Genomic DNA, 54,321 nt, shown 5'->3' on the forward strand with positions numbered 1-54,321 from the left:
ACCCCACCGCCTGACCTCGCTGGAGATCGCGGCCATCATTGCGGTGGTCGTGATCTGGGGCGTGAACAACGCCGGGGCCAAGGTGGCGACCGAGGTGATGTCGCCGCTGCTGGTGGCGACGCTGCGGTTCGCCATAGCCGCCGCCTGTCTGGTGTGGTTTGTGCGGCCGCCGTTTCCGAACTGGAGGAGCCTGCTGATCATCGTGCTGGTGGGCGGGCCGCTGCACTATGGCCTGATCTACACGGCCTTCTGGCTGGCGCGGGACGTCAGCCCGGTGTCGGTGGCGTCGCAACTGTGGATCCCCTTCACCACCCTGTTCGCCTTCGTCCTGCTGGGCGAGCGCCTGTCGAAGGCGGCGCTGGCGGGGATGGGGCTGGCCTTCCTGGGCGTGGCCTGGATGGCGTTGGACCCGCATGCACTCGAGGACTGGAAGGGCATCCTGCTGGGCGCCTGCGCAGGGGCGGCGTGGGCGCTGGTGACGGTCATCGCGCGGCGCACGACCTCGATTCCGCCACTGAAGATGCAGGGCCTGCTGGCGCTGACGGCCTTGCCGACGCTGGCGGCGGCCTCGGTCCTGTTCGAGGACGGGCAGGCGGCGCAGATGACGGCGGCGACGCCGCTGGTGTGGTCGACCGTGGTGTGGGCGGGGCTGGTGTCGTCGGTGTTGGCGACCAGCCTGGTGTTCTGGCTGGTGCAGCGGCGCGAGGCGGGGCGGGTGACGCCCTATCTGCTGGCCGCGCCCGTGGTGTCCATGGCCATCGGCTGGGGCTTCATGGGCGATGTGCTGACGCCGCAGATCCTGTTCGGCGCGGCCATGACCATGGCCGGCGTGGCGGCGGTGGCCCTGGCCGAGCGTGGCCTGAGGGCAGGGGCGGCCAAGGGTTGAAACGCAAACGGCCCGAACGCGAGGTCCGGGCCGTTCCGACATAGGGTGAAGAAGTGGCCTAGAGGCCCGGCAGCTTGAAGCGGCTCTCGCGACGCGGGGTCACGGTGATCTGACCGTTGCCGGTCAGGGCGCGCAGGCGCTCCTGTTCCGAGGCGGCGTCGATGGTCAGGGCGCCCTCGGCGGTCTGGCTGGTGGTGGCGGTCTGGGTCGAGGGATCGTCCTTGCGCCAGAACATCAGACGCTGGGCGAAGCCTTCTTCTTTATGGGCCAGGTCGCCGAACTCGTCATCGACGACATAGCGGGCCAGCGGGTCGGCGCGCTCGGCGCCGGCGATGGCGACCAGGGCCTGTTCACCATCGGTGCGGGTCACAGCCTGGCGTTGGCCCAGCAGGATCTGGCGAGCGGCGCTTTCAGGGGCAAGCTCCTGCGGACGCGGGGCGCCGGGCGACGGCGGGCGCAGGCCGTATTCCGGCGGGACGGTCAGCGGGGCGGTTGAGACGGTCAGGAATTCGTCAGGCGTGACCTTGGTCAGGCCGATGGCCTGGCGCTGGCTGGTGCTGCACGCGGCGGCCGAAAGGGCCGAGGCGACGACGAGGGTCAGGACGGCGGCACGACGAATTCGCATGGTGTTCAGTTCGACTCCGGGGGCGCGCCACGGCGCACTCTGGATAGAGGTTTGACTGTCTGATTACGACTTTTCGGGGGCCGCGCCAACCGCCTCACGGCGTTCTGACAGGAAGCTGTCCAGTATCAACAGAACCACACCGATCGAGATGGCGGCGTCGGCGATGTTGAACACCCAGGGGAAAATCCCGGTGCCCGAGAAATCCAGGAAATCGACCACATAGCCGAAGCGGATCCGGTCGATAACATTGCCCAAGGCGCCGCCCATGACGAAGCCGATGGCGGTGATCAGCAGCCGGCGGTCCGCCTTCAGCGCCCACCAGCCCAGCACGCACGAGATGATCAGCGAAAAGACCGTCAGTCCCCAGCGCGCCGAACCGCCGCCGAACAGGCCGAAGCTGACGCCGTCGTTGCGCACGAAGCTGATGCGGAAGATCGGCTCGATCACCGTGTGGATCAGATAGCCGGACGGAATCTGGTCCATGTGCGCCACGTCGATGGCGCTGAGCAGCCAGGCCTTGGTCAACTGGTCCAGAACGATGACGACCAGGGCGAAACCGAAGGCGGCGATGGCGAGGCGGAAAATCTTCATGTCAGACGCCGGTTAGCAGGAAGCGGGGCGAGAGGGAAAGGGGCGGGGCGGTTTCTGGCTGTCGCCGCGTGGAAAGCAGACAGGCGCGGGTGAAAAAACTGGGTCTGAATAGTCTGATTAGTCTGAAATCGGGTCGTGACCGCCCGAGATCCACAGGATCGCACAGCCATGGAGAGCGGCAGGCCGATCGTTGCGAGAAAGGCAACGCCTGTTGAAACCGTGAGAGTTTCTGGCGGCGGATGCGTGGGCCGGTTCACCCCGTCGCCGAAGGCCGCTAAGACCGCAGCATGAGCCTTTCCTCCCAGACACCCAAAGCCCTGCCGCATCTGTCCGCCGTCGCAGGCGATTATGACGTTCTGCTCTGCGACGTATGGGGGGTGATCCATAACGGCCGCGAAAGCTGGCCGACGGCCTGTGAGGCGCTGACCCGCTTCAATCAGCAGGGCGGTCATGTGGTGCTGATCTCCAACTCGCCGCGCCCGTCGTCGGATGTGGTGGCGCAACTGGACGGCCTGGGTGTGCCGCGCGAAAGCTGGAAGGCCTTCGTCACGTCGGGCGATGCGACGCGGGCCGAGCTGGCCCGGCGCGCCCCCGGTCCGGTCTGGATCATCGGCCCCGACCGCGACTGGCCGCTGTATGACGGCCTGGGCCTGACCACGGCCGACGGCGCCGCCGGGGCCGCCTTCATCTCGGTCACCGGGCCGCGCGACGACAATGTCGAGACGCCCGAAGACTATCGCGATGTGCTGGCCGCCGGGGCGGAACGCGATCTGGAGCTGATCTGCGCCAACCCCGACCGGGTGGTCCAGCGCGGGGACAAGCTGATCTATTGCGGCGGGTCGTTGGCCGATCTCTACGAATCGCTGGGGGGCCGCGTGGTCATGGCGGGTAAGCCGTTCGGCCCGATCTACGATCTGGCGATCAGGGAGGCGGAGGGTCTGCTGGGCCGCGCGGTGGATCGTTCGCGCGTGCTGTGCATCGGTGACGGCGTGGTGACCGATGTGCTGGGCGCCAACCAGCAGGCGTTGGACTGCCTTTTCATCGCCCAGGGCATCCATGGCGACAAGGCCAAGGGGGTGGACGGCGCGCTGGATCCCGCCCGCGCCGCCGACCTGCTGCACGCCGAAACGACCTATGCCCGCTACGCCGCGCTGGATCTGGTGTGGTGAGGCTCGCCAATTCAGCACACGGCGTCTAAAGCCCCTGCATGACTCAGATCGTCCAGAAGCACCCCTCCGGCGGCTATATCCTTGAAGAGCTGTTCGTCGGCATGACCGCCGAGAAGGCCGTTCATGTCACCGAAGAGCGCATCCGCCTGTTCGCCGAGGCGTCGGACGACTTCAACCCGGTGCATCTGGACGAGGCGTTCGCCGCCAAGACCGCCTATCGCGGGCGCATCGCCCACGGCCTGTTGTCGGCGTCGTTCGGCTCGGCGGTGGTGGGCACCATCCTGCCGGGCGCGGGCGCGATCTATATCTCCCAGACCCTGGCCTTCCACCTGCCGGTGCGGATTGGCGACACGGTCGATATCCGCATCAGCGTCACCGAGGTCGATCAGGAAAGCGCGCGCGTCACCCTGGCCTGCGAGGGCTTTGTCGAGGGCAAGCTGATCATGGACGGCGTGGCCGTCGTCCGCGTCCCGCGCCGCCGCAAGAAGGCCTGACGCCGCCGTGGAGGTGATCCACGACTGGCGGGCCTTGAGCCCGGCGCAAAAGGGCGCCGCCGTCGCGGTTGGCGCCTTTGACGGGGTCCACCGAGGCCATCAGGCCGTCATCGCCGAGGCCAGGGCCGCCGCCGAGCGGCTGGGTGCGCCGCCAGGAGCGCCCGTGGGCGTTGTCACCTTTGACCCGCATCCCCGCCGCCTGTTCCAGCCGGAGGCGGCGCCGTTCCGCCTGATGACGCCGGACCAGATGGCCCGCGCCCTGGCCCCGCTGGGCGTGGATCGCCTGTATCTGATCCCGTTCGACGCCGAGATGGCGGCCATGGGCGATGAAGAGTTCGCCCGCCGCGTGCTGGCCGAAGGGCTGGGCATCGTTCACGCGGCCGTCGGATTCGACTTCACCTTCGGCAAGGGTCGCTCAGGCTCGCCCGAGGCGCTGCGCCGCTATGGCGAGGGGCTGGGCTTTACGGTGTCGGTAACCGAGCGACTGGACGATGCGTCCGGCCTGAAACTGTCGTCCAGCGCGGTGCGAGAGGCGCTGGCCGCCGGCGACATGGACCGCGCCCGCGCCATCCTGGGCCGCCCCTTCGCTATCCAGGGCACGGTGATCCACGGCGACAAGCGCGGCCGCACCATCGGCGTGCCGACGGCCAACATCGCCCTGGGCGACTATATGCGCCCGGCTTACGGCGTTTACGGCACGCGGACACGTCTGCCGGACGGGCGAGTCATCGACGGCGTCGCCAACCTGGGCGTCCGGCCGATGTTCCAGATCGAGCAGCCGCTGCTGGAAGTCTGGCTCTTCGACTTCGACGAAAGCCTGTATGGGCAGGTCGTCGAGACCGAACTGGTCGCCTTCCTGCGGGGAGAGATGGCGTTCGACGGGCTGGAGGCGCTGAAGGTGCAGATCGACACGGATGCAAAGGCGGCGCGGGCGGCGTTGAGTAAGACGTCCGCCGACCCTCTCCCATAGGGAGAGGGAGAACGCGCACGACGGCGCAGCCGTCGTCCTGGCGCGGTCGGGTGAGGGGTTGGAACCTCACCGATTTTGGCGCTGTAACCCCTCACCCTTTCGGCTTGGCGCATCGCTGCGCTCTGCGAGCCTCAAGCCCTCTCCCGCCGGGAGAGGGTCAGAAAGGGCTAAGTCGCCCGCTCCTCCAACGCCCTGATCCGGCGATCCATGTCGGCGACGATGGCTTCCAGACGGGCCTTCTCGGACGCCATGTCGATGGGCGTGCCGTCTTCGTAGGTCAGCTGGGCGCCGCGGGCGATCATGTCCAGGCGGAACAGGGCGGTGGTGCGCGCGTCGCGATAGCGGGCCAGGTGTCTGTCGTCGTCCGTGGTCATGGCGATTCCTTTTAGAGGCGGCCACCTCTCCTCCTTTCGTCATTCTCCGGCAAGCCGCGCAGCGGCGCAGACCGGGTTCTCCGATTAAGTCGGAGAATGACGAAAGAGGTGTGGGCCTTCCGTCCGCCCCTGCGCCCTGCTATCCGGTGCGGTCATGACCGTTCGCGTGATCCGTCCGATTTCGATTAGCCGCCCGGCGTAGCGCCGCAGGGCTGTTTGCCCCGCGCACGTCGGGATGATTTCGGACCGCTTCGCCGAGACGACGGCCCCGCCGATTGACGGGCATGGGCCGCGCGGCGCCTTCACGCTAGACTGACGCTCGACACGCCGCCGCGAACGCGGCGCGCGACAAGACGAAAAGACATTTCATGGCCGACGCCACCGACACCCCCGACGCTGCAACCGGCCGCGACTATCGCGATACGGTCTTCCTGCCCGACACGCCGTTCCCGATGCGGGGGGGGCTGCCGAAGAAGGAGCCGGAGATCCTGGAGCAGTGGGGCGACCTGTATGGAACCTTGCGCAAACTGCGTCAGTCGCAGAAGGCGCCGCTGTATGTCCTGCACGACGGCCCGCCCTATGCAAACGGCGACATCCACATTGGCCATGCGCTGAACAAGACGCTTAAGGACTTCGTCGTCCGGTCGCGTTTCCTGCTGGGCTATGACGTCGACTACGTCCCCGGCTGGGACTGCCACGGCCTGCCGATCGAATGGAAGATCGAGGAGCAGTATCGCGCCAAGGGCCGCCGCAAGGACGAGGTGTCGAAGGAGGAATTCCGCACCGCCTGCCGCGAATATGCGGGCAAGTTCATCGATCTGCAGCGGGACCAGTTCCTGCGCCTGGGCATCACGGGCGACTTCGCCAACCGGTACGCCACCATGGACTTCGCGTCAGAGGCGGCGATCGTGGCCGAGTTCCATCGCTTCAAGAACTCGGGCCAGCTGTATCGCGGGTCAAAGCCCGTCATGTGGTCGCCGGTCGAGCGCACGGCGCTGGCCGACGCCGAGGTCGAGTATCATGACCATGTGTCGCCCACGATCTGGGTGAAATTCCCGGTCGTCGGCGCGACCGACAGCCATCCGGACGACCTGCTGACCTTCCGCGCGGCGACGCCGTCGGTGGTGATCTGGACCACCACGCCGTGGACCATCCCGGCCAACCGCGCCATCAGCTATGGCCCCGACATCGCCTATGGCCTGTACGAGGTCACGGCCATGGAGGAGGGGCTGGAGTTCGAGCCGTGGGCCAAGCCGGGCGACCGCTTCATCATCGCCGACAAGCTGGCCGAGGATGTGTTCAAGGCGGCCAAGGTCGCGGCCTTCACCCGCGTCTATGACATCGACCCGTCGGGGCTGGAGTGCGCCCACCCGCTGGCCGCGCTGGACAGCGGTTACGGCTTCTCGGTGCCGCTGCTGGCGGGCGATCACGTCACCGACGACGCGGGCACGGGCTTTGTGCACACCGCGCCCGGTCACGGCGCCGACGACTATGCCGTCTGGCTAGCCCACGGTCATCGCGAGGTGCCGGACACGGTCGATCCGGACGGCGCCTATTACGACCACGTCCCCTTGTTCGCCGGCCTGAAGGTGCTGGAGACCGAGGGCAAGAAGACCGGCAAATTCGGTCCCGCCAACGGCGCGGTGATGGAAAAGCTGATCGAGGCGGGCGCCCTGCTGGCGCGCGGCCGGATGGAGCATTCCTATCCGCACAGCTGGCGTTCCAAGGCGCCGATCATCTTCCGCAACACGCCGCAGTGGTTCATCCGCATGGATGACCCGCTGGACAATGACGGCACGCTGCGCGACCGGGCGTTGAACGCCATCGACGCCACCGCCTTCCACCCGGCGGGCGGCAAGAACCGCATCCGCAGCATGGTCGAGGGACGGCCCGACTGGCTGATCAGCCGTCAGCGGGCCTGGGGCACGCCGCTGGCCATGTTCGTGGACAAGCAGACCGGCCAGCCGCTGCACGACCCCGAGGTCGACGCCCGTATCGTCGCGGCGGTGGCCAAGGGCGGGGCCGACGTGTGGTTCAGCGCGCCGGACGCCGACTTCCTGGGCGCCCACGATCCGGAGCGGTTCGAGAAGGTGACCGACATCCTGGACGTCTGGTTCGACAGCGGCTCGACCCACGCCTTTACGCTGGAGGCGCGCGATCCGGCCAAGGGATACACCGGCGACCGCCCGTCGCACTGGCCGGCGGACCTGTATCTGGAAGGGTCGGACCAGCATCGCGGCTGGTTCCAGTCGTCGCTGCTGGAAGGTTGCGGCACGCGCGGTCGGGCGCCCTACGACGCCGTCCTGACCCACGGCTTCACGCTGGACGAGAACGGCGAGAAGATGTCCAAGTCCAAGGGTAACACCGTGGACCCGGCGACGGTCATCAAGGAGTCGGGCGCCGATATCCTGCGCCTGTGGGTCGCCCTGGTCGATTATTCGGACGACCAGCGCATCGGCAAGCAGATCCTGCAGACCACGGTCGACGCCTATCGCAAGCTGAGGAACACGGTCCGCTATCTGCTGGGCGCGCTGAACGGCTTCGACGAGGCCGAGCGCCTGACCGACTATGCGCAGTTCCCGCCGCTGGAAAAATTCATCCTGCACCGCCTGTGGGAACTGGATGCACAGGTGCGTCAGGCCTACGCCGAATACCGCTTCCAGGACGTGGTGCGGCCGGTGCTGGAGTTCTGCTCCGGCGACCTGTCGGCGCTGTATTTCGACATCCGCAAGGACAGCCTGTACTGCGACCGCGCCGACAGCGTGAAGCGCCGCGCCGTCCGCACCGTCATGGACGAAGTGTTCATGCGCCTGACCGCCTGGCTGGCGCCGCTGACCCCGTTCACCATGGACGAGGCGTGGACGACGCGCTTCCCCGACGCGGGCACCAACTGTGCCCGGGTGATCCCGGAGACGCCCGGTGAATGGGAAAGCGATACGGCTGCCTTCTCTTGGCGCCGACATTCCGAAGTGCGATCTGCAATCATGGGCGCATTGGAAAAAGCCCGCACTGAAAAGCTAATCGGATCGAGCCTTGAGGCTTGGCCTGTAGTTTATCTAGATCGCTCTGCCGCAGGGTTCAGTGAAGCTGCGGACCCCCGTACGTGGTTTGCAGACGAGCAAGATGCCGCCGATTTCTTTATCGTAAGCGGGATTGAATTCAGAGATGGCGAAGGTCCGTTCGAAGCCTTCCGTCATCCGGATGCCCCGTTTGTGGCTGTCGCATTTGCTAAATCTTCGCACCCCAAATGCGCCCGCTCGTGGCGGCGGGTGCCGGACGTCGGTTCGGATCCGGACTATCCGGAGCTGTCGGCGCGTGACGCCGACGCGGTGCGGTGGATGGAGTCGCACCGCTGAATCCTTCTCCCCTTGGGGGAGAAGGTGGGCGCCGGAGGCGCTCGGATGAGGGGTCTCTGTCGCCGTGCGGGACGTTTGATGATGAGTGTGAGGCCGACGGCCCCCTCATCCGTCTTGCTCCGCAAGCCACCTTCTCCCCCGAGGGGAGAAGGACTCTTAGTGCCTGCGACGCTTCTCTGCCGACTTCAGCGTGGTGCGCAGGAATTCGGCGGGGGGGTCGGTTTCGGCCAGGACCTGTTCCTTGATGGCGCGGGGCTCGCCGAAGAGGTGGCCCTGGCCCATGGCGACGTCCAGTTCGAGGATGTCGACGATCTGGCGTTCGGTCTCGACCTTTTCGGCGATGACCTCGACCCCATAGCGACGGGTCAGGCCGGCGAAGTCGGCGGCGCGGATGTCGGGCAGGCTGGTCAGCGGGGCGCCGCCGTCCAGATCCAGCAACTGTTCGATCAGCAGCTCGGCCGACACCTTGAGGAAACGCACGTCCGAGCGCTGCAGGTCGGCGAAGTCGAGGTCCAGGGTCTGGACCTTGTCGATCGAGAAGCGGAAGCCCAGGTCGGCCAGCTTGGCCATGTTGCGGGCCTCGATCGCGCCGCGCGCGTCGAACGCCGCCTGGCCCAGTTCGAAGATCAGCGCCTGGTTCAGGTCGCGGTTTTCGCTCAGGAAATCGAGGAACTGCGGGAAGAAGGTCTCGTCCGCCAGCGAGGACAGGGAGACGTTGCAGAACACCCCGACCTTGCGATCCTGACGCGCCAGACGGCGCACGATCTGGGCGCAGCGGAAAAGCAGCAGGTTGTCGATGGCGGGCACCAGACCCTCGCCCTCGGCGATGGACAGGTATTCGGCCGGCATCAGCACCCGGTCGCCCGCGTCGCGCAGGCGGGTGAAGCTTTCGTAGAAGATGGTGCGGCGCTGAGGCAGGCTGACGACCGGCTGCAGATACAGGTCGACGCGGTTTTCGCTGAGGGCGTCGTGGACGGTTTGTAGCAAGGCGTTCGACTGATGGATGCGCCGGGCCTCGAAGCTGTTGGCCGGGGGCATGACGGCGGCGGTGGTCAGCCGTTCGTCGATGCTGTCGCTCATCTGCTGGACCAGGGATTCCAGCATCCGCACCTCGCCCGACAGGGCCTCGGTCGTGGACAGGGCGCCGGTCTCGATCGCCTGAGCCAGTTCGGTCAGGGCACCTTGGGTCGATTCCATCGCGTCGGCCAGCAGGCGATGCGCCTCGCGGACCTGATCGATCTCGCGTTTCAGCGCGCGGCGCTCGGACGACCCGGTGACGAAGACGTGCAGGGTCGCCAGCAGGGCGAAGCCGCCCAGGCCCGCCGCCACGCCCGCACCGGCGCCCAGACCCGCGCGCCAGATGAAGGCGCCGACGGTCATCGCCATGAACAGATAGGCGAAGAACAGGAAGCCGGAGGTAATCTTGCGCATCGGTACGGTTCGAGCCGCCTTCCCGGATGGAATCGCCTGAGTATCAGGGTATCAGAGCACAACGGCTAGGGTCCGCGGGAAGAAACGGACCGTAAAGGAGGTTAACGCATGGAATTGTTCGACCTGACCGGCAAGGTCGCTGTGATCACGGGCTCGTCGCGGGGCATTGGCAAGGCCATTGCAGAGCGCCTGGCCGAGCACGGCGCCCGCGTTGTCATCTCCTCGCGCAAGGCCGGACCATGCGAAGAGGTCGCCGCCGAGATCAACGGTAAGTATGGGGCGGATCGCGCCATCGCCGTGACCGCCAACATCGCGTCGAAAGAGGACCTGCAACGGCTGGTCGATGAGACGATGAAGGCCTGGGGCCGGATCGACGTGCTGGTCTGCAACGCCGCGACCAACCCCTATGCCGGGCCGATGGGCGGCATCAACGACGAGCAGTTCGGCAAGATCCTGCAGAACAATGTGGTGTCGAACCACTGGCTGATCCAGATGGTCGCGCCGCAGATGCTGGAGCGGAAAGACGGGTCGATCATCATCGTCTCGTCGATCGGCGGCCTGCGCGGCAACGCCCTGATCGGGGCCTACAATATCTCCAAGGCGGCGGACATGCAGCTGGCGCGCAATCTGGCGGTCGAATGGGGCGCGCAGGGGGTGCGGGTGAACTGCATCGCGCCGGGCCTGGTCCAGACCGACTTCGCCAAATACCTGTGGGAGAACCCCGAACTGCTGAAACAGGTGACCGAGCCGGCGCCGCTGAAGCGGATCGGCCAGCCGGACGAGATGGCCGGGGCGGCCGTCTATCTGGCGTCCAGGGCGTCGTCCTACATGACCGGGCAGACGCTGGTGGTGGACGGCGGGATCACCATTGCCTGGTGACGGCAAAAAGCACGGACTGGGCCAGGACATCGCCTGGCGGTTGGAAGCGGTCGGCTTTTCCGGGCTGATCGCGGTGCTGCGTCTGCTGGGGTTGGACCGGGCGTCGGCGCTGGGCGGCTGGCTGCTGAAGACGCTGGGGCCGCTGACCGGGACGCACAGGACGGTCATGCGCAACCTGCGCATCGCCTTTCCCGACATGGCGGCGGATGAGCGCGAGCGGCTGGCCGTCGATCAATGGGAACAGACGGGCCGCACATTCGCCGAAACGGCGCTGATGGACCGGCTGACGCCGGCGTCGGGCCGGGTCGAGATCGTCGGCGCCGAGCGGTTCGAGGCGATCCGCGCGTCGGGCAAGCCGGTGGTGTTCGTCACGGGCCATATGGCGAATTTCGAGGTCATGGCCTCGGCCATCCTGAGCGCCGGGATCCGGTGCCAGATCACCTATCGCCCCACCAACAACCCCTATGTCGACGCCATCATTCGCCGGAATCGGGCGCGCTATGGGGTCGAGCTGTTCGCCCCCAAGGGCAGCGACGGGGCCAGGGAGCTGCTGGTCGGATTGCAGCGCGGCGAGTCTGCGGCCCTGATGAACGACCAGAAATTCTCGGAAGGACCCGAGGTGATGTTCTTTGGGCAGCCGGTGAACGCCGCGCCGGGGCCGACGCGGCTGGCCATGCGATTTGGAACGGTGTTGCAGCCGCTGTCGGTAGTGCGGCTGGACGGGGCGCGGTTCCGTCTGACGGTGCACGAGCCGATCACCCCGCCCTCGACCGGCCATCGGACGGCCGACATCGCGGCCGGCGTGCAGGCGGTCACCACATTCGTCGAGGAGCGGGTGCGTGAACGGCCGGTGGACTGGTTCTGGGTCCACAAGCGCTGGCCGGACAAGGTTTACCGGGCGCTGGAGTCCGCCGAGACCTGATCGGTGACACGCCGGAACGGCCCGGTATAGCCGACCGAGTCGCGGCGTCGGCGACAGGGGCCGAAATAGCTGTCGGTGCGCACGAAGGGGCGGGGGTGGAAGATCACCGCCTGCATCCGCTGCAGCAGGGCGCGCGGGGTGATCGGCTTGACCATGAATTCGGTGACGCCCGCATCCCGCGCCTCGGTCACGCGGGCGCGTTCGGCGTGGCCGGTCATCATGATGATCGGCAGATAGGGATTGGGACTGTCGCCGGCGGTGCGCACCAGCCGCGTGAACTCGACCCCGTTCAGGGGCGTCATGTTGAAATCGACGATGACCAGGTCGGCCGGCGCCTCGCGCAGGCTCTGCAAGGCTGCGGCGCCGTCCTCGACCTCGCGAATGCCGCGCACGCCTGCGGATTGCAGGATCGCCGCCGTGATCGCCCGCATGTGGGCGTTGTCATCGACGAGCAGGACCTGAAGCGACTGAAGGGCGGACATTGAGGAAACCGGACGGAAAGCTTGCGGCCTTGTAGGGGCCAAAGGGGCGGGGGTCCATCAGCGCGCGAGCCGCGCCAAGAGTTCCGTTGGACCGAGATACGGTTCCTGTAGCTCCACCGACCAGTAGCGCAGGGCGGGCAGGGGGATTTCGACGCCGCTGATTACGCAACGAACGAAGCGTCCGGCCTTCAGCACCGCAAACTCGCCGTCGCCATAATGCAGCACGGCCTCGACAGGGTCGGTCATGGACGTCTCAGAACAGGTCGCCCTGGCCGGGGGCGGTGGGCTTTGGGCGAGATGCAGGGCGCGGAGTGGTTGGGGCGGCGGCCGCAGGGCGCGCGGGGGTCCCGTCGCCGTCGATCATCGCGCCGCGCGCGCCGTCGGGGAAGACGATGCTTACGGCCTGGCCGGGCGACAGGGCGGCGGCCGCCGTGATCCATCCCCCGTCCGCATCCTCGACCCGGGCGAACCCGGGCTTGGGCCGGGCGGGATCCAGACTGGCCAGGGCGCGGGCCAGGGCGGCGAGGCGGTCCCGGTCCTTTTCAAGACGCCGAGGGACGACGGCGTCGAGGCGCGCGGCCAGCCCCTCAAGCCGCGACTGGCGCTGGTCCAGGCGGTGATGCAGGGGCGCTGGCGACAGGCGGCCGGAGACCTGCAGCAGGCGGCGCTCGTGCCGGGCGACGCCGGCCTGAAGTGCGGCGCCCAGCCGGTCGCCGGCGCCGCGTAGCCGGTCCTGGCCCCGTTCCAGCCGCGCGCGCAGCAGGCCGGGCGTCAGCCGGCCGGCGGCGACGGCCAGATGCCGCTCATGCAGGGCGACGTTGCGTTGCAGGCCCGAGCCCAGACGGCTGGCGACGTGGTCCAGCCGTTGCTGCGGCAGGGCCAGCAGATCCTCGGGCCGAGCGGGCAGGCCGCGGGCGGTGGCGCGCAGGCGGGTGCGGCGGTCCTCGATCAAGCGGCCGCCGGCGTGGATTAGCCGCCGATCCAGATCGGACAGGGCGTAGCGCAGGTCGGCCAGCACGGGGGTGGCGATCTCGGCCGCGCCGGTCGGGGTGGGCGCGCGCCGGTCCGAGACGAAGTCGATCAGGGTGGTGTCCGTCTCGTGCCCCACGGCCGAGATGATCGGGATACGGGCTTCGGCCACCACGCGGGCCAGACCCTCGTCGTTGAAACACCACAGGTCCTCGACCGAGCCGCCGCCGCGCGCGACGATCAGCAGGTCGGGGCGCGGGACCGGGCCGCCGGTCGCGGGCAGGGCGTCGAAGCCCCGGATGGCGGTCGAGATCTGGCCGCAGGCGGCGTCGCCTTGCACCACTACGGGCCAGACGATGACATGGCAGGGCCAGCGTTCGGCGATGCGATGCAGGATGTCGCGGATCACCGCGCCGGTCGGGCTGGTGATCACGCCGATCACGGCCGGGAAGGCGGGCAGGGGCTTCTTGCGCGACGGCTCGAACAGGCCCTCGCCGCGCAGCCGCTCCTTGAGCCGCTCCAGCTGGGCCAGCAGGGCGCCGGCGCCGGCGGGCTCCATCGTCTCGATGACGATCTGATAGCTGGAGCGGGCCGGGTAGGAGGTGATCTTGCCGGTGACGATGACCTCAAGTCCCGCCTCGGGCTGGGCGCCCAGGCCGCGGACCTGACCCTTCCAGACCACGCCGTCGATAGCGGCCTTGTCGTCCTTGAGCGTCAGATAGACGTGGCCCGAGGCGTGGCGATTGACCTTGGAAATCTCGCCCCGCAGCCGGACGTGGCCGAACCGGTCCTCGAGCGTGCGTTTCAGCGCGAACGACAGTTCCGAGATCGACAGCGGCGGATTGTTGTCGCGCGCGGCGGCGGGCGCCTCGGCCGGGCCCTCGAACACATAGGAGTCGTCGCTCATGACGTGATCCTAGCGCGGGTTGTCGCAGGCGGGAACGGTGACGAGCCGCGCTCGTTGCCTTTGCATGTCACCCGAGCCGCCGATCATTGATCCTGACGAGCGCAGTCCCGAGGACGAAGCGTTGTCGCGGCGCAGCAACAACCCGACGATCAGCCCCTGGCTGGTGATCGGGGCGCTGATCCTGCTGGGCGTGGTGATCTATGTGGCCTCGGCCGTCCTGACGTGAATCCGTGGAGATTTTGATGAACCGTATCGCCCTTGTCGCCGCCCTGTCGGCCGCCGCCCTGACCGCCGCCGCCTGTTCGGATACGACTGACGATGTGGTGCAGGCGCCGGCCGCAGGCGAGGCCCCGGCCCCGGTCAGCGAGACCCGCGCCGACACCGCCACAACCCGGACCGCCGTCGCCATGGGCATGACACGCCAGCAGTTGGAGGACGCCGATATCCTGTCCTCGACCAACACCAAACTGGGCGAGGTCGACACCCTGGTGCTGGACCCGGCGGGCAAGGCGACGCACATCGTGGTCGAGCTGGAAGGGCCGGGCGATCCCAAGGTCGTCGTGCCGATCGACCAGTTGCGCTCCATCGCCCGGAACAGCGGCGCGGACGTGGACCTGACCACCAATCTGACGGCCGCCCAGTTGCAGGCGTTGCCGGCCTGGACGCCGAACGCAGCGCGCTAACCTTTTCCACGCCTTGACCCCGGGCGTCTGCGCGGTCATTCCGCCCGGATGAACATCCTCCTCGTCGGTTCGGGAGGGCGCGAGCACGCCCTCGCCTGGAAGATCGCCCAGTCACCGCTGGTAAAGCGGCTCGTCATCGCGCCCGGCAACCCCGGCATGGCGCGGCTGGGGGAGTTGCGCACCGATCTGAAGGCGACGGATGCCGAAGGCCTGACGGCGTTGGCGCGGGACATTCGTGCGGACCTGGTCGTGGTCGGCCCCGAAACGGCGCTGGAGCAGGGGCTGGCCGACCGGTTGGCGGCGGCGAACATCCCGTGCTTCGGTCCTACGAAGAAGGCGGCCCAGCTGGAGACCTCCAAGGCCTTCTCCAAGGCTTTTCTGGAGCGGCACGACATTCCGACCGCCGGTTATGGCGTCTATGAGCGGGTCGACGAGGCCAAGGCTGCGCTGGACGTGTTCAAGCCGCCTTATGTGATCAAGGCCGATGGCCTGGCGGCGGGCAAGGGCGTGGCCATCAGCCCCGACCGCGCCGACGCCGAGGCCGAGATCGAGCGGATGCTGGGCGGCCGTTTCGGCTCGGCAGCATCGCGCGTCGTGATCGAGGAGTTCATGGACGGCGAGGAGGGCTCGCTGTTCGCCCTGTGCGACGGGAAACAGGCGCTGCTGTTCGGCGGGGCGCAGGACCACAAGCGCGCCTTCGACGGCGACCTGGGCCCCAATACGGGCGGGATGGGCTCGTACTCGCCTGCGCCGGTGTTCACGCCCGACTTCGTCAAACAAGCCAATGACCGCATCGTCCAGCCGACCATGCGCGGCATGCAGGCCGAGGGCGCGCCCTATCGCGGGGTGCTGTACGTCGGCCTGATGGCGACGAGCGAAGGCCCCAAGGTGGTCGAGTTCAACGCCCGCTTCGGTGACCCGGAATGCCAGGTGCTGATGATGCGCTTCGCCGGGGACATAGTGCCCTATCTGCTGGCCTGCGCGCGCGGGGATGTTTCGCGCTTGCCGCCGCCGGAGTTCAAGCCGGGGACGGTGATCTGCGTGGTCATGGCGGCCAAGGGCTATCCCGACAGTCCGCTGGAAGGCTCGACCATTCGCGGCGCGGAACAGGATTTCGGCCCGCACGTCCAGGTCTTCCACGCCGGGACGAAGCGCCGGGACGACGGCACGCTGATCGCGGCGGGCGGCCGGGTGCTGAACATCTGCGCCGAGGGCGCCGACATCACCGAGGCGCGCGAGCGGGCCTATGCCGCCATCCGCCAGATCGACTGGCCCGGCGGCTTCCACCGCTCCGACATCGGCTGGCGGGCGCTGGAGCCCCGCTAAGGGCGCGTCAGGCCGCGGCGAACAGCAGGCGGCCGTCGCCCATGCGTTCGCGCAGGCCGGGCAGATCGGCGTGGGCGACGGAGAAGCAGCCGTAGCTGCGACCCAGCTTGCCCTCACGGGCCAGGAAGTCCGGGTCGGCGTAGTCCGCGCCGTGGATGATGATGGCGCGATCCCGGGCGCGATCGTTGGAGTATTCCAGACCGTCCAGCAGGACGTTGGGCCCTTGCTGCGAACCCCAGCTGGCCCCGGCGGTGGCGAAGGCGCCGACTGACGACATGTGGGAATCAGGCTGGTTGGAGAAGCTCTGGGCGAAGCCGGAGTGGCGCGGGTCGGAGCCTCGGCCGTGGCAGGTACGGAAGGCCGTGACGTCGCCCCTGATCAGGTCGACCTCGTAGAATCGCTCCTCGCCCGAGAATTTCTGGAAGTCGACCAGGTACATGCGGTCGCGATGGGTGATCTTGGCCTTGTGTGTGTCCAGGGCGGCGCGGGCGCGCTCCATCAGATCCTTGCGCACCTTGCCGGTCGGATCGATGGCGGGCACCGGAATATGCGCCACCGTGACGGGCGGCGCCGAGGGCAGGGGCGGGGGCGGAACGACCAGGGCGGTGGTCACGGGCCGGGCCACCTGCGACGCCGATGCGCAACCGGCGACCAGCGCCGCGCCGCCCAGAATGAACCCCCGTCTCGCCAGTCGCATGCCTACGCCCGTTCTTGTTCACCCGATGTAGCGGTTTGTTTCACACCGGGGCCGCGCGGTTCAACCTGCGCCGTGGCTTCCTGAGCCGAAGCGCGGGAGATTGGCCCGGTGACGCTTGGCCCGATGCCGCCGCCGTGATGGGGGCGAAACGGCCGATTGGTGAAGCCACGCTCTGGTCAGTCGTTGATATTGCTAGTCAAATCGGATGACGGGGTTCGATGAGGTGGGGGGCCGTCGGTTCTCAAGCCGCCCCTGGATCGGGAGGTCACAGTCGCGTTACCGGTGGGAACCTATTTCGTTCGACCAACGACGGTTTGCAGCAGGGCCGCGAAAGCCGCTTCGTCGTCGAAGCGGGCCGTGACCGGCCACGACACGGCGCGGTCGCGCCAGTCGGGCGGCAGACGGACCCAGTCCTTTTCCGTGGTGACCAGACCGGCGTCGAAGACGGCGGCGCGGTCGGCCAGCAGCGCCAGATCGGCGGGGGAATAGGCGGCGTGGTCGGGGAAGGGGACGAAGTCGACCAGGTCGCACCCGGCGGCCTTCAACGCCTGTTCGACCTTCCACGGCTTGGCGATGCCGGCGAAGGCGACCAGCGGGCCGGACGGCGGCGGGCCGTCGGGCAGCAGGCGGGCGATGAAGACGGGCCGGTCGCCGAAGGTCGCGACCAGTTCGGAGTCGGCGTCGGGCAGGTCGGCAGGCAGCAGGATCACCACGGCGTCGGCGCGGGCCAACCCGGCCTTCAACGGCTCGCGCATCGGGCCGGAGGGGAAGACCGAGCCGTCGCCGAAGGGCCATTCGTCGTCGCGCGTCTCGCCGTCCACGATGATCAGGCTGAGCGCCTTCTTCAGCGTCGGGTTTTGATGGGCGTCGTCCAGCACCAGAGCCTGAGCCCCGGCGTCTACGGCGGCGCGGGCGCCGGCCAAGCGGTCGCGGGCGATCCAGGCGGGCGACCCCTTGGCCAGCATCAGCGGTTCGTCGCCCACGGCCTCGGCGTCATGGACAGCCAGGTCGACGCGGACGGGACCTTCCAGCCGCCCGCCGTAGCCGCGCGACAGGGCGTGAGCGTCGATCCCCGCGTCCCGAAGCAGGCGCAGGGTCTCGCGCGCGACCGGCGTCTTGCCCGAGCCGCCGACGGTCAGATTGCCGATGGAGATGACGGGCGCGCCCGGATCGACCGGGGCCGCGCGGGCGATGCGGCGGGCGGTGGCGGCGCTCCAGATCCACGAGACGGGTTTGAGCAGCACCCGCGTCATCGGCGCATGGCGGCGATCGCGGCGATACCACCAGCGGGGGGTGGATAGCTTCATGCGCGCCTCCGTGCGGGCGGGGGCAGCAGCGCCGTCAGGGCCGGGGTCAGGCGATCGAGACCCGAGGCGGCCTCGGCGGCGGCGCGGCGCGCACGCTCGCCCATGTCGCGGGCGGCGGCGGGCGCGGTCAACAAGGCGGCGATCACGGCGGGCAGGTCGGCAGGCGCGGCCACACGCGTCATGCCGCCCGCCTCCTCCAGCAGGGCGGCGACGCCGGCCCAGTTGGTGGCGTCGGGGCCACCGATGACCGGCTTGGACAGGCGGGCGGGCTCCAGCGGATTGTGGCCGCCGACGACGGGCAGGCCCAGGGCCGGGGCGAAGGAGCCGCCCATGACCACCACATCGGCCAGCCGCAGGAACAGGCCCAGTTCGCCCAGGGTGTCGGCCAGATACAGGCGGTCGCGCTCGGTCAGCGGTTCGTTCAGGCTGCGCCGCGCCACGTCGTAGCCCGACTGACGCAAGCGTTCGGCGATCAAGGCGCCGCGTTCCGGGTGGCGTGGGACCAGGATCAGCATGGGCGCGCCGGGCAGGGCAGACAGGGCCGCGGCGATGGCCAGTTCTTCGCCTTCGTGCGTGCTGGCGGCGACGATGACGGGGCGGTCGCCGATGCGCGCCGACAGGGCGGCGAAGACGGCCTTGTCATACGGCAAGGGCTCGCCGGACAGTTTCAGGTTCACATGACCGTCCACGCGGGCGCCCATGGCCGTTAGGCGGTCGGCCGAGACCTGATCCTGCGGATAGACGCGGTCGAAGGCGCCGGTCAGGCGGCGAGCCAGGGCGGGAAAGCGGCGCCAGCCCTCGGCGGTTTTTTCGGTGATGCGGGCGCTGACCAGGGCCAGGGCGACGTCGCGCTTCTTCGCCTCCAGCAGCAGGTTGGGCCACAGCTCGCTCTCGACCAGCACGCCCAGCGTAGGCCGCCAGTGGTCCAGGAAGGCAGCGACGGCGCGGGGGCCGTCCACCGGGGCGAACTGGTGGATGACGCCGGGGGGCAGGCGCTGAGCCAGCACGCGGGCCGAGGTCAGGGTGCCGGTGGTGACCAGCACGCTTACGTCGGGCCGATCGCGGCGCAGGCGCTCGGCCAGCGGCAGGATCGACAGAGCCTCGCCGACGCTGACGCCGTGCAGCCAGATCAACGGGCCGTCGGGGCGTTCGGCGCGGGTCAGGCCCAGACGTTCATCGACGCGCTCGGTGTCTTCCTTGCCCTGACGCGCGCGGGCGTCCAGCAGGCGCGGCGCCAGCGGCTCCAGCAGACGTGTCAGCAGGCGATAGGCGGTCAGGGCAGGGCTGAAACCGGCGACCACGTCAGACACGCTCCAGCCCGGTGATTTCGTCGGCGCGGACCTCGGCGGCGGTCAGGCGGTCGGTCCAGTCGCGCACGACGTCGTCCATTGCGGCGCCCTTGGGAAACCAGGCGGCGTCATAGACGATGGCGCCGCGCCCGAACGGCAGGGGCAGGACGGCGCGGTCCCAGCTGTTCAACCGGATCGCCGGCTTGCACGAGACGCCGATAAGCATGGCCGGCGCACCGGACAGTTTGGCCAGCACGGGCAGGCCCTCGGCCATCTGGCGGGCGGGGCCGCGCGGGCCGTCGGGGGTGATGGCCAGGCCGCCCACCTTGAGCTGGCGCAGACCCTCGCGCAGGGCGTGCGAGCCGCCCTTGGCCCGGTCGGCCTTGTCCTTGTTGGCGGACGAGCCGCGAATGGAAGGGAAACCGCGATGGGCCAGGGCCTTGGCGAAGAATTCTCCGTCGGGGCTCAAGGACACCATGGCCCGCGTCGGCGTGCCGTGGGCGGGCCAGGAGGCGGACCCCAGCGCCACCCGCGAGTGCCAGAAGACCACCAGAACGCCGCCGCCCTGTTTCCAGATCGCCTCGGCCGCGTCGCGTCCTTCGTACGTCCAGCGGATGGTGGCGAAGCAGAACCCCATCCACCAGGCCAACAGCCGGGCCAGGAAGGTCTGAACCACCGGATTGCGCAGGGGCCTCATGCGACGGTCGCTATGGAGGAGGCGTCGCCGTCCAGCGACTGTTGCTTGGCCAGGCGGGCGTAGAGGCCGCCCTTCTTGACCAGGGCGGGGTGGTTGCCCTGTTCGACGACGCGGCCGGCGTCGATGACATAGATGCGGTCGGCGTTCTGGACCGTCGACAGGCGGTGGGCGATCAGCAGGGTGGCGCGGCCGGTCATCAGCCGCTCCAGCGCCGCCTGGACCAGGGCCTCGCTCTCGGTGTCCAGGGCGCTGGTCGCCTCGTCCAGCAGCAGGATGGGCGCGTCCTTCAGGAAGGCGCGGGCGATGGCGATGCGCTGGCGCTGGCCGCCGGACAGGCGCAGGCCCGCCTCGCCGACGCGGGTGGCGTAGCCGTCGGGCAAGACCGCGATGAAGTCGTGGGCGGCGGCGGCGCGGGCGGCTTCGACGATCTGTTCGGCGGTGGCCCCGGCGCGGCCATAGGCGATGTTGGCGGCGATGGTGTCGTCGAACAGGAACGGCTCCTGCGTCACCAGGGCGATGCGGTCGCGCAGGTCGTGCAGGCCCAGCTCGCGGATGTCGCGGCCGTTCACCGTCACGGCCCCCGCCGTCACGTCATAGAAGCGCGGCAGCAGGGACAGGATCGTCGACTTGCCGCCGCCGGACGGGCCGACCAGGGCGACCGTTTCGCCCGGTTTCACCGTGATCGACACATCGGTCAGGGTCGGCGCCTGGGCGTCGGCGGAATAGGCGAAGGAGACGTGGTCCAGGGCGACGGTCAGCGGCCCTTCGGGCAGGGGAGCGGGGGCGGCGACCTCGCGAATCTCGGGCTGGATGTCCAGGGCGCCGAACAGGCGGCGTGCCGCGGTCAGGCCCTCGGCCATGACGTTGGCCAGGTTCGTCACCTGACGCAGCGACTGGCCCGCCGCCAGCAACAGGCCGATGAAGGCGGCGAAACCCCCGACCGTCATCTCGCCCGACTGGGCCCGGAAACCCGCATAGGCCATGACGGCGGCGACCACGCCCATGGCGACCAGATCGCTGGACGGTCCGGCGAAGGCGCGGGCGTCGGCGCCCTTGATGATATGGCGCTGGCGGCGGGAAACGACCTCAGCCACGCGGGCTTCCTCGGCCGCCTCGCGGTTCTCGATCTTGATCAGGCGGACGCCGTCCAGATTCTCCATCAGGGCGGTGGAGAGGTTCTCGGTCTCGTGCATGGCGCCCCGCGCGGCCTTGCGCGTCTTGGCGCCAAAGCGGCGCAGGATCAGGGCCACGGCCGGAATGCCCAGCAGCACCACCAGCGTCAGCCGCCAGTCGATGAAGGCCATCGACACGATGACCGCCAGCAGGGTCAGGGCGTGCTGGGTATAGTTGACCACGCCGGTGGTGAAGGCCTCGCGCACCATGTTGGCGTCGAACAGGACGGACGAGACGAAGGCGCCCGAATGCTGGCTGCGCAGCCGGGCCAGGTCGGCGCGGATCATGCCCGCGAACAGCCGCACCTGAATGTCGCCGACGATGCCGTGCCCCAGCCGGTTGACCAGCGCCGCCTGCCCCAGAGAGGCCAGGGTGCGGAACAGCGCCACCGCCACGATGGCCAGGGGGATGAACAGCAGCGCCTTGCCCGGCGGAATGTCGATGACGCCCCACAGGGTCATCGCCGCGTCCTGCTGGACGAACAGGCCGTTGATCGCCGGTTCCAGCAGCTTCAGCAGCAGGGCCGAAAGCCCGCCCGCCAGACCGGCGCACAGCATGGAGACGAACAGCGCGGTCTTGTGCCGCGAAAGATAGTCGCGCCAGATCCGCGCCAGCAGCGGGCGCAGTCGGTCGTCGGTTCGCGCGGCGGGCGTGGCGTCGGTCATCGGCTCTCGGTCGGACGGTGGAGGCTGCAAGTCAAGCCGGGCGTGGCGCCCGGACGGTGACGGCGGGGGAAATCATCGCTATCTCCCGGTTCATGGCGCGGTTCGATCTGACGACGCCCGGGGGCCGGTTCAAGGCGTACTGGGACTATTTCTGGGGCGATCACGCCTTCCTGCGCACGGCCTTCACCAACGCGCACTGGCTGGGACCGGATCTGGTGCGGACCAACCAGCCGTCGCCGCGGCAACTGGCGTGGTGGAAAAGGCGTGGAATCCGGACGGTGATCAACCTGCGCGGCGCGCGGGACGAGAGCTATTATGCGCTGGAGGCCGACGCCTGCGCGCGATTGGGTTTGACGCTGATCGATGCGCCGCTGGATTCGCGCGATCCTCCTGAGCCTGCAAGGGTGCGGCGGGCGCGCGACCTGTTCCGCACGGTCCAGTATCCGGCGCTGATCCACTGCAAGTCGGGCGCGGACCGGGCGGGGATGATGGCCGTCTTCTATCGCCATTTTCATCTGGGCGAGCCGATCTCGGTCGCGATGGCAGAACTGGGCAAGCGGACGCTGCACAGCCGCGAAGGCCTGACCGGGGTGCTGGACTATACGCTGGAGAAATACGTCGCCGAGGTCGAACCGACCGGCGTCGGCTTCCTGGAGTGGGTCGAGAGCGACGCCTATGACCCCAAGGCCATCAAGGCCGAATTCAAGGCGTCGTGGTGGGGTAGCCTGCTGACGGACCGGCTGCTGAAGCGCGAATAGCGACTCAGCCCCAGGGACCCTTCCCGGGGCGGGTTGCATCGTCGGCTGCGATCTCGGCGTCGCGCCGGGCCTTACGGTCCGCCTCCCACCGGCGGAACCAGCGAATGTGCGCCCGCTCGTTGCGCAGTGCGCCCAGCCACAGCACCAGCGTCGCCAGCAAGCCTGCCAGAGCCGCGATCTGGACGCCGTCGAAAGTCTGGCCGAAAAGGATCATCGTGGTGGACGTTTCTCGTGCGGCGGGGCGGGATGGACAGGGTCGTTCCAGGCCGTGTCCTGATCGCTGTCTATACGCGTGGCGTCGCCGCGTGTCTTGCGGTGGGTCACCCAGGCGATCACGGCGACAGCCACCACCACCAGGGCCAGGGCGATCAGAGTCGGGGTCATCGCGTCTCTCTCCTGCATCAAACGGTACAGAAGAAAGCGTGCGAGCGGCCCCGCTGTTCCTGAACGCCCGGCGGAAGCGGCGATCAGGCGTCCTGGCGCGGGTCGATCAGCTTGTGCGCGTGCAGGATGAAATAGCGCATGTGAGCGTTGTCGACAGTGGCCTGGGCGCGGGATTTCCACGCGGCCTTGGCCTCTTCGTAGCTGCCGTAGGCGCCGACGAATTCGATCTTGGACAGGTCGCGGAAGTCGCTGGTGGTCAGGTGACGCAGCTCGCCGCCGATGACGAGGTGAAGCAGTTGCTTGGGATGGACGTCGTTTTGCGCGGTCATGTCGGGTCCGTAAGGCGGTTTGGGGAGGCCCCCTCCCTTATGAGGCCAGCGGGATAGGCGCACAGCGCCGGACAATCAACGGGTGAAGCCCCGGCGCGGCGCAGATCAGGCTGCTTTGTCGCGGATCGGCCTTGTTGAACCGCCAGGCGCCGCCCTGGTGGTCGGTGACGATCGCTCCGGCCTCGGCCGCGATCAGGGCGCCGGCCGCCACGTCCCAGTCCCAGCGCGGCGTCAGGGCGATGGCTGCGTCAAAGGCGCCGGCCGCCACCAGCGCCATGCGATAGGCGATGGCGTTGCGTTTCTCGAATCGCATGGGGGGCCAGGGCTCAGCCCATTCACGCGCCTCCATCAGTCGCACGTCGGCCAGAACAGCGGCGTCGTCCAGTGTTTCTGCATCCGAGGCGGTGATGACCGCGCCGTTCAGGAAGGCGCCCCCACCCAGCTTCGCCTCATAGGTCTCGTTCAGCATGGGCGCGTGGATGACGGCGGCGACGGGCCGGCCATCCTCGATCACGGCGATTGGCACGCACCACCACGGCTTGCGCTTCATATAGGCGACGGTGCCGTCGATCGGATCGACCACGAAGATGCGCCGTCTGGTCAGACGGTCGGGCGTGTCGACGTCCTCTTCCGACAGCCAGCCATAGTCGGGCCGCGCCTCCAGCAGCATCGCCTTCAACAGGTCATTGACCGCATAGTCGGCGCTGGTCACCGGCGAACCGCCGGGCTTGGCCTGAATGTTCAGGCCTGCCTCGCGCTCGGACAGGGCCAGGTCACCCGCCGCCGATGCCGCGCGTCGGAGCAGGTCCAGATCGTCTGAAAGGTCGGTCATTTCCCGGCGATGGCCACGGCGTCGAACATCAGCGAGGGCACGTTGAAGGCGCCCCGGAACTCCAGGTCCGAACCGCGCTGCAGCCGGGCGTAGAGATCGATCAGCTTGCCCGCGACCGTCACTTCGCTGACCGGATAGGCGATCTGGCCGTTCTCGAACCAGAAACCTGAGACACCCGCCGACCAGTCGCCGGTGTTGGGGTTCAACGACGGGCCGAACATCGAGGTGACCAGCAGGCCCGCGCCCGCATCAGCCATCAGGCCGTTCAGATCGCGCTCGCCGGGCTCCAGATACAGATTGTGGCTGGACACGCCGGGCGGTCCGGCCAGCCCGCGTGAGGCGTGGCCGGTAGTCTGCATCCCCAGCTGGGCGGCGGCGGCGCTGTTCAGCAGCCAGGTCTGGAGCACGCCGTCGGAAACGATCTCGCGCCGTTCGACCGCCACACCCTCGTCATCAAAGGGGGTCGAGCCTAGGCCGCGCAGCCGGAACGGGTCGTCGACCAGGGTCGCGCCGGGCGCCAGCACCGCCTGGCCCAGCCGGTCCTTCAGGAAGGAGACGCCGCGCGCCACGGCGGGGCCGGCGATGGCGCCGATCAGGGGCGACAGCACCTGGGTCGCCAGACGGTTCTCGAAGATGACGGGGGCGGTGGTCGAGGCGATCTTGCGCGGGCCCAGCCGGGCGACGGCGCGGCGACCGGCCAGTTCGCCGATGCCGGGCGCGCCCGGCAGGTCGGACAGGTGGCGGGTGGCGCGGCTTTCGCTGCCGCGTTCCATGGCGCCGTCCTTTTCGGCGATGACGCCGACGCCCAGCGAGAAGACGCTGCCGCGATAGTCACCGTCGAATCCGTGTGAGGTCACCAGCCGCCAGTCGCTGGTGGAAAAGCCCGCATGGCCCCCTTCGGATCGGACGACGCCGGGGGTGGCCAGGGCGACGGCCTCGGCCTCGGCGGCGGCGGCTTCAAGCTCGGCGGCGTTACGCTCGGCCGGATCGAACAGGTCCAGGTCGCGCAGGGCGCCGCGCGCCAGCCGGTCCTGCGGCGCCAGACCGGCATAGGGGTCTTCCGGGGCCAGTTTCGCCATGGCCACGACCCGCTCGACCAGGCGGGCGCGGGTGGCGTCGGACAGGTCGGAGGCCGAGACGCTGGCCTGACGCCGCCCGATGAAGACGCGCAGGCCCAGGTCGCGCGATTCCTCGCTCTCGACATCCTCCAGCTCGCCGTTGCGGACCCCGACCGACAGGGAGCGGCGGCGGGCGACCACGGCCTCGGCGGCGTCGGCGCCGGCCTTTAGCGCGGCAGCGACCAGATCATGAAGCATGGGGGAGGAGGAGGGCGTCGGATCGGACATGCCCCGATATGGCCGACCCCCCGCCCGGCCGCAACCGAAGACGGCCTCAGATCACTGCATAGGCGATCAGGGCGACGCCGCAGACCAACAGCACGATCCAGGTCAGCATCATGCCCAGTACGCGGCCCAGCGACGGCCCTTTCTGGAACAGAAGGCCCAGGGCGTGGATGATACGCCCGGCCAGCATGGCGGCGCCCAGGCCGTGGATCAGGGTCGGCGGTGCGCCGACGGCGGCCAGCAACACCAGGGCGACCAGGGCCGCAGGGATATATTCGCTGGCGTTGCCGAAGGCACGGGTGGCGGTGGTCATCTCGGCATGGCCGCCATCGCCGAAGGCCACCAGATGCTTGCGCCGTCGCCGGACCACCAGACCCGACAGGATCAGCAGCCACAGGATCAGAAGGCCGGCCCACAGGGCGGCGGCATGAAGAGCGACGGCCATGGATTACTTCTCCCGTGCGACCGGATACAGGCGATAGCGCTGATCGTAAAAGGGCGTGCGCTCATAGAACCAGGCCAGACGGGCGTCGCCGTCGGCGGCGAAGGCCGGATCGGCCGCCAGTTTCGCCTCGAACTCGGCCTTCAGCGCCGGATCGGCGGCCAGCATCTGTTCGGCCAGCGGGGCGATGGCGTAGGCCTCGATATATTCGACGCGGTTCAGCACCTCGGGGAACATGCCCCAGGCGAAGAAGCTTTCCGACGACTGCGGCTCCAGCAGCAGGATCGCCACATCGCCCATCGGCTGATCGGTCGGCACGCGGACCGAACCGGTCGGGAAGGTCCAGTCGCGGGTCTCGGTTCGCACCTCGGTCACGCTGATCGGCACATGGCCCTCGTTGGTGCGACCGGACACCTTGGGATCGACCAGGCGCAGCATTTCGACATTGACGGTGCGCGGGGCCTCGACTGTTTCCATCTGGACGCCATGCAGGCGCAGCCGTTCGATCAGATCGGCGCGGTACGACGGCACCCAATAGGCAGCCGGGCGCGTCAGCGTCAGGGTCGGCTTGGAACCATAGAAGGGCACCTGCCACAGCTCGGGATCGGGGCGGCCCAGCCAGCGCAGTTCGGACCGGCCCGAGGCGGCGCTGTCATAGGTTTCGAACAGGATGCCCTTGAAGGCGCGGGTGCGGACCGGGGTCTCGTCGGCAACGAAATTGGCCGGCAGTTCCGCCGGACGCAGCGCGCGGTCCGTGGCGATGGCGGCACGCAGATCGGCCGACTTCTCGCCCAGCAGCTTCAGCGCCGATTCCAGAAAGACATAAGTGCCCAGAACGCGTTGCTCGTGGGGCTTGAGACTATGGTTCTCGATCAGGATGGTCGGCACGTGGGCCGCCGAGCCCCACCCGTTGGAGAACCGCTCGCCCAGGCCGCCGTCGCTCATCCCCTTTTTCGGGTCACGATCGTCGATGGCGAAGACCAGTTCGCCGGGGATGTGTCCCTGACCCTCCAGCGCCGCATAGACGGCTGGCTTGAAGGCGTCGTCCAGCCAGCGGGCGATGGCCGGAGACCGGCTCCAGACGCCGTCCTCGCCGTTGTAGCCGAAGGTGACGTCGTATTGATAATCGATGCCGTCGGTGACGTGGATATCGACGTAGAGGTCGGGCTGGTATTTGTGGATCAGGCCCCTGACCGCCTGCATCTCGGCCTGATCCAGCTTCATGAAGTCGCGGTTCAGGTTCTGGTTCGTCGCCGTATGGCGCCAGCCCTGGATGCGCGGCCCGCGCTGGTTGGGCCGGGAATAGGCGCCCGACCGTTCGTGTCCGTCGACGCTCAGGATCGGGATCAGGATCAGGTTGGCGCGGTCCAGCAGGTCCGACTTTCCATACAGGGCGATGTCGCGCAGCAGCATCATGCCCGCGTCCTTGCCGTCGATCTCGCCCGGGTGGATACCGGCCTGAGCCAGCAACACGGGCTTTTTCGGATCGAAGGTCGCGCCGTCTTTCGAGGCGATGACGGCGTAGATCGGGCGGCCTTCGGGCGAGGTTCCGAACTGCTCGATGCGGATCAGGTCCGAGGCCTGATCCAGTCGGTCGAACCAAGCGCGGGTGTCGGCGTAATTCGGGCTGAAGTCATGCGCCGGATCCCGCTCGAAATCCGTCGCCCAACGGTCGCCGGCGTCGCGCAGCAGGGCGCGGCTAGCCCCGTTCCATTCCGGCGCGGGCGGCAGGAAAGGCTGATCCCACGGGGCGACGTTGGCCAGGGACGGGGGCTGAGTCTGGGACATGGCGGGACTCGCAAGCACGACGGACAGGACGACCGGCAAAAGAAGGCGGCGCATTCGGGCGCTCCGGTGAACAGAACCCCGACCTTAGCCGCATTCGGGCGAGGCGCCAGCCGCGATCAGGCTCGGCTGAAGTCCATGATCCAGTTGATCTCCCAAGTCGCGCCGCCGTCGTAGGAGAAGGACTGGGTCCAGCGCGGGTGGGCGGTGCGGCAGCGGCTCCATTCATAGCGGGCGACGATGGGGCGGCCGGCGTCCACGTCGGGCCCCTCGAACCGGCCGACGCCGTCATGGAAACGTCCACTCACAGGCGGTTGCAGGCGGCCGTCGGCGTCGTTGATCCAGTAGATCGACCATTCGCCGCTCGCCAGATCCAGGGTGCGCAGGGCCATGCCCATCCAGCCGCGCGCGACGCAGACCTGTTCCTCGACATTGGCGACGCCGCCCAGCTGGGGCCGGCAATGGGAGGTGCTGTCGAAGGCGTCCCAGTCGTCGCAGCCGACGCCGCGCGCCTTGAGCCGGCGGTGTGCCACCGTCCAACGGCCGAATTGGAAGTCGAAATCGGCGATCTGGGCCGGGTCGTCCGCGGCGATCAGGGGCTGGGCGGTCATGCGGTCCTCCTCCTCGGAATGTCGATGAGGAGGTTAGGTCGCATAAGATGACATCGGATGTCAGGATTTATCGGCTAAGGTCGAAAAATGCGCGCCAGTCGATTGCTTTCCATCCTGCTGATGCTCCAGACCCGGGGGCGGTTGACGGCCGAGACGCTGGCGGCCGAGTTCGAGGTGTCGGTGCGCACCATCTATCGCGACATCGACCAGCTGTCGGCGGCCGGGGCGCCGGTCTATGCCGACCGGGGACGCAGCGGCGGGTTCCAGCTGCTGGACGGCTATCGCACCCGGCTGACGGGCCTGACCGACGCGGAGGCCGAGACGCTGTTCCTGGGCGGGCTGGCCGGACCGGCGGCTCAGATGGGCTTTTCCGAAGCGGTCGGGGCGATGCAGCTGAAGCTGCTGGCCGCCCTGCCGCCCGAACGGCAGGCGGCGGCCGAGCGGATCGCAGGGCGGTTCCATCTGGATCCCATCGGCTGGTTCCAGACGGCGGAGGAGGCGCACCGTCTGCCCGCCATCGCCCAGGCGGTCTGGACCTGTCGCCGTATCAAGGTGCTCTATGAAAGCTGGAACGGACGACGCGAGCGGATGCTGGAGCCGCTGGGCCTGATCCTGAAGGCCGGGCGCTGGTATCTGGCGGCGATGACGGCAGGCGGTGAGGTAGGCGTTGCGCCGCGCACCTATCGTATCTCGAATGCGCTCGAACTGACGGTTTCAGAAGAGGTTTTTGAGAGGCCGGACAGCTTCGATCTGCCAGCCTGGTGGGCTGAGACGTCGCAGCGGTTTGAGCGCGAGCGGTTCACCCAGCATGCGCGATTGCGACTGAACGCGCGCGGGTTGAAGTATCTGGCCATGTTCGGCGCCGAATACGCCCGGCTGGCGGGCGCGGCGACGCCCGGCGCGGACGGTTGGGTCGAGGTCGATGCGCCGTTCGAGACCGTCGCCTGGGCCGCATCGGAGTTCATGCGCCTGGGCGACGACGCCGAGGTGCTGGCGCCGCCGGAGCTGAGGGAGGCGGTGGTGGAGGCGTGTCGGCGGACGCTGGCGGTTTACCAGCCGATCTCCCTTCCCCTCGAGGGGGAGGGCTTTTAGGTTTCGGACTTCCAGATCGGCGAACCGTCGCCGGGCAGGCCCAGGCGGTCCCAGATGTCGGAGACGCGGTCGATGACGGCCTGATCCATGCGGATCTCCTCGCCCCATTCGCGCTTGGTTTCCGGCTCCCACTTGTCGGTGGCGTCCAGGCCGATCTTGGAGCCCAGGCCGCTTTCGGGGCTGGCGAAGTCCAAATAGTCGATCGGGGTGTTCTCGATCACGGTGATGTCGCGGGCCGGGTCCATCTTGGTCGAGATGGCCCACATGACGTCCTTCCAATCGCGGGCGTCGATGTCGTGGTCCACCACGATGATCCACTTGGTGTACATGAACTGGCGCAGATAGCTCCAGCAGCCCATCATCACCCGCTTGGCGTGGCCGGGATAGGCCTTCTTCATCGACACCACGGCGATGCGATAGCTGCAACCCTCGGGCGGCAGCCAGAAGTCCACGATCTCGGGAAACTGCTGGCGCAGCAGGGGGATGAAGACCTCGTTCAGCGCCTCGCCCAGCACGCTCGGCTCGTCCGGTGGACGGCCTGTGAAGGTGGTCAGATAGATGGGGTCGCGGCGCATGGTGATGGCGCTGACCTGGAACACCGGGAAGGTCTCGACCGAGTTGTAGTAGCCGGTGTGGTCGCCGTAGGGGCCCTCTGGCGCGTGCTCGTCCAGCAGGACGTGGCCTTCCAGCACGATTTCGGCTTGGGCCGGCACCATCAAGGGCACGGTCTTGCAGGGAACCAGTTCGGCCTTGGCGCCCCGCATCAGGCCCGCGAACTGATATTCCGACAGGGTGTCCGGCACGGGCGTCACGGCCGCCAGGATGGTGCCTGGGTCGGCGCCCAGAACGACGGCGCAGGGCAGGGGCTCGCGCTTTCCGGCCTTCTTGTGCCGGGCATAGTGCTGGGCCCCGCCGCGATGGGCCAGCCAGCGCATGATCGCCTTGTCCTTGCCCAGGACCTGCATCCGATAGATGCCCAGGTTGAAGTCGTCCTCGCGGTCGTCGCTCGGCCCCTTGGTCACGACCAGACCCCAGGTGATCAGAGGCGCGGGCTCGCCCGGCCAGCAACCCTGGATGGGCAGGCTGGTCAGGTCGATCTGCTCGCCCTTGAGCACCACCTCCTGAACCGGGGCCTTCTTCACCGTCTTGGGCCGCATGGACATGACGGTCTGGGCCAGCGGCAGCATCTCCATGGCGTCACTGAGCCCGCGCGGCGGCGTTGGATTGCGCAGGAAGGCCAGCAGTTCGCCGACCTCGCGCAGCTCGCCCGCCGTTGTTCGCGTCCTGCCCTCCAGCGTGACGCCCATGGCGACCCGCTTCACCGTGCCGAACAAATTGGCCAGACAGGGAATGGGGCTGATCGATCCGTCCGGCATCACCGGTTTTTCAAACAGCACCGCCGGGCCGCCGTTGCGCAGCAGGCGGGTCTGGATCTCGGTCATCTCCAGCGTGGTCGAAACGGGTTCGGATACCCGCACCAGCTCGCCGTCGGCTTCGAGGGTCTCGATGAAATCGCGCAGGGACTTGTAGGCCATGCGCTGAGGCTTAGGCGGACACGGGCCGTCTGTCACGCCGTGCGAACGTGCGGTCGATCGCCACGACGATCAGCCCCACGATCAGGAAGAAGGCGAGCATCGCCGCCGCCCAAAACCCGGCCTTGGCCAGCCCCAGCGCCGGCACGTTCATGAACCAGTATGGCCACCAGCCCGAGGCGTAGCCGTGGATCAGCGTCCACAGGGTGTAGAGCGCCGGAAACGACAGCCATTTCACCGGATCGATCCAGCGCAGCCGCCCCTTTGGCGTGAACAGCAACCAGTCCAGCACGAAGGCGATGGGCATCACGTAGTGCAGCAGGATGTTGGCGATCAGCGCCCACCCTTGCGGGTCCCAGACGTCGGCCAGCAGGAAATGATAGGTCAGGCCGACCACGGCGATATACATGGCCACGGCCGCCCGCACCCCCTCGCTGCGACTCCATCGCCCCATCCGGCTGTCAGGCGACAGGGCCGGCCCCGTCAGGGCAAGGGCGACCAGAATATTGGTCAGGACCGTGAAATAGCTGACGAAGTTCAGCGTCAGCTCGCCCGCGCCCCGATCCGGATTGCCGGTCAGGGTCAGGCCGTATTGCAACGCCAGCGCCAGCCAGCCCACCAGGGCGAAGACGGCGCGATAGACACGCGTCCCCATTAATAGGCCCGTGTGTCGGACACCAGCGCCCAGACCGGCAGGTGCAGGGCGCGGGTGGCGGCGTCCAGCTGGGCCATGTCCAGATGCTCGCGTCCCGCCTCAACCCGGCGCATGGCCTCGGGCGTCAGGTGCAGGGCGGCGGCCAGATCGGCAGGGGCGACGCCGCGCAGGTCGCGCCATCGGCGGATGCGGGCGCCGATTGCGGCGTCCATCGGGTCAATGCCCGGAAAGCCCAGAACCGAGCCCATGGTCTCGCTCCCTGCCTGCGCTGTTGATCGCGCGTCAGGGCGTATCCTGATCCCATTGGAAGGCATCGTCCAGCCAGTCGCCCAGACGCCCGTCCGGACGAGCCAGGGCGGTGATGCGCGCCATCTCGTCCGGGGTGAGCTGGAAGTCGAAGATGCCGAAATTCTCGCGCGCGCGGCTTTCCTTCGTCGTGCGCGGGATGGCGATGACGCCCTGTTGAATGATCCAGCGCAGGGTGACCTGGCCCGGTGTCTTGCCGTGGGCGGCGGCGATGGCGCCGATCACGGCGTCGTCGGCGATCTGACCCTGGGCCAGCGGCGACCAGGCGGTGATGGACGAACCCAGCTCGGCCGCCGTGGCGATCAGGGTCTTCTGCGACAGATAGGGGTGATATTCGATCTGGTTGGTGATCAGCGGCGCCGCCGACAGGGCAGCCGCCTGACGGAAGACCGTCGACGGGAAGTTGGACACGCCGATGTTGCGAGTGAAGCCGCGGGCGCGGGCGTCGTTCAGCGCCTCTATCGTCTCCTGCAACGACGGTTCCGGCTTGGGCCAGTGCAGCAACAGCAGGTCGGGGATCAGGCCCAGGGCGGCGGCGCTGTCGCGGGCCTGATTCTGCAGGTCGCCGTCGCGGAAATGCTCGACCCAGATCTTGGTGGTGACGAAGACGTCGTCGCGGGCGACGACACCCTCGGCGATGGCGTCGGCGATCCCCTGACCGACCGCCTCCTCGTTCTTGTAGATCCAGGCGGTGTCGATGTGGCGATAACCGATGCGCAGGGCCTCGGCGACCATGCGGCGGGCGTCGGCGGGCTCCAACTGCCAGGTCCCGAAGCCGAGCAGGGGGATGTCCACGCCCGAGGCGGTCGCGGTCGGCTGGTCGGCATAGGGCATGGGGAGGCTCCTCAAGACGTCGGGGAGGCCCGCATATAAGCGGCGTCTGAGACTTCGCCATCGGCCAGCCAGTCGAACATCTCGTCCCACAGGGTCTCCATGCCCCGCCGGAAGGCGCCCTCGTGGCCGATGCGCTTGACGCCGTGGTCGGAGGGGCGACGCACCACCATGCTGCGCGGGGCCGAGGCGTAGAGGTTCAGGATTTTCGGACCGGATGTCGGGGTGGCGATGGGATCGTCGGTGAAAATCCATGACCGGATCGGGGCGGCGACCTGATCGAAGGCTTGCGGTTGCAGCCGGTCCTTCAGTTCATCGACGAAATAGGCGGGTTTCAGGCACCAGCGGCGCCACGTCTCATAGACGCCGCGGGGCAGGTCCGTGCCCTGCCAGAACAGGCCCTTGCTGATATGGCCGTGGCGGGCCAGGTGCAGTGGGCCGAGCCCGAACCAGAAGAACAGCTCCAGCGGATTGTAGGATCGGTGATGCCCGCCCCACCAGCCGCTGCCGACCGAGACGAAGGCATGGCGGGCGATCCGGTCGTGGTTCGGCATAAAGCCCGCGAAATGGCCGCCGACGCTGTGGCCGACATGGGTGACGGGCAGGCCGCGCGCCTCGACGGTCAGGGCGTCCAGCGCGGCCGGCATGTCCAACCGGCCCCAATCCACATAATCCATCTGCATGGCGGCCAGATCCTCGGGGCGCGAGTCGGCGATGCCCCGGAAATCATAGGTCAGCACCATGGCCCCGCGCGCGGCCAGATGTCGGGCGAAACGGTCGTAGAAACCCTTGGGAAAGCCCGTGCCTGAACTGACCAGGACCGCCACCGTCGGGTTCGGAGGGGTCAGCAGGCGTGCGGAAAGCGAATAGCCGTCTGCGGTCGTCACGGTCAGGTCGCGGGCGGCGATGTCGATCATGAGTGATAGGTCCGTCCTGTTTCAGGACGCACTAGCGCGATACGTGCGCCCGGGGTCAAGACTCCTCGTCGAGCCTTCGTCGATGGATCAACCGCTTTGGTTCGCCTGCCACTCGCGCGCCAGCCGCTTGGGGGCGATCTTTATCCAGCGCCGGCGCAGCATGGCCTCCAGCCACTGCGGATCGACCGAGATCAGGCGCGCCAGAACGATGGGGTGGTCGCGATAGTGGGCGGTGAAATGAAAGGTCGCGGGATCCATTTCGATCAGCAATTCACGCTCATCCAGGCTGTCCAGATGCACCACGACGCTGTCGTCCAGCCGGGGGCGAAGCCAGGTGAAGAACTTCCCCGCGACCTTGAATGACGGCTCGCCGTGGGTCACCCCACCTTCCGTCTCGGGAAAGGACAGGATCAGGGCGCGAACCTCGTCGTGGGTCATGCAATCTGCTCCTGCGTTTGTTTTTGTGTTGTGGCCACGACACTGCGTTGCATCCGAAAAACTCCAGACCAAACGCCGTAAATGATCCAGCGGCCAGCAATGGCGTTTCCATCGGCAGACACAGCGCCCATGTAGTCGATGGTGTGGATCTGGCCGCCGCCATGGGGCGTCTTGGTGAAAACAAGCTCGCCGTCGAAATACTGGCCGTCCAGTGTGGCCGAAATCGGCGGCGCATCAGCGCCGGAGAACATGTCGCGCTCTTGGGTCACGCCAGTGATGATCCCGCTGACCTCGGTAAGCTCCGCCATGAAGGGCGTGGCGGGCATTGTATCGTCAGGGTTGAGCTCGGGATCGACCGGATAAAAATAGACGCCCGTCCAGCGGCCGGTCAGGGACGGTGACTGCTCAGCGCCCATTGATGAGAGCCTTTTTTCCATTTCTGCCGGGGCCATCAGGCCATGCCGACGGGCGTCAGGCAAAGAAAAAGGCCGCGTCCCGGAGGATGCGGCCCTGATCTGTCGTACCGAAGCGATGGCTTCAGGTGATGTCTTCGTTCAGCAGGCCGACCTTGTAGAAGCCCTTTTCCTGCAGGGTGTTCATGACTTCCATGAACTGGTTGTAGCGGACCTCGGCCTGGGCGCGGACGAACACGCGCTCTTCCTGGCAGGCGCCGCCGCCCAGGGCCGCGCAGACGTCGGCGGGCAGGGTGGCGATCGAGGTCTTCTTCTCGGCGATGTACAGGTCGCCGCCTTCCTGGATGGTGATGTAGACCGGCTCTTCCTGCTCGTCGTTCACCGACGGGGTGGGAGGCGGCAGGTCCAGCTTGATCGAGACGGTGGCCATGGGCGCGGCGACCATGAAGATGATCATCAGAACCAGCAGGATGTCGATGAACGGCGTGATGTTGATATCCGCCGTTTGTTCGATGGTCTTGCCGCCCTGACCCTCAGGAGAGGAAAGTTTCGAAGCCATACGCCGTCGTCTCCAATACGGCCCGCGAGACAAGCGGCGAGCCCTCTAAAGGTATGTTCCGTCTCTTGGCGTCCCGCGAACGGCTTGTAAAGCGGTCTCGCCGATCCGGTGTGTCGAATTCGAGCAATATCCTTGCAGGATGACGATCCTGTGGCGCCCGAAAGGGCGAGGATCAGCCCGAAATCAACCCTTCGCCAGCTTCAGGAAGCGATCCATCAGCGACGGGTCGGTCTTGAAGGCGCCGGTGAAGCGGGTGGTGATGGTCGAGACATGGCGGTGATGCACGCCGCGGGTCGTCATGCACTGGTGTTCGGCGTCGATCAGGATGGCCACGCCCGCCGGCTGCAGATGCGATTCGATGGCGTTGGCGATTTCCTGGGTCAGGGTCTCCTGCGTCTGCAGGCGCTTGGAGAAGATCTCGACCACCCGCGCCAGCTTGGAGATGCCGACCACCTTGGCCGTCGGCAGATAGGCGACATAGGCCTTGCCCAGGAAGGGCGCCATGTGATGCTCGCAGTGACTCTCCACCTCGATGTCACGCAGGATGACCATGTCGTCATAGCCCTCGACCTCCTCGAAGGTGCGGGACAACTCCTTGGCCACATCGGCGTCATAACCCTGGAACCAGTCGCCATAGGCGTCGACCACGCGGCGCGGCGTATCGATCAGACCCTCGCGGTCCGGATTGTCGCCGGTCCAGGCGATCAGGGTGCGGACGGCCTGCATCGCCTCTTCGCGCGAGGGCTTTTGCGGCTGATCATTATCGCCGACCAGGACGGGTTTGACGGGCGTGACGCTCATGCTCGACTGTAGCGGCTCAGTAGCGCCGGGACGATGGTCCCGGATTGACGCGCGCCGCTCTCCTTATTCTGCATCGCCCCGCTGTTCGCGGACGCGACTGGACGGCTATATGGGCGCCGACCTCGGTCCTGCAAGAAAACTGAAGGCTTCCGCCGCAATATGACGCTGACGATCCACGACACCCTTCACCGCGAGAAGCGCGTTTTCGAACCGCGCGACCCGAACCGGGTGACGCTCTATGTCTGCGGCCCGACGGTCTATGACTACGCCCACATCGGCAATGCGCGGCCGCCGGTGGTGTTCGACGTGCTGGTGCGCCTGCTGCGCCGGACCTATGGGGCGGACAAGGTCATCTACGCCCGCAACGTCACCGACGTGGACGACAAGATCAACCAGAAGGCCGCGAAGGAAGGCGTGCCGATCGGCGAGGTCACGGCGCGGTACGAGGCCGCCTATCTGGCCGATATGGGGCTGCTGAACGTCTCGCCGCCCGACATGGCGCCCCACGTCACCGACCACATCCCCGCCATCGTCGCCCAGATCCAGGCCATCGTCGACGCCGGCTCCGCCTATGCGGCCGAGGGGCATGTGCTGTTCGACGTGTCCTCCTATCCGTCCTACGGCGCGCTGTCGGGGCGGAACCTGGACGACATGATCGCCGGCGCCCGTGTCGAGGTCGCCCCCTACAAGAAGAACCCGCACGACTTCGTCCTGTGGAAGCCGTCCAAGGCGGACGAGCCGTCGTGGCCGTCGCCGTGGGGCGAAGGGCGGCCGGGCTGGCACATCGAGTGCTCGGCCATGATCGAGCAGAACCTGGGCCTGCCTATCGACATCCACGGCGGCGGGATCGATCTGGTCTTCCCGCACCACGAGAACGAGATCGCCCAGGGCGTCTGCGCCCACGGTCACGCGCATGGGGACAAGGCGCACGACGAGTACGCCCGCTACTGGATGCACAACGGCTTCCTGACTGTGGACGCGGAAAAAATGTCCAAGTCGATCGGCAACGTCCTGCTGCTGCACGATCTGGTGAAGGCCATGCCTGGCGAGGTGGTCCGCTGGGCGCTGCTGAGTGCGCATTATCGACAGCCGCTAGACTGGAATCAGGGGCTGCTGGACCAGTCGCGCAAGAACCTGGACCGCCTGTACGGCGCCCTGCGCGACGCCGACACGCGTCTGGGTGACTTCGACGTCTGCACTCTGGATGAGGCTGAGATGGAACTGGCCGAGCAGGCGTTGGACCCGGTGCTCGACGCGCTGGAGGACGACCTCAATACGCCGGGAGCCATTGCCCAGCTGTTCGCCCTGTGCGCCGGGTTACGCGATCTGCTGAACGACCCCGAGGCCGACATCAACGATGTGGCCATGGCCCGCTGGGCGCTGATGGAAGGGGCCGATCTGCTGGGTGTTCTGGCTATGACGCCGGACCAATGGTTCACCGGCGGCGACAGCGATCTGAAGGTCGAGGTCGAGGCCCTGCTGGAGCAACGCGCCGCCGCCCGCGCGGCCAAGGACTGGCCCGAGGCTGACCGCATCCGCGACCGCCTGAACGCCCTGAACATCGTCGTCATGGACGGCGCGCAGGGCGCGACCTGGCGGGTGAAGGGCTAGCGAAATTCTCCCTCCCACGAAGGGGGAGGGTGGCTGAGGCCGTCAGGCCGAAGACGGGTGGGGGCGGCGAGGCGAACAGCCGCCGCGCCCAGCATCGCCTTGCACTCCCCACCCGGTCGCTACGCGACCACCCTCCCCGTCCCGGGGAGGGAGAGGGGCCTACCCCGCCTTGCGGATCAGCTCGTCCGCCAGTTCAGCCGTCAGGTAGCCGTCGGGCGTGCGATTGTTGGCCTGTTGCCAGCGGCGCAGGGCGGCGCGGGTATTGGTTCCGATCACGCCGTCGGCGCCCTGGGTGTCATAGCCCATGGCCGTCAGGGCCTGCTGGGCCCCGATACGCTGGGCGCGGGTGATCGGCCCGTCGGCGGGCCAGGTTCCGACCAGGCCCGGCTTGCCCTGCGCCCCATCGGCGGTCATGCCGATGGCCAGCGCATAACTGACCGAGTTATTGTAGCGCCGGATCACATAGTGGTTGGGCAGGGCCAGGAAGGCCGGCCCCTTGGCCCCCTGCGGCAGCAGGATGGCCGCGCCCTCGGCGGCCTCACCCTCGTGCGGGGCGCCGCCGTGGGCCAGGCGCACGCCGCGCGCGGCCCAGAAGCTCCATGGATGCTTGGGCCCCTCGGCTTCGGAGTAGTCGAAGTTCGCGGGCAGGATGACTTCATACCCCCAGCCTTGGCCGCGTTTCCATCCGGCCTGGGCCAGCAGGTTGGCGGCCGAGGCCAGGGCGTCCGCGTCCGAGCCCCAGATATCGACCTTGCCGTCGCCGTTCTGATCGACGCCCAGCTTCAGATAGTTGTCGGGCATGAACTGGGTCTGGCCCATGGCCCCGGCCCAGCTGCCCTTCAGGCCCGCGCGGTCCCGGCGGCCATCGACGACGATATCGAGTGCGTTCTTCAGCTGGCCTTCGGCCCAGTCGCGACGGCGGCCGTCATAGGCCAGGGTCGCCAGCGAGCGGATCACGTCATAGTCGCCCTGGACCTGGCCGAAGCTGGACTCCTGGGCCCAGATGGCGACCAGGATCTCGGCCGGTACGCCATAGCGTTGGGGGACGTCGGTCGGCACGCTGGCCACCCGGCGGCGAGCCTGGGCGGTGCGGGCGGCGCTGACGGCGTTGGCGATATAGGCGCCGGCGGGGCGCGAGAATTCGGGCTGATTGCCGTCCAGACGGACGACGGACGGGTCAGGCGTCAGGCCGGCCAGCTGACGCTCATATTCGGCGCGCCGGGCGCCGCCGTGGCGATTCAGGAAGCCCTGTTTCCAGCCTTCAAAGCCCGGTTGGTCGGGCAGCATGGGCGCACAGGCGGCGACGCAGCCGATCAGGACAAGACGGTAATCGAAACGCATGATGACAGGCTAAGGCCCCCTGAGCCGGCTTCGCAATCAAAAGCGCGCGAAGTGAGATGGCGTTGCGACGAACCGGGCTAAAGTCGCGTTAACCCTGCCTGATCGTTGAACGCTAACCCGGGTGGGACTATAGGCCGCAGGTCTCTATCGCGGCCTGGTGGCGGAGGGGCGACGCGTCGGGCGTGCATGCCCGAAGACCCTCCGTTCGACTCGGAGGCCAGGCCTCCAGAGGTTTCCGCCGCTTCGCCGTTGACGAGTCGCGGACGGCTCTCTATAGGCACCGCTCCGCCGCAGGTCCGCCCGCGGCTTTTCTGTTTCCGTTCGCCCGTCAGGGCCGCCGCATCTCAGGACGACGACCATGAAGGTCCGCAGCTCGCTCAAGTCGCTCAAGACCCGCCACCGCGATTGCAAAGTCGTGCGCCGCAAGGGCGTGGTCTATGTCATCAACAAGACCGACCCGCGCTTCAAGGCCAAGCAGGGCTGATCGGCTGCGCGCCTGACCGGCGCGCGCCATCGATATCCTTGTGCGATATCCACAGGGCCGCGGACGTTGTCCGTGGCCTTTTTCGCGTCCGCCGTTGAGCGCCCGCATCGGACATGGTTAGCAGCATCCTGAGTAGCCCTACCGGCCTTTGGCCTGCTTGAGGGCGTATCCCAAGTCGCCCCAAAGGCCGTTGCCTGGCTGAGGGCTTGTTTTTCGCCCCGCGTCAGCGGGGTCATCCGGAGTATCCCCCGTGGCCGACGACGCCTCCTTCGACGCCAATCCCGACGTCCTGACCGCCTCGGCCCAGGGCCGTCTGCGCACCATCATCGAGCGCCTGGAGCGCCTCGAAGAGGACAAGCAGGCCGTCATGGTCGACATGAAGGAGGTCTTCGCCGAGGCCAAGGGCGAGGGCTATGACGTCAAGGTGCTGCGCAAGGTCATCCGCCTGCGCAAGCAGGACAAGGCCAAGCGCCAGGAAGAGGAAGCCATCCTGGACCTGTATCTGTCGGCCCTCGGCGAGATCTGAGGCCTGCGGGCTTGAAGCGCACGCCCTTCACGTCTTCGGGCAAGGGCCTGCGCTCAGGCAGCCCGAAGGGCGGCAGCGCACCCAAGAGTCGCTCAGGCGGTGCGACGGGCGGCGGCGTCTCCAAGAAACCCACACCAAGCCCGTGGGAACAGCAACGCGAGGCGGCGAAGCGCGCCGCGCTGAACGCCCTGAAACGCGCCCGCCGCTCGGCAGAGAAGGCGGGCGTTTCGCTGTCCGAATGGGAGGGCGAGTTTCTGGAGTCGGTGTCCGACCGGGTGAAAACCCACGGCCGCGCCTTCGCCGACCCCGAAAAGGGCGCCCCGGGACAAGCCCTGTCCGCCATGCAGGGCCGCAAGCTGAAAGAAATCACCGCCAAGGCCAAGGGCGAAGAGCCAAAGCGGCGCTGGGGGCGTAAGGCGAAGCCGGAGGAGTAGGCGTTGACAGTTTCGCGCGGAGACCGAGAAATCTCAGGCCATGAAATACCTCGTCATCGCGATCGTCGTAATGCTGTCAGGTTGTTCGTCGCAGCAGCACCGCTACGTCGTAGAGACCCGGGGCGCCGCAAGTCCCGTCGTGTCAGCCGAAGTCTTGGTTTGCCGTCAGCCGACATGGGCGCTGAAGCATTCAGGAACCCGCTTCACCGGGGCGAAGAGCGCCAACTGCGAAGGATCCGGCTACATTCGTCTGCACCATCAGGATGGAACGACGACCGACTGCCAGGTCGGGTATGTCACGTTAGTCGATCAAACGCTCGCCTTCGATCTGGCTGGTCGATCTTGCGAGGCTGAGGCCCAAACTCTTTCGCGCGAAGATGGACGAGCAGCACGACGACGTTCGATCCGACCTTGCGCCTCTCAGCCCAACGCGCCCTACTGGGAGCCATCAGCACAGATGTTCGCCAGATCAGCATCCGGCGCGACGGCGCGACGATCACGATGACGGCGGTGTCCGCAAATCCACTCGGCGTGGATGCGACGGAGGCGCTGTCGGTCGCCTGCGCAGAGATCAACGCCGACTTTCCTGACTGCGTGGTTGAGGAGAAATTCGTCGTCGTCAGCGACGCGATACCGTTCCGGTCGCATCATTCCGCAGAGTGTCTGGTCTTTCGGCGACTGGACGATTGCGCAGATGGGCCTGCGCCTACCGACTCATCCACGGCTTCGACTGACCCGACTTGATGCGCGCGGCCTGTTCGCGTTGGAAGCGGCCGCCGCGCGGGGGTTTGGGGCGGGCGTCGATGGCGGCCTGTTTCAGGCGCAGGGCGCGTTGGACGGGCGTCTCGTCCTGGGGGGCGGGCGAGGCGGCGCCGAGGGGCGGCTGGTCGTCGTCAGGCGTGGTCATGGCCGCACCCTAGCACGTCGGCGCCGGGCACGGGTCGTTATCGGCGGGGGTCAGCCCGCCTCTTTCAGCGCGCCTTCCAGGCCCTGTTCGCGGACCTTGCGGTACAGGGTTGAGCGGCCGATGCCCAGGCGGCGGGCGATTTCGGACATGTGGCCGGCATAGACCTCGATCGCGTGCTGGATCAGGTCGCGTTCGATCTCTTCCAGCGTGCGAAGGTGGCCACGGTCGTCCAGCACCCGGATCGGCAGGTCCGGGACGGGCGGCAGCTCGTGCAGGGCAGGGGGCGTGATGCTCACGACCGTCTCTTCCGTGTCGGCGGCCGGAACCGGCGCGCTCAGCGGCGCGGCGAGGCCCGATATGGCCGGGAAGTCGTGCGGCTGCAGGAAGGGCGCGTCGGCCAGGACGATGGCGCGATAGACCGCGTTCTCCAGCTGTCGAACGTTGCCGGGCCAGTCGAAACCGGTCAGCAGGGCGGTGGTCTCCGGCGTGCAGCCGGCGATCCGCTTGCCTTCCTCGACGTTGAAGCGGGCGATGAAATGATCGACCAGGGCGGGGATGTCCTCGCGCCGGTCGCGCAGAGCCGGCGCCTCGATCGGGAAGACGTTCAGGCGATAGAACAGATCCTCGCGGAAGGCGCCGTCCTTGACCTGCTGGGCCGGGTCGCGATTGGTGGCCGAGACGATGCGGACGTCGATCTTGACCGGGCGTTTGGCGCCGACGGGATCGATCTCGGATTCCTGAAGGGCGCGCAGCAGCTTGACCTGCATGTCCAGCGGTAGTTCGCCGATCTCGTCCAGGAACAGGGTGCCGCCGTCCGCCTCGCGGAACTTGCCCAGGGTCTTTTCGACCGCGCCGGTGAAGGCGCCCTTCTCGTGGCCGAACAGGATGGATTCCACCAGATTGACCGGCAGGGCGCCGCAGTTGACGGCGACGAACGGTTTGCCCGCCCGGTCGCTGGCGCCGTGAAGGGCGCGGGCGATGACTTCCTTGCCGACGCCGCTTTCGCCGGTGATCAGCACGGGGATCGAGGATTTGGCCGCGCGACCGCCCAGCGAGCGGATGATCCGCATCGGCGGGCTTTGCCCCACCAGGTCGTCGAAGGTGAAGCGGCCGGTGGCGCGTTTCTTCAGGCGGCCGACTTCGGCGGTCAGCGCCTCCATCCGCAGGGCGTTGCGCACGCCGATCAGCAGGCGTTCGGCCCCGACCGGCTTGACGAAGAAGTCCTGGGCCCCGGCCTGCATGGCCTTGACCACGGTCTCGATACCGCCGTTGGCCGTCAGGACGATGACCGGGGCGTCGACGCCCGCGGTGCGCATTTCGGCCAAGGCCTCCATGCCGGTCATGCCGGGCATGACCAGGTCCAGCAGGACCACGTCAGCGCCCCCGCCCTTGGTCATGCGGTCGATGGCTTCACCGCCGTTTTCGGCATGGACCACGGCATAGCCCTCGCGGTCCAGAACCGCCTGGATCAGTCGCCGCTGCGTCGGATCGTCGTCGACGACCAGAACCGTCTTGGCCATGAAGCCACCCTTCATCATCACCGTGTCCGGCCGTCCTCGTTTCAACCGGGACTGGCTCGTTTCGGGACGGTTTAGCCCCGGTTGGGTGAAGATCGGGTTGTCCGTCAGGGTGAGCGTGGGGTTAACGGGGGCGATCCGGCGACGTCAGGGAACCGCGCATCCTTCGGGCTGGAACCGTGCCACGCCGCGCTCGCCCAGGCTGATCGAGGGCCAGGTCGGCACGACGGCTTTTATCTGACCGGTGCGCATCATTTCGCGGGGGTCGGTGCGGCCGTGGCCAGGGCACAGGTCGTTGGTGAAGGCGCCGACCTGTTTCCAGATGCCGTCGGTTTCCGCGAACAGGGTGAAGCGCCAGTTGTCGGCCAGCAGGATTTCGTTGCGGCCGTCGTTGTTCAGGTCGATCAGCGTCGCCAGGCAGGCTTCCTGAGTGTTGCAGCCATAGCGGGGATCGCCGCCGGGTACGGGCTTCAGGAAATCGGCGGGCAAACTGGTGTTCGCGGGCCAGGTCGCAATGATGGTTACGCGCGGGGGGATGCGCGGGTCGGTGTCCCGGCGCAGATCATAGCTGTTCTCGGCCTTCTGCGCCTCCTTGGCCCGGCGGGCGATCTCGGGGTTGGAGGACGCTGCGAGGCGGGCCAGGGCGGCCTGACCGGCGCGACCGCTTTCAAACTGCAAGAAGGCGTAGTCGAACAGCGCCGGCTTGACAGCGCCGCGTTGCAGGCGGGCGGTCTGATCCGCCACCGAGAGCCGGGCCGGGTCCAGCAGCGGGCTGAACAGGGCCACGATCAGCGTGACTGACAGGACGGCGGCGACCACATTGGTCCGCTCCAGCGGCTGCATCCAGGGCTGGCGGCGCCAGAAGGGGGCCAGGGCAGCAAAGGCGTAGCCGCCGGCATAGATCACACCCACGACGGCGCAGGCGGCGGCGACGATGCGGTCCGGCGTCAGGCCGTGCTGGCCGATCCGTAGGGACAGACCCCAGAAGGCGATGCCGACCAGCGGGACCAGCAGGACAGCGGCGATCCGCGCCGCGATCCGCAACGCCAGCGGCGGCAGGTTGTCGGGGCGTCCGTCCTGATAGGCGGTGTTGATCAGGATGATCAGGGCGGCGGCGGCGGCCAGCACCAGCGCCGTCGCGCTGCCCGTCTCCCACAGGCCGGTCAGGCCGGTGAAGGGCAGGGCGGCCAGGAACCCCGCGACCAGAACGGTGATGACCAGCAGCAGCCACGACAGCAGCACCAGCGCCACCGTCCGCACGCCCCGGATCAGGCCGTCACGCACGTCGGTCAACTGCACCGCCAAGGCGAAGGCCAGGGTGGTCACGGGGATTGAGAACCACGCCTCGCCGATCAGATCCGACAGGAATTCAAGGCCGATCACCTGGAACAGGGCCGAACCCAGGAACAGCAAGATCCAGAAGGCGCCGGTGAAGCCGATGGACAGGGCCAGTTGCACCCCGGCTTTCCATGCGGTGTCGAAATAGTCGGCGAAGTCGGCGATCCAGCGCCGCGCGCGATCCGCCGGGACGATCAGGTGATGCGCGATGAACAGGGCCGCCGCCGCGAAGGGGAAGACCACCGGCCGGATGAAGGGCATGCCCTCGTGCGGCAGCAGATGCCGCGAGGCCACGTCGTGCCAGGCCAGCAGCGCCAGCCCGACCGCGGCGCCCAGCGTCCAGATCGCCAGCGTCCGCAGCCGAAGCCGCCCGACCGCCGCCAGCAGCATCACCGGCAGGAACAGTGCGACCAGCAGCAACGGGGCGAACAGCGCCGGCTGGGTCGCGGGCCAGACCGCCTGGGCCGCTCCGGCCGGATCGGCCGCGCGATAAAGACAATAGAGCGCCACACCCTGCGCCAGGCCTATGGCCAGCCGCGCGGCGGCCAGCCCTTTACGGCTGTCCAGATGGGCGCGTCCGGTCTGGTCTGCGTCGGTCATGCGGTTCTCCTTGCGGTGGAGGTTGGGGCTACTTTCCTCCTCATGCAATGGGGAGGAAAGATTGCGTCGCGCCGTCAGCGCCACCACTGTGAAAGGCATGAACGCGCCCTTCACGCCCCCGCACTCCGACGCCCCTCTGTGGGATCTGACCGACCTCTACGCCGCGCCCAGTGATCCGAAGATTGCGGCCGATCTGGAAAAAGGACGGGCGCTGGTGGGCGAGTTGCAGGCCCTGCAAGGCAAGCTGGTCGGTCAGCGTGGCGATGCGGCGGCGCTGGGCCGGACGCTGGACCGGGCGATCACCCTGTACGAACACGCGTCGGACGTGATGGGGGCGCTGGGCGCCTATGCCTTCCTGGCCGCCTCGACCGCGCGCGACGATGCGGCGGCGCAGGGGTTCGAGGCCGATGTGCGCGAGAAGATGACGGCCATCGTCACCCCGACCGTCTGGCTGGCGCTGGAGATCAATCAGCTGGAGGAGGCCGAGATCGCGGCCGCCCTGACGGCGCATCCGGCCGCCGCACGCTGGTCGCCGTGGCTGCGCCGGGTGCGGGCCAGCAAGCCGCACGAGCTGTCGGCCGAGTTGGAGACCTTCATCGCCGAGCGCATGCCGATCGCCGCCCAATGGCCGCGCCTGTTCGACGAGACGCTGGCCGCGCTGAGGGTCGATCTGGACAAGGAGAGCCTGACCCTGGCCGAGGCGCTGAACCGCCTGTCCGATCCCAAGGGCGCGCGGCGCAAGGCGGCGGGTGAGGGCCTGTCGACCGCGCTGGGCGAGCGGGCGCGGACCATGGCGCTGGTGCTGAACACCGTCGCCGCCGACAAGGCGATGGAGGACCGCTGGCGGGGCTTCAAACGGCCCGCCGACAGCCGGCACCTGGCCAACGAGGTCGACGGCGACAGCGTGGACGCGATGGCGCAGGCGGTGGCCGGGGCCTATCCGCGCCTGTCGCACCGCTATTATGCGCTGAAGGCCAGGGCGATCGGCCAGGCGACGCTGAACCACTGGGACCGCAACGCCCCCATCGAGACGACCGCCCCGCGCGCCTTCGACTGGACCGCCGGGCGCGCGACGGTGCTGGACAGTTTCGCCGACCTGGGCGGCGATTTCGCGGAACGGGCGCAGTGGTTCTTTGACCGGCCATGGATCGACGGGCGGGCGCGGGCGGGGAAACAGTCCGGCGCCTATGCGCACCCGGTGACGGCGGATCGCCACCCCTATGTCTTCATGAACTGGATGGGCGAGCGACGCGACGTGCTGACCCTGGCGCATGAACTGGGCCACGGCGTGCACCAGACGCTGGCGGCGGGGCAGGGCAGCCTGCTGGCCGATACGCCGCTGACCTTGGCCGAGACGGCCTCGATCTTCGCCGAAGGGTTGACGTTCGACCGGCTGCTGGCGACTGCGCCTAAGTCGGAGCAGCGCGGCCTGCTGGCCGGGCGGATCGAGGACGGGCTGAACACGGTGGTGCGCCAGATCGCCTTCCACCGCTTCGAGACCCGTTTCCACGACGAGCGCGCGTCGGGCGAGGTGTCGGCCGAGCGCATCGGCCAGATCTGGATGGAGGAGATGGCGGCCAGCCTGGGGCCGGCGGTGACGCTGAACCCCGGCTATGAGCATTGGTGGGCCTATGTCAGCCACTTCGTCCACTCGCCCTTCTATGTCTACGCCTATGCGTTCGGCGATCTGCTGGTGGCGGCGTTGATGGAGACGCGGGCGCGCGATCCGCAGGGGTTCACGCCGCTGTATCGCGAGCTGTTGGCCGGGGGCGGGGCGCGGACCTATGTCGAGGCGTTGAAGCCGTTCGGCCTGGACCCGCGCGATCCGGCCTTCTGGACCATCGGCACGAAGCGGCTGGAGCGGCTGATCGACCAGTTCGAAGCGCTGTGACGCCGCAGCGGGCGCGCCGAGACTTGAGCCCGCCGCGCCGCCCGCTATAAGGACCGCAAATCCGCGACTCTCTTTTCGGAAGAAGCCATGGCCGCCGACGACCACCACTCCGACTATCAGCACGGCTCGATGGAAATCCGCGAGCAGGCCGAGACCTATGTCCTGTTCATGGCGCTGGCCAAGTGGGGTTCGCTGGCGACGGCGGTGATCCTGCTGTTCCTGACGCTGTGGTTTGCGGCGGGCGCCGGTTTCCTGGGCGCCTTCATTGCGTCCGCGGTGCTGGCCGTGGCGGGCGTCTTCTTCCTGCGCTCCAAGCCGGCGCACTGATCTTTCGACCGCCGCCGGGCGGTTCGTCGTTTCGCAAAGCCCGTCGGACGCCCGTCCGGCGGGCTTTTGCATTTGAGGTTGAGGCTTTGACGCCCGCTTCCGCTTCGGCCTAACGTCCCTTGGACATCGACTGAGGGGAGGGATTCGTTTGGCCGTCACCATCGCCGTGACCCGCGAGCGCCGTGAAGGCGAAACGCGCTGCGCCGTCACCCCGGAAACGGTGAAGAAGCTGATCGCCCTGGGCGCGACCGTGACGGTCGAGGCCGGGACGGGACTGGGCTCGTCTATCCCCGACGCCGACTACGCCGCCGCCGGCGCGACGGTGAAACCGGACACCCGCGCGGTGCTGGACGGCGCCGACGTGGTGCTGAAGGTGCGGGGGCCGACGGCGCAGGAGACCAGCGCCCTGAAACCCGGCGCCGTGGTGATCGCCATGCTGGACGCGTATCGCGACAAGGCGACGATCGAGGCGCTGAAGGGCGCGGGCATCACCGCCTTCGCCATGGAGTTCGTGCCCCGCATCACCCGCGCCCAGGTCATGGACGTGCTGTCGTCCCAGGCCAATCTGGCCGGATACCGCGCGGTGATCGAGGCGGCCCACGCCTTTGGCAGGGGCTTCCCCATGATGATGACGGCGGCGGGCACGGTCGCCCCGGCCAAGGTCTTCGTCATGGGCGTGGGCGTGGCGGGCCTGCAGGCCATCGCCACGGCACGGCGGCTGGGCGCGGTGGTCACCGCCACCGACGTGCGCCCCGCGACCAAGGAACAGGTCGAAAGCCTGGGCGCCAAATTCCTGGCCGTCGAGGACGAGGAATTCAGGAACGCCCAGACGGCCGGCGGCTACGCCAAGCCGATGTCGGCGGAATATCAGGCCAAACAGGCCGCCCTGACCGGGGAACACATCAAGAAGCAGGACATCGTCATCACCACCGCCTTGATCCCCGGCCGCGCGGCGCCGGTGCTGGTCAGCGCCGAACAGGTGACGTCGATGAAGCCGGGTTCAGTCCTGATCGACCTGGCCGTCGAGGCGGGCGGCAACGTCGAGGGCGCCAGGGCGAACGAGGTCGTCGCCACGGCGAACGGCGCCCAGATCGTCGGCTGGACCAACGTGCCCGGCCGCATCGCGGCGGACGCCAGCGCCCTGTACGCCCGCAACCTGACGGCCTTCCTGGGGTTGATGATCAAGGACGGCGCTCTGGCCGTTGATCTGGAAGACGAAATCCTCAAGGCGTCAGTCGTCACCCATGGCGGGGCGGTGGTGCATGAGGGGGTGAAGGGATGATCGCTCTCCTCGTTATCGGCGCTGCGTTTGGCTCATTCATGCTTAGCCGCACGCTCTTTTGGCTGACCAAGAGTTGGCATGGCGGCTACGTCCGTATCTTTGCCGTTCATATGTCCCTGGCCGTAGCGTGTCTGGCGACGCTTCTTGCTGAGCTTGAGTTGGATTGGGCCACAACCCAGCACGCGCTCCTGTACGTCTCGGCACAGCTGCTCTGGCTGACCATTGATCTCTTTGCCCATCGTGGTCGTCTGGAAACCCAACGCGGAGCCACCTGATGGAACACGTCGATCCCACCGTCTTCCGGCTGGCCATCTTCGTGCTGGCGATCTTCGTCGGCTACTATGTGGTGTGGAGCGTGACGCCGGCGTTGCACACGCCGCTGATGGCCGTCACCAACGCCATTTCCAGCGTCATCATCGTGGGCGGCCTGATCGCCGCGGCGGCGATGAGCGCGGACGTCACGGGGCCGAACGCCTGGATCGCCAAGGGCGCGGGCGTGGCGGCGGTGACCCTGGCCAGCGTCAACATCTTCGGCGGTTTCATGGTCACGCGGCGCATGCTGGCCATGTACCGAAAGAAGGAAAGGCCCAAGGAATCGTGAGGCTGGAGGATCACATCTTCACGACGACGATTCTGGTCGTTCTGGCGGTCATGTTCGGGCTGGTGCTGGTCAGCGGCAAGCTGAGCCCGACAGCACGCGGCCGGATCGAAGTCGTCTTAGCCGTCGGCGTTCTAGTGGCAATGACCGTCTTTTGGGGCGGTCAGATCACCTCGAAATGGCTTGGCGGTATCAATATGAGTGTCGCTGGCGAGTCGCTGTGGTTTTGCCTCTGCGTTGCCGGGATAGGAAGCTTTGCATTTCGCGGTTTGGGTAGCCTGCGCACCTTAAGGGCCAGCAAATGACCGCCGATCCCGTCCAGATGGCCAATGTCGCTTCGTGGGTCGCGACGATCGTCGGCCTGCTGATGGTGGTGTGGGGCTGGCTGCGCGAGCAGGACGCCATCCGGCGTCTGCGGCTGCAGGATTGCGGCCTGGTGCTGGTGTTCGCGGCGGTCCTGACCCGGATCGTGGTGCAGGAGCGGCCGATGGGCGTGTTCGACTGGGTTCTGGTTTTTCTGGGGCCGTTGTTCATCGGCGCGGCCCTGTGGCGACTGGCGCGCACGGGCGCCCTTCCCAAGCGTTAGAGTGAAACGAATGCGACCGCTGACCTCAGCCCTGATCCTGACCATCGTCGGTGCGACGCCTGCACTGGCTCAGGGCGCACAGACGACGCCGGACAGCGGCCTGCACTGGTCGGTCGCAGCGCCGCAGGGCGCTAGCTGGAGTCTGGAGTGCCGGTTCGCGCCGGTCACGATCCAGAACAAGATGCTGAACCGTTTCGCCATCACCGGCACGGGGCCGCGGCGCGGTCGCCTGCCGGGCCAGGACGGCCGCTGCACCCTGACCAGAACCGACGGCGCGGGCCCTGTGGGCGTCGCCCTGGTCAAGGACGGCCAGCCGACGGCGGCGGGGACCAACGATCCGGCCAAGCCGGCCTTCATCAACGTATTCTGACGGCCGCGACAGCGGGGGAGGGGACGCCATGAACGCATCGATCGCAGCGCTGGCCTATCTGGCGGCGGGTGTCCTGTTCATCCTGTCGCTGCGGGGGCTGTCCAGTCCGGTGACCAGCCGGCGCGGCAATACGCTGGGCATGATCGGCATGGCGCTGGCGGTTGGGGTCACCCTGCTGACGCTGGGGACCAGCGGGACGCTGGATCCGCTGACGCTGGGGCTGATTGGGGCGGGCGTCGGGGTCGGCGGGGGCGTCGGCGCCCTGATCGCCAACCGGGTGCCGATGACGGCCATGCCGCAGCTGGTCGCGGCCTTCCACTCGCTGGTCGGGCTGGCGGCGTGTCTGGTGGCGGTGGGGGCGGTCTATGCGCCCGACGCCTTTGGTATCACCACGGCCGACGGCGGGATCAAGACCCTGTCGATCATCGAACTGTCGCTGGGCGTGGCCATCGGCGCCGTGACCTTCACCGGCTCGGTCATTGCGTTTGCCAAGCTGGACGGGCGGATGAGCGGGGCGCCGATCCTGTTGCCCGCGCGGCATCTGATCAACATCGCCTTGGCCTTGGGTCTGGTGCTGCTGATCGGCATATTGATCGGGACGGGCGGGACGGCGGTCTGGGCCTTCTGGGGCGTGTTCCTGATCGCGCTGATCCTGGGCGCGACGCTGATCATTCCCATCGGCGGGGCGGACATGCCCGTGGTGGTGTCGATGCTGAACTCCTACTCCGGCTGGGCCGCGGCGGCGCTGGGCTTCACGCTGGAGAATATCGCCCTGATCATCACCGGGGCGCTGGTCGGGTCGTCGGGCGCGATCCTGAGCTACATCATGTGCAAGGGGATGAACCGCAGCTTCATCAGCGTCATCCTGGGCGGATTCGGCGGCGATGCGGCGGCCGCCGGCGCCGGCGGCGTGGTCGAGACGCGCCCGGTCAAGCAGGGCAGCGCAGAGGACGCCGCCTTCATCCTGAAGAACGCGTCCAAGGTGATCATCGTCCCCGGCTACGGCATGGCCGTGGCCCAGGCCCAGCACGCGCTTCGCGAAATGGCCGACACGCTGAAGGAGGAAGGAGTCGAGGTGAAATACGCCATCCACCCCGTCGCCGGGCGCATGCCGGGCCACATGAACGTCCTGTTGGCCGAAGCCAACGTGCCCTATGACGAGGTGTTCGAGCTGGAGGACATCAACAGCGAGTTCAGCAGCGCCGACGTGGCTTTCGTCATCGGCGCCAATGACGTGACCAATCCCGCCGCCAAGACCGACCCCCAATCGCCCATCTATGGCATGCCGGTGCTGGACGTGGAGAAGGCGGGCACCGTGCTGTTCATCAAACGCGGCATGGGATCGGGCTATGCGGGGGTCGAGAATGAACTGTTCTTCCGCGATAACACCATGATGCTGTTCGCCGACGCCAAGAAGATGGTCGAGGGGATCGTGAAGGCGCTCTAGGCCTAGTCTTTCAGCCCCTTCAGCACTGCGTCCGTGTCCTGGCCCAGCCTGGGCGGCGGCGCGTCATACCGGACGGGCGTTTTCGACAGGCGGATCGGCGAGGCGACGGTGCGGACCGGCTCGGCTAAATCCTCGCGCGCCTGTTCGACCACCAGCTGGCGATGCAGGGCCTGGGGCTCGGCGAAGACCTGATCGATGGTGTTGATCGGCCCGTGCGGCACGCCGGCGGCGTCCAGCATGACCATCAGCGCCTTCATGCTGTGCGGGCGCGTCAGGTCGGACAGCAGGGCGGACAGTTCGGCACGATTGCCGACGCGCGCGGCGTTGGTGGCGAACCGCTCGTCGGTCCCAAGCGCCTCCTGGCCCAGAGCGCGGGTCAGGGCGCGGAACTGGCCGTCATTGCCCACGGCGATGATCACCATGCCGTCGGCACAGGGGAAGGGCTGATAGGGCGACAGGTTCGGGTGGGCGTTGCCCAGCCGTGTCGGCGCCTTGCCCGAGACGAAATAGTTGCTGGCCTGATTGGCCAGCACCGCCGCCTGCACATCGAACAGGGCGATGTCGACATGCTGGCCCTCGCCCGTCGCGCGGGCGTGCCACAGGGCGGCCAGAATGGCGTTGGAGGCATAGAGGCCGGTGAACAGATCGACGACAGCGACGCCGACCTTCATCGGCTCGGCGCCCGGCGCGCCGTCCGGCTGGCCGGTAATGGACATCAGCCCGCCCATGGCCTGGATCATATAGTCATAGCCGGCCCGGTGCGCGTCGGGCCCGTCCTGACCGAAGCCGGTGATGGAGCAATAGACGAGGCGCGGATTGATCGCCGACAGGGCGGCGTAGTCGAGCCCGTATTTGCGCAGGCCGCCGGTCTTGAAATTCTCGACCACCACGTCGCAGGTCGCGGCTAGCCGGCGCACCGTCCCGGCGCCCTCGGGCGTGGCGATGTCCAGCTCGACCGACTTCTTGCCCCGGTTGGCGCACAGGAAATAGGCGGCGTCGCCCTTTGATCCGTCGGCGGTGACGGTGAAGGGGGGGCCCCAAGCCCGGGTGTCGTCGCCGACGCCCGGCCGCTCGATCTTGATCACTTCCGCCCCCAGGTCCGCCAGGGTTTGGGTCGCCCAGGGACCGGCCAGCACGCGGCTGAGGTCCAGGACGCGGACGCCGGAAAGCGGGCCGGGAGCGGAAGCGGTCATGAGGGTCTCGAGGTCGTTAGAACGCGGCCTGTCCGGTGATGGCGCGGCCGAGGATGAGGGCGTGGACGTCGTGTGCGCCTTCATAGGTGTTGACGGTCTCCAGGTTCATGGCGTGGCGCATGACGTGGTGTTCGCCGGTGATACCGGCGCCGCCGTGCATGTCGCGGGCGACGCGGGCGACGTCCAGCGCCTTGCCGCAGTTGTTGCGCTTCATCAGGCTGATGGCCTCGGGCACCCAGGCGCCGGTGTCCAGCAGGCGGCCCAGGGCATAGGCGCCCTCGAAGCCCAGGAAGATCTCGGTCTGCATGTCGGCCAGCTTCTTTTGCACCAGCTGGCGCGACGACAGCGGGCGGCCGAACAGCATGCGCTCGGCGACGTAGTCGCGGCTGGCGTGGAAGCAGAACTCGGCAGCGCCCATCGCGCCCCAGGCGATGCCGAAGCGCGCCTTGTTCAAACAGCTGAACGGCCCGCGCAGCCCCTGTACGTCCGGCAGGATGTTGGCCTCGGGCACAAAGACGTCGTTCAGGCCGATGTCGCCGGTGATCGAGGCGCGAAGCGACAGCTTGTCGCCGATCTTGTCGGTGGTGAAGCCGTCGAAGTCGCGCTCGACGATGAAGCCGCGGATGGTGTCGTCCAGCTTGGCCCAGAAGATGGCCAGGTCGCTGATCGGCGAGTTGGTGATCCAGTATTTGGCGCCGTTCAGGCGATAGCCGCCCGGAACCGCCACGGCCCGGGTGCGCATCGAGGCCGGGTCCGACCCGCCGTCCGCCTCGGTCAGGCCGAAACAGCCGATCAGTTCGCCGGCCGCCATCTTGGGCAGGAATTTCTTCTTCTGCTCTTCCGAGCCGAAAGCGTAGATCGGATACATGGCCAGCGAGCTCTGCACCGACATGGCCGAGCGATAGCCGCTGTCGACCGCCTCGACCTCGCGCGCGATCAGGCCATAGGCGACGTGCGACGCTTCAGAGCCGCCGTACTGCTCCGGCAGCATGGCGCCCAGAAAGCCCATCTCGCCCATCTCGGTCATTATCGAACGGTCGAACACCTCGTCCCGGAAGGCGGCGATCACCCGCGGCAGCAGCGCCTCGCGCGCATAGGACCGCGCCGCGTCCTGCACCATCCGCTCATCATCGGTCAGGCGACCGCGAAGGTCGAACGGATCTTCCCAGCGGAAGGTCTGGGCGGAGAGATGTGCGGCGTCGGTCATGGAGACCTTCCTGATCGAAAGGGACGCGCTTGCCAAGCGGGCGTTGCAGATCGGCGAGACGGCCAGAATTCCTAGCGGGACTGGAGCGTCTCGCGGTCCCGTTCGCGCAGATAGTTGTGGGCGCGGGTGGCGGCGACCGCGCCCTGGCCCACAGCCACGCTGATCTGGTCCAGGCCCTCGACAACATCGCCAGCTGCAAAGGCGCCGGGCACGTCGGCGCCAAACGGCGACGTGGCGTCCAAGGTCCCGTGGTCGCCCTCGGCAATGCCCAGGTCCAACGCGATCCCTGCACGAGGAGAGCATCCCAACGCGGGGTACAGGACATCGACTTCGACCGTCTTGCCGGTCTGCAGAATGATGCGCATCCGGTCAGGGCCAGGCTCAAGATGATCGAGCGGACCGTGCTCGACACTTATTCCGGCGGCGGCGAGCTGCGCCTCCTGCTCGTCCGTCAGTTCCGAATGGCTGAGCGGCATCAGGGTGACGTTCGGCGAATAGGTGCGCAGGAACAGCGCCTCGGCCGCGCCGTTGCTGTCGCAGCCGATCACACCGATGACACGGTCAATCGCCTCATAGCCGTCGCAGACCGGGCAGTAACGCAAGACAGCATCGTGGATGGCTTGTTCGTGCATTACATCTGGCAGATCGACCTGATTGAGGTCGATGCCCGTGGCGAAGATGACCGCTCGTGCATGCCAGGCGCCGTCAGCGGTGGTGACGGTGAAGCCGTCTATCTTGCGGC

The 54,321-nt window shown here is 67.9% G+C and carries 62 protein-coding genes (1 of these 62 only partly in view); 26 read left to right on the top strand and 36 right to left on the bottom strand.

The window, feature by feature from the left end; genetic code table 11:
* On the top strand, positions 1-886 hold an 886-nt coding region (locus EON91_RS02830), incomplete at its 5' end, for a DMT family transporter (RefSeq protein ID WP_292091460.1).
* A 58-nt stretch (positions 887-944) separates the two neighbouring features.
* Here the strand turns inward: EON91_RS02830 and EON91_RS02835 are convergent.
* The gene (locus EON91_RS02835; protein WP_292091462.1) at positions 945-1,511 is read right to left on the bottom strand and encodes a DUF3035 domain-containing protein; all 567 of its coding nucleotides are present in this window, start codon (positions 1,509-1,511) and stop codon (positions 945-947) included.
* 63 nt (positions 1,512-1,574) lie between these two features.
* Complete coding sequence (gene lspA, locus EON91_RS02840) at positions 1,575-2,102, bottom strand: signal peptidase II (protein WP_292091463.1); 528 nt, start codon at positions 2,100-2,102, stop codon at positions 1,575-1,577.
* A 287-nt stretch (positions 2,103-2,389) separates the two neighbouring features.
* On the opposite strand from lspA, the gene EON91_RS02845 reads away from it, so the two are divergent.
* From EON91_RS02845 to EON91_RS02855, 3 genes are read left to right on the top strand one after another with little or no spacing between them, the layout of a single operon-like run.
* A complete protein-coding gene (locus EON91_RS02845; RefSeq protein ID WP_292091464.1) occupies positions 2,390-3,271 on the top strand; it encodes a TIGR01459 family HAD-type hydrolase in 882 nt (293 codons plus the stop codon).
* A 47-nt stretch (positions 3,272-3,318) separates the two neighbouring features.
* Positions 3,319-3,765 (top strand): MaoC family dehydratase, encoded by a 447-nt coding sequence (locus tag EON91_RS02850; RefSeq protein ID WP_292091545.1) that lies wholly within the window; start codon positions 3,319-3,321, stop codon positions 3,763-3,765.
* A 7-nt stretch (positions 3,766-3,772) separates the two neighbouring features.
* Positions 3,773-4,735 (top strand): bifunctional riboflavin kinase/FAD synthetase, encoded by a 963-nt coding sequence (locus EON91_RS02855; RefSeq protein ID WP_292091465.1) that lies wholly within the window; start codon positions 3,773-3,775, stop codon positions 4,733-4,735.
* 167 nt (positions 4,736-4,902) lie between these two features.
* Here EON91_RS02855 and EON91_RS02860 read toward each other — a convergent pair whose 3' ends face one another.
* A complete protein-coding gene (locus EON91_RS02860; RefSeq protein ID WP_292091466.1) occupies positions 4,903-5,109 on the bottom strand; it encodes a hypothetical protein in 207 nt (68 codons plus the stop codon).
* 368 nt (positions 5,110-5,477) lie between these two features.
* On the opposite strand from EON91_RS02860, the gene ileS reads away from it, so the two are divergent.
* A complete protein-coding gene (gene ileS, locus EON91_RS02865) occupies positions 5,478-8,465 on the top strand; it encodes an isoleucine--tRNA ligase (protein WP_292091467.1) in 2,988 nt (995 codons plus the stop codon).
* A gap of 156 nt (positions 8,466-8,621) precedes the next feature.
* Here ileS and EON91_RS02870 read toward each other — a convergent pair whose 3' ends face one another.
* Positions 8,622-9,896 (bottom strand): EAL domain-containing protein, encoded by a 1,275-nt coding sequence (locus EON91_RS02870; protein ID WP_292091468.1) that lies wholly within the window; start codon positions 9,894-9,896, stop codon positions 8,622-8,624.
* Between the two features lie 108 nt (positions 9,897-10,004).
* On the opposite strand from EON91_RS02870, the gene EON91_RS02875 reads away from it, so the two are divergent.
* Entirely contained in the window at positions 10,005-10,775 is a 771-nt protein-coding gene (locus tag EON91_RS02875; RefSeq protein ID WP_292091469.1) for an SDR family oxidoreductase, read from the top strand.
* Positions 10,765-11,697, top strand: a complete 933-nt coding sequence (locus tag EON91_RS02880; protein WP_292091472.1) for a lipid A biosynthesis acyltransferase — start codon at positions 10,765-10,767, stop codon at positions 11,695-11,697. The genes EON91_RS02875 and EON91_RS02880 overlap by 11 nt, the downstream gene beginning before the upstream one ends.
* On the opposite strand, the gene EON91_RS02885 is transcribed toward EON91_RS02880, so the two are convergent.
* From EON91_RS02885 to xseA, 3 genes are read right to left on the bottom strand one after another with little or no spacing between them, the layout of a single operon-like run.
* Positions 11,667-12,179 carry a response regulator gene (locus EON91_RS02885; protein WP_292091473.1) on the bottom strand — a complete coding sequence of 171 codons (513 nt, stop codon included), beginning with the start codon at positions 12,177-12,179 and terminating at the stop codon, positions 11,667-11,669. The genes EON91_RS02880 and EON91_RS02885 overlap by 31 nt on opposite strands.
* Positions 12,180-12,236: 57 nt before the next feature.
* The gene (locus EON91_RS02890; RefSeq protein ID WP_292091474.1) at positions 12,237-12,425 is read right to left on the bottom strand and encodes a DUF2093 domain-containing protein; all 189 of its coding nucleotides are present in this window, start codon (positions 12,423-12,425) and stop codon (positions 12,237-12,239) included.
* 7 nt (positions 12,426-12,432) lie between these two features.
* Entirely contained in the window at positions 12,433-14,055 is a 1,623-nt protein-coding gene (xseA, locus tag EON91_RS02895) for an exodeoxyribonuclease VII large subunit (RefSeq protein ID WP_292091476.1), read from the bottom strand.
* Positions 14,056-14,119: 64 nt separating this feature from the next.
* Between xseA and EON91_RS02900 the strand changes: the two genes are divergently transcribed.
* From EON91_RS02900 to purD, 3 genes are read left to right on the top strand one after another with little or no spacing between them, the layout of a single operon-like run.
* Complete coding sequence (locus EON91_RS02900; protein WP_292091477.1) at positions 14,120-14,281, top strand: hypothetical protein; 162 nt, start codon at positions 14,120-14,122, stop codon at positions 14,279-14,281.
* A 16-nt stretch (positions 14,282-14,297) separates the two neighbouring features.
* Positions 14,298-14,738: a PRC-barrel domain-containing protein gene (locus tag EON91_RS02905; protein WP_292091478.1), complete on the top strand. Its 441-nt coding sequence runs from the start codon at positions 14,298-14,300 to the stop codon at positions 14,736-14,738.
* Positions 14,739-14,786: 48 nt separating this feature from the next.
* Positions 14,787-16,064, top strand: a complete 1,278-nt coding sequence (gene purD / locus EON91_RS02910) for a phosphoribosylamine--glycine ligase (RefSeq protein ID WP_292091479.1) — start codon at positions 14,787-14,789, stop codon at positions 16,062-16,064.
* A gap of 7 nt (positions 16,065-16,071) precedes the next feature.
* On the opposite strand, the gene EON91_RS02915 is transcribed toward purD, so the two are convergent.
* From EON91_RS02915 to EON91_RS02935, 5 genes are all read right to left on the bottom strand, one after another.
* The gene (locus EON91_RS02915; protein ID WP_292091480.1) at positions 16,072-16,761 is read right to left on the bottom strand and encodes a murein L,D-transpeptidase catalytic domain-containing protein; all 690 of its coding nucleotides are present in this window, start codon (positions 16,759-16,761) and stop codon (positions 16,072-16,074) included.
* A gap of 290 nt (positions 16,762-17,051) precedes the next feature.
* Positions 17,052-18,068 (bottom strand): tetraacyldisaccharide 4'-kinase, encoded by a 1,017-nt coding sequence (gene lpxK, locus EON91_RS02920; protein WP_292091482.1) that lies wholly within the window; start codon positions 18,066-18,068, stop codon positions 17,052-17,054.
* On the bottom strand, positions 18,065-19,378 hold the full coding sequence (locus EON91_RS02925; RefSeq protein WP_292091483.1) for a 3-deoxy-D-manno-octulosonic acid transferase: 1,314 nt from the start codon (positions 19,376-19,378) through the stop codon (positions 18,065-18,067). The genes lpxK and EON91_RS02925 overlap by 4 nt, the downstream gene beginning before the upstream one ends.
* Positions 19,371-20,054 carry a lysophospholipid acyltransferase family protein gene (locus EON91_RS02930; protein ID WP_292091484.1) on the bottom strand — a complete coding sequence of 228 codons (684 nt, stop codon included), beginning with the start codon at positions 20,052-20,054 and terminating at the stop codon, positions 19,371-19,373. Before EON91_RS02930 ends, EON91_RS02925 begins: the two co-directional genes overlap by 8 nt.
* A complete protein-coding gene (locus EON91_RS02935) occupies positions 20,051-21,892 on the bottom strand; it encodes an ABC transporter ATP-binding protein (RefSeq protein WP_292091485.1) in 1,842 nt (613 codons plus the stop codon). The genes EON91_RS02930 and EON91_RS02935 overlap by 4 nt, the downstream gene beginning before the upstream one ends.
* Before the next feature lie 92 nt (positions 21,893-21,984).
* On the opposite strand from EON91_RS02935, the gene EON91_RS02940 reads away from it, so the two are divergent.
* Positions 21,985-22,650: a sulfur transferase domain-containing protein gene (locus tag EON91_RS02940; protein WP_292091547.1), complete on the top strand. Its 666-nt coding sequence runs from the start codon at positions 21,985-21,987 to the stop codon at positions 22,648-22,650.
* Between the two features lie 4 nt (positions 22,651-22,654).
* Here EON91_RS02940 and EON91_RS02945 read toward each other — a convergent pair whose 3' ends face one another.
* The 8 genes from EON91_RS02945 to EON91_RS02980 all read right to left on the bottom strand — a co-directional run bounded on the left by EON91_RS02945 (position 22,655) and on the right by EON91_RS02980 (position 28,376).
* The gene (locus EON91_RS02945) at positions 22,655-22,864 is read right to left on the bottom strand and encodes a hypothetical protein (protein ID WP_292091486.1); all 210 of its coding nucleotides are present in this window, start codon (positions 22,862-22,864) and stop codon (positions 22,655-22,657) included.
* On the bottom strand, positions 22,861-23,034 hold the full coding sequence (locus EON91_RS02950; RefSeq protein ID WP_292091487.1) for a hypothetical protein: 174 nt from the start codon (positions 23,032-23,034) through the stop codon (positions 22,861-22,863). Before EON91_RS02950 ends, EON91_RS02945 begins: the two co-directional genes overlap by 4 nt.
* An 83-nt stretch (positions 23,035-23,117) precedes the next feature.
* Positions 23,118-23,363 (bottom strand): DUF4170 domain-containing protein, encoded by a 246-nt coding sequence (locus EON91_RS02955; RefSeq protein WP_292091489.1) that lies wholly within the window; start codon positions 23,361-23,363, stop codon positions 23,118-23,120.
* A 37-nt stretch (positions 23,364-23,400) separates the two neighbouring features.
* Complete coding sequence (locus EON91_RS02960) at positions 23,401-24,195, bottom strand: 3'(2'),5'-bisphosphate nucleotidase CysQ (RefSeq protein WP_292091490.1); 795 nt, start codon at positions 24,193-24,195, stop codon at positions 23,401-23,403.
* Positions 24,192-25,511: a metallopeptidase TldD-related protein gene (locus tag EON91_RS02965; protein ID WP_292091492.1), complete on the bottom strand. Its 1,320-nt coding sequence runs from the start codon at positions 25,509-25,511 to the stop codon at positions 24,192-24,194. The genes EON91_RS02960 and EON91_RS02965 overlap by 4 nt, the downstream gene beginning before the upstream one ends.
* Before the next feature lie 76 nt (positions 25,512-25,587).
* Positions 25,588-25,983: an MAPEG family protein gene (locus EON91_RS02970; protein ID WP_292091494.1), complete on the bottom strand. Its 396-nt coding sequence runs from the start codon at positions 25,981-25,983 to the stop codon at positions 25,588-25,590.
* Between the two features lie 3 nt (positions 25,984-25,986).
* Positions 25,987-27,822, bottom strand: a complete 1,836-nt coding sequence (locus EON91_RS02975; protein WP_292091495.1) for a M14 family metallopeptidase — start codon at positions 27,820-27,822, stop codon at positions 25,987-25,989.
* A gap of 62 nt (positions 27,823-27,884) precedes the next feature.
* Positions 27,885-28,376 carry a DUF1579 domain-containing protein gene (locus tag EON91_RS02980; protein ID WP_292091496.1) on the bottom strand — a complete coding sequence of 164 codons (492 nt, stop codon included), beginning with the start codon at positions 28,374-28,376 and terminating at the stop codon, positions 27,885-27,887.
* Positions 28,377-28,463: 87 nt separating this feature from the next.
* Here EON91_RS02980 and EON91_RS02985 point away from each other — a divergent pair, with 87 nt between their 5' ends.
* On the top strand, positions 28,464-29,468 hold the full coding sequence (locus EON91_RS02985; protein WP_292091497.1) for a YafY family protein: 1,005 nt from the start codon (positions 28,464-28,466) through the stop codon (positions 29,466-29,468).
* Here the strand turns inward: EON91_RS02985 and EON91_RS02990 are convergent.
* The 9 genes from EON91_RS02990 to folE form a co-directional block, all read right to left on the bottom strand.
* Positions 29,465-31,003 (bottom strand): UbiD family decarboxylase, encoded by a 1,539-nt coding sequence (locus EON91_RS02990; RefSeq protein WP_292091498.1) that lies wholly within the window; start codon positions 31,001-31,003, stop codon positions 29,465-29,467. The genes EON91_RS02985 and EON91_RS02990 overlap by 4 nt on opposite strands.
* 10 nt (positions 31,004-31,013) lie before the next feature.
* Positions 31,014-31,655 (bottom strand): Pr6Pr family membrane protein, encoded by a 642-nt coding sequence (locus EON91_RS02995; protein WP_292091500.1) that lies wholly within the window; start codon positions 31,653-31,655, stop codon positions 31,014-31,016.
* Positions 31,655-31,903, bottom strand: coding sequence for a helix-turn-helix transcriptional regulator (locus EON91_RS03000; protein ID WP_292091502.1), 249 nt, complete (start codon positions 31,901-31,903; stop codon positions 31,655-31,657). The genes EON91_RS02995 and EON91_RS03000 overlap by 1 nt, the downstream gene beginning before the upstream one ends.
* Positions 31,904-31,937: 34 nt before the next feature.
* Complete coding sequence (locus EON91_RS03005; RefSeq protein ID WP_292091504.1) at positions 31,938-32,795, bottom strand: aldo/keto reductase; 858 nt, start codon at positions 32,793-32,795, stop codon at positions 31,938-31,940.
* An 11-nt stretch (positions 32,796-32,806) separates the two neighbouring features.
* Positions 32,807-33,709, bottom strand: coding sequence for an alpha/beta hydrolase (locus EON91_RS03010; protein ID WP_292091505.1), 903 nt, complete (start codon positions 33,707-33,709; stop codon positions 32,807-32,809).
* An 87-nt stretch (positions 33,710-33,796) separates the two neighbouring features.
* Entirely contained in the window at positions 33,797-34,147 is a 351-nt protein-coding gene (locus EON91_RS03015) for an MmcQ/YjbR family DNA-binding protein (RefSeq protein ID WP_292091506.1), read from the bottom strand.
* The gene (locus EON91_RS03020) at positions 34,144-34,599 is read right to left on the bottom strand and encodes a hypothetical protein (protein ID WP_292091507.1); all 456 of its coding nucleotides are present in this window, start codon (positions 34,597-34,599) and stop codon (positions 34,144-34,146) included. The genes EON91_RS03015 and EON91_RS03020 overlap by 4 nt, the downstream gene beginning before the upstream one ends.
* A gap of 85 nt (positions 34,600-34,684) precedes the next feature.
* Entirely contained in the window at positions 34,685-35,119 is a 435-nt protein-coding gene (locus EON91_RS03025; protein WP_292091508.1) for a biopolymer transporter ExbD, read from the bottom strand.
* Positions 35,120-35,302: 183 nt separating this feature from the next.
* On the bottom strand, positions 35,303-35,920 hold the full coding sequence (gene folE / locus EON91_RS03030; protein ID WP_292091509.1) for a GTP cyclohydrolase I FolE: 618 nt from the start codon (positions 35,918-35,920) through the stop codon (positions 35,303-35,305).
* 159 nt (positions 35,921-36,079) lie between these two features.
* Between folE and cysS the strand changes: the two genes are divergently transcribed.
* Positions 36,080-37,531, top strand: a complete 1,452-nt coding sequence (cysS, locus tag EON91_RS03035; protein WP_292091510.1) for a cysteine--tRNA ligase — start codon at positions 36,080-36,082, stop codon at positions 37,529-37,531.
* Positions 37,532-37,690: 159 nt separating this feature from the next.
* On the opposite strand, the gene EON91_RS03040 is transcribed toward cysS, so the two are convergent.
* A complete protein-coding gene (locus tag EON91_RS03040; RefSeq protein WP_292091511.1) occupies positions 37,691-38,872 on the bottom strand; it encodes a lytic murein transglycosylase in 1,182 nt (393 codons plus the stop codon).
* A gap of 358 nt (positions 38,873-39,230) precedes the next feature.
* On the opposite strand from EON91_RS03040, the gene ykgO reads away from it, so the two are divergent.
* From ykgO to EON91_RS03060, 4 genes are all read left to right on the top strand, one after another.
* Positions 39,231-39,356 (top strand): type B 50S ribosomal protein L36, encoded by a 126-nt coding sequence (gene ykgO / locus EON91_RS03045; protein WP_055832286.1) that lies wholly within the window; start codon positions 39,231-39,233, stop codon positions 39,354-39,356.
* A 250-nt stretch (positions 39,357-39,606) separates the two neighbouring features.
* Positions 39,607-39,882: a DUF2312 domain-containing protein gene (locus tag EON91_RS03050; RefSeq protein ID WP_292091512.1), complete on the top strand. Its 276-nt coding sequence runs from the start codon at positions 39,607-39,609 to the stop codon at positions 39,880-39,882.
* Positions 39,883-40,061: 179 nt separating this feature from the next.
* Positions 40,062-40,316, top strand: a complete 255-nt coding sequence (locus tag EON91_RS03055; protein WP_292091549.1) for a hypothetical protein — start codon at positions 40,062-40,064, stop codon at positions 40,314-40,316.
* A 40-nt stretch (positions 40,317-40,356) separates the two neighbouring features.
* Positions 40,357-40,821 (top strand): hypothetical protein, encoded by a 465-nt coding sequence (locus EON91_RS03060; protein WP_292091514.1) that lies wholly within the window; start codon positions 40,357-40,359, stop codon positions 40,819-40,821.
* Positions 40,822-41,022: 201 nt separating this feature from the next.
* Here EON91_RS03060 and EON91_RS03065 read toward each other — a convergent pair whose 3' ends face one another.
* The 3 genes from EON91_RS03065 to EON91_RS03075 all read right to left on the bottom strand — a co-directional run bounded on the left by EON91_RS03065 (position 41,023) and on the right by EON91_RS03075 (position 44,678).
* Positions 41,023-41,223, bottom strand: coding sequence for a hypothetical protein (locus tag EON91_RS03065; protein WP_292091516.1), 201 nt, complete (start codon positions 41,221-41,223; stop codon positions 41,023-41,025).
* 50 nt (positions 41,224-41,273) lie between these two features.
* The gene (locus EON91_RS03070) at positions 41,274-42,743 is read right to left on the bottom strand and encodes a sigma-54 dependent transcriptional regulator (RefSeq protein WP_292091551.1); all 1,470 of its coding nucleotides are present in this window, start codon (positions 42,741-42,743) and stop codon (positions 41,274-41,276) included.
* A gap of 144 nt (positions 42,744-42,887) precedes the next feature.
* Entirely contained in the window at positions 42,888-44,678 is a 1,791-nt protein-coding gene (locus EON91_RS03075) for a DUF4153 domain-containing protein (protein WP_292091517.1), read from the bottom strand.
* Between the two features lie 97 nt (positions 44,679-44,775).
* Here EON91_RS03075 and EON91_RS03080 point away from each other — a divergent pair, with 97 nt between their 5' ends.
* From EON91_RS03080 to EON91_RS03120, 9 genes are all read left to right on the top strand, one after another.
* Positions 44,776-46,569 carry a M3 family oligoendopeptidase gene (locus EON91_RS03080; RefSeq protein ID WP_292091553.1) on the top strand — a complete coding sequence of 598 codons (1,794 nt, stop codon included), beginning with the start codon at positions 44,776-44,778 and terminating at the stop codon, positions 46,567-46,569.
* 87 nt (positions 46,570-46,656) lie between these two features.
* The gene (locus EON91_RS03085) at positions 46,657-46,896 is read left to right on the top strand and encodes an aa3-type cytochrome c oxidase subunit IV (protein ID WP_292091518.1); all 240 of its coding nucleotides are present in this window, start codon (positions 46,657-46,659) and stop codon (positions 46,894-46,896) included.
* Between the two features lie 148 nt (positions 46,897-47,044).
* The gene (locus EON91_RS03090; RefSeq protein ID WP_292091519.1) at positions 47,045-48,178 is read left to right on the top strand and encodes a Re/Si-specific NAD(P)(+) transhydrogenase subunit alpha; all 1,134 of its coding nucleotides are present in this window, start codon (positions 47,045-47,047) and stop codon (positions 48,176-48,178) included.
* Positions 48,175-48,453 carry a hypothetical protein gene (locus EON91_RS03095; RefSeq protein WP_292091520.1) on the top strand — a complete coding sequence of 93 codons (279 nt, stop codon included), beginning with the start codon at positions 48,175-48,177 and terminating at the stop codon, positions 48,451-48,453. The genes EON91_RS03090 and EON91_RS03095 overlap by 4 nt, the downstream gene beginning before the upstream one ends.
* Complete coding sequence (locus EON91_RS03100) at positions 48,453-48,779, top strand: NAD(P) transhydrogenase subunit alpha (protein ID WP_292091521.1); 327 nt, start codon at positions 48,453-48,455, stop codon at positions 48,777-48,779. The genes EON91_RS03095 and EON91_RS03100 overlap by 1 nt, the downstream gene beginning before the upstream one ends.
* Entirely contained in the window at positions 48,776-49,081 is a 306-nt protein-coding gene (locus EON91_RS03105) for a hypothetical protein (RefSeq protein ID WP_292091523.1), read from the top strand. The genes EON91_RS03100 and EON91_RS03105 overlap by 4 nt, the downstream gene beginning before the upstream one ends.
* Positions 49,078-49,362 carry a hypothetical protein gene (locus tag EON91_RS03110; RefSeq protein ID WP_292091524.1) on the top strand — a complete coding sequence of 95 codons (285 nt, stop codon included), beginning with the start codon at positions 49,078-49,080 and terminating at the stop codon, positions 49,360-49,362. Before EON91_RS03105 ends, EON91_RS03110 begins: the two co-directional genes overlap by 4 nt.
* 10 nt (positions 49,363-49,372) lie before the next feature.
* A complete protein-coding gene (locus EON91_RS03115; RefSeq protein WP_292091525.1) occupies positions 49,373-49,732 on the top strand; it encodes a hypothetical protein in 360 nt (119 codons plus the stop codon).
* Between the two features lie 28 nt (positions 49,733-49,760).
* Complete coding sequence (locus EON91_RS03120) at positions 49,761-51,179, top strand: NAD(P)(+) transhydrogenase (Re/Si-specific) subunit beta (protein ID WP_292091526.1); 1,419 nt, start codon at positions 49,761-49,763, stop codon at positions 51,177-51,179.
* Positions 51,180-51,181: 2 nt separating this feature from the next.
* Here EON91_RS03120 and EON91_RS03125 read toward each other — a convergent pair whose 3' ends face one another.
* The 3 genes from EON91_RS03125 to EON91_RS03135 form a co-directional block, all read right to left on the bottom strand.
* On the bottom strand, positions 51,182-52,372 hold the full coding sequence (locus tag EON91_RS03125) for a CaiB/BaiF CoA-transferase family protein (RefSeq protein WP_292091527.1): 1,191 nt from the start codon (positions 52,370-52,372) through the stop codon (positions 51,182-51,184).
* 16 nt (positions 52,373-52,388) lie between these two features.
* Positions 52,389-53,579, bottom strand: coding sequence for an acyl-CoA dehydrogenase (locus EON91_RS03130; protein ID WP_292091528.1), 1,191 nt, complete (start codon positions 53,577-53,579; stop codon positions 52,389-52,391).
* 71 nt (positions 53,580-53,650) lie between these two features.
* Positions 53,651-54,321 carry the 3' portion of an NAD(P)/FAD-dependent oxidoreductase gene (locus EON91_RS03135; protein WP_292091529.1) on the bottom strand. 235 nt of this gene lie beyond the right edge of the window, so only the last 671 of its 906 coding nucleotides appear in the window; its start codon lies beyond the right edge, outside the window; the stop codon is at positions 53,651-53,653.

Source organism: Brevundimonas sp., from assembly GCF_004210735.1.
Taxonomy (GTDB): domain Bacteria; phylum Pseudomonadota; class Alphaproteobacteria; order Caulobacterales; family Caulobacteraceae; genus Brevundimonas.

Bases quoted from the DNA above. Each gene is read 5' to 3' on its own strand.
- EON91_RS02835 (WP_292091462.1), bottom strand. From the start codon at position 1,511: ATGCGAATTCGTCGTGCCGCCGTCCTGACCCTCGTCGTCGCCTCGGCC.
- lspA (WP_292091463.1), bottom strand. From the start codon at position 2,102: ATGAAGATTTTCCGCCTCGCCATCGCCGCCTTCGGTTTCGCCCTGGTC.
- EON91_RS02845 (WP_292091464.1), top strand. From the start codon at position 2,390: ATGAGCCTTTCCTCCCAGACACCCAAAGCCCTGCCGCATCTGTCCGCC.
- EON91_RS02860 (WP_292091466.1), bottom strand. From the start codon at position 5,109: ATGACCACGGACGACGACAGACACCTGGCCCGCTATCGCGACGCGCGC.
- ileS (WP_292091467.1), top strand. From the start codon at position 5,478: ATGGCCGACGCCACCGACACCCCCGACGCTGCAACCGGCCGCGACTAT.
- EON91_RS02870 (WP_292091468.1), bottom strand. From the start codon at position 9,896: ATGCGCAAGATTACCTCCGGCTTCCTGTTCTTCGCCTATCTGTTCATG.
- EON91_RS02875 (WP_292091469.1), top strand. From the start codon at position 10,005: ATGGAATTGTTCGACCTGACCGGCAAGGTCGCTGTGATCACGGGCTCG.
- EON91_RS02885 (WP_292091473.1), bottom strand. From the start codon at position 12,179: ATGTCCGCCCTTCAGTCGCTTCAGGTCCTGCTCGTCGATGACAACGCC.
- EON91_RS02890 (WP_292091474.1), bottom strand. From the start codon at position 12,425: ATGACCGACCCTGTCGAGGCCGTGCTGCATTATGGCGACGGCGAGTTT.
- xseA (WP_292091476.1), bottom strand. From the start codon at position 14,055: ATGAGCGACGACTCCTATGTGTTCGAGGGCCCGGCCGAGGCGCCCGCC.
- EON91_RS02900 (WP_292091477.1), top strand. From the start codon at position 14,120: ATGTCACCCGAGCCGCCGATCATTGATCCTGACGAGCGCAGTCCCGAG.
- EON91_RS02905 (WP_292091478.1), top strand. From the start codon at position 14,298: ATGAACCGTATCGCCCTTGTCGCCGCCCTGTCGGCCGCCGCCCTGACC.
- purD (WP_292091479.1), top strand. From the start codon at position 14,787: ATGAACATCCTCCTCGTCGGTTCGGGAGGGCGCGAGCACGCCCTCGCC.
- EON91_RS02915 (WP_292091480.1), bottom strand. From the start codon at position 16,761: ATGCGACTGGCGAGACGGGGGTTCATTCTGGGCGGCGCGGCGCTGGTC.
- lpxK (WP_292091482.1), bottom strand. From the start codon at position 18,068: ATGAAGCTATCCACCCCCCGCTGGTGGTATCGCCGCGATCGCCGCCAT.
- EON91_RS02930 (WP_292091484.1), bottom strand. From the start codon at position 20,054: ATGAGGCCCCTGCGCAATCCGGTGGTTCAGACCTTCCTGGCCCGGCTG.
- EON91_RS02935 (WP_292091485.1), bottom strand. From the start codon at position 21,892: ATGACCGACGCCACGCCCGCCGCGCGAACCGACGACCGACTGCGCCCG.
- EON91_RS02940 (WP_292091547.1), top strand. From the start codon at position 21,985: ATGGCGCGGTTCGATCTGACGACGCCCGGGGGCCGGTTCAAGGCGTAC.
- EON91_RS02945 (WP_292091486.1), bottom strand. From the start codon at position 22,864: ATGATCCTTTTCGGCCAGACTTTCGACGGCGTCCAGATCGCGGCTCTG.
- EON91_RS02950 (WP_292091487.1), bottom strand. From the start codon at position 23,034: ATGACCCCGACTCTGATCGCCCTGGCCCTGGTGGTGGTGGCTGTCGCC.
- EON91_RS02955 (WP_292091489.1), bottom strand. From the start codon at position 23,363: ATGACCGCGCAAAACGACGTCCATCCCAAGCAACTGCTTCACCTCGTC.
- EON91_RS02960 (WP_292091490.1), bottom strand. From the start codon at position 24,195: ATGACCGACCTTTCAGACGATCTGGACCTGCTCCGACGCGCGGCATCG.
- EON91_RS02965 (WP_292091492.1), bottom strand. From the start codon at position 25,511: ATGCTTCATGATCTGGTCGCTGCCGCGCTAAAGGCCGGCGCCGACGCC.
- EON91_RS02970 (WP_292091494.1), bottom strand. From the start codon at position 25,983: ATGGCCGTCGCTCTTCATGCCGCCGCCCTGTGGGCCGGCCTTCTGATC.
- EON91_RS02975 (WP_292091495.1), bottom strand. From the start codon at position 27,822: ATGCGCCGCCTTCTTTTGCCGGTCGTCCTGTCCGTCGTGCTTGCGAGT.
- EON91_RS02980 (WP_292091496.1), bottom strand. From the start codon at position 28,376: ATGACCGCCCAGCCCCTGATCGCCGCGGACGACCCGGCCCAGATCGCC.
- EON91_RS02985 (WP_292091497.1), top strand. From the start codon at position 28,464: ATGCGCGCCAGTCGATTGCTTTCCATCCTGCTGATGCTCCAGACCCGG.
- EON91_RS02990 (WP_292091498.1), bottom strand. From the start codon at position 31,003: ATGGCCTACAAGTCCCTGCGCGATTTCATCGAGACCCTCGAAGCCGAC.
- EON91_RS02995 (WP_292091500.1), bottom strand. From the start codon at position 31,655: ATGGGGACGCGTGTCTATCGCGCCGTCTTCGCCCTGGTGGGCTGGCTG.
- EON91_RS03000 (WP_292091502.1), bottom strand. From the start codon at position 31,903: ATGGGCTCGGTTCTGGGCTTTCCGGGCATTGACCCGATGGACGCCGCA.
- EON91_RS03005 (WP_292091504.1), bottom strand. From the start codon at position 32,795: ATGCCCTATGCCGACCAGCCGACCGCGACCGCCTCGGGCGTGGACATC.
- EON91_RS03010 (WP_292091505.1), bottom strand. From the start codon at position 33,709: ATGATCGACATCGCCGCCCGCGACCTGACCGTGACGACCGCAGACGGC.
- EON91_RS03015 (WP_292091506.1), bottom strand. From the start codon at position 34,147: ATGACCCACGACGAGGTTCGCGCCCTGATCCTGTCCTTTCCCGAGACG.
- EON91_RS03020 (WP_292091507.1), bottom strand. From the start codon at position 34,599: ATGGCCCCGGCAGAAATGGAAAAAAGGCTCTCATCAATGGGCGCTGAG.
- EON91_RS03025 (WP_292091508.1), bottom strand. From the start codon at position 35,119: ATGGCTTCGAAACTTTCCTCTCCTGAGGGTCAGGGCGGCAAGACCATC.
- folE (WP_292091509.1), bottom strand. From the start codon at position 35,920: ATGAGCGTCACGCCCGTCAAACCCGTCCTGGTCGGCGATAATGATCAG.
- cysS (WP_292091510.1), top strand. From the start codon at position 36,080: ATGACGCTGACGATCCACGACACCCTTCACCGCGAGAAGCGCGTTTTC.
- EON91_RS03040 (WP_292091511.1), bottom strand. From the start codon at position 38,872: ATGCGTTTCGATTACCGTCTTGTCCTGATCGGCTGCGTCGCCGCCTGT.
- ykgO (WP_055832286.1), top strand. From the start codon at position 39,231: ATGAAGGTCCGCAGCTCGCTCAAGTCGCTCAAGACCCGCCACCGCGAT.
- EON91_RS03060 (WP_292091514.1), top strand. From the start codon at position 40,357: ATGAAATACCTCGTCATCGCGATCGTCGTAATGCTGTCAGGTTGTTCG.
- EON91_RS03065 (WP_292091516.1), bottom strand. From the start codon at position 41,223: ATGACCACGCCTGACGACGACCAGCCGCCCCTCGGCGCCGCCTCGCCC.
- EON91_RS03070 (WP_292091551.1), bottom strand. From the start codon at position 42,743: ATGGCCAAGACGGTTCTGGTCGTCGACGACGATCCGACGCAGCGGCGA.
- EON91_RS03075 (WP_292091517.1), bottom strand. From the start codon at position 44,678: ATGACCGACGCAGACCAGACCGGACGCGCCCATCTGGACAGCCGTAAA.
- EON91_RS03080 (WP_292091553.1), top strand. From the start codon at position 44,776: ATGAACGCGCCCTTCACGCCCCCGCACTCCGACGCCCCTCTGTGGGAT.
- EON91_RS03085 (WP_292091518.1), top strand. From the start codon at position 46,657: ATGGCCGCCGACGACCACCACTCCGACTATCAGCACGGCTCGATGGAA.
- EON91_RS03095 (WP_292091520.1), top strand. From the start codon at position 48,175: ATGATCGCTCTCCTCGTTATCGGCGCTGCGTTTGGCTCATTCATGCTT.
- EON91_RS03100 (WP_292091521.1), top strand. From the start codon at position 48,453: ATGGAACACGTCGATCCCACCGTCTTCCGGCTGGCCATCTTCGTGCTG.
- EON91_RS03110 (WP_292091524.1), top strand. From the start codon at position 49,078: ATGACCGCCGATCCCGTCCAGATGGCCAATGTCGCTTCGTGGGTCGCG.
- EON91_RS03115 (WP_292091525.1), top strand. From the start codon at position 49,373: ATGCGACCGCTGACCTCAGCCCTGATCCTGACCATCGTCGGTGCGACG.
- EON91_RS03120 (WP_292091526.1), top strand. From the start codon at position 49,761: ATGAACGCATCGATCGCAGCGCTGGCCTATCTGGCGGCGGGTGTCCTG.
- EON91_RS03125 (WP_292091527.1), bottom strand. From the start codon at position 52,372: ATGACCGCTTCCGCTCCCGGCCCGCTTTCCGGCGTCCGCGTCCTGGAC.
- EON91_RS03130 (WP_292091528.1), bottom strand. From the start codon at position 53,579: ATGACCGACGCCGCACATCTCTCCGCCCAGACCTTCCGCTGGGAAGAT.